This is a genomic window from Streptococcus equinus (assembly GCF_900104225.1).
Classification (GTDB): domain Bacteria; phylum Bacillota; class Bacilli; order Lactobacillales; family Streptococcaceae; genus Streptococcus; species Streptococcus equinus_D.
On sequence record NZ_FNJK01000005.1, the window covers coordinates 1 to 56337 of the forward strand.

Consider the following 56337-nt stretch of genomic DNA (forward strand, 5'->3'; position numbering starts at 1 on the left):
ATTGGATAATCAATCATAGTTAAGTGACGATAGCCTAGGAGATACACCTGTTCCCATGCCGAACACAGAAGTTAAGCCCTAGCACGCCTGATGTAGTTGGGGGTTGCCCCCTGTTAGATATGGTAGTCGCTTAGCATTTATCCGCCATAGCTCAGTTGGTAGTAGCGCATGACTGTTAATCATGATGTCGTAGGTTCGAGTCCTACTGGCGGAGTTTTAAAGCGGTAGACGTAGAGAGCAACCTTCGGGTTGCTTTTTTTCTGTCTTAAAGTATGATTTGGACATTTTTGTCATGTTCCTTTTTGATTTCCACTTTTATAATAAAAGTACCTTTAAGGGAATAATAAAAGGAGAAATGAATCAATGGATTTTGAAGCATACTTTCAAACGGTTGTTCCAATCATCTTAAAACTAAGACGTCATTATTTTGTGAAACTGTGGGATTATGAGGACTGGGTTCAAGAGGGACGAATTGTCTTCTTTCAACTCTTAGAGGCCCATCCCGATCTTCTAATCAATGAAGGAAAACGATACACTTACTTTAAAACAAAATTTTCAAATCATGTTAAGGATACTATTAGACATCAGGAATCCTTTAAGCGTAAGTTTAATCGCATGCCCTATGAGGAAATTGGTGAGGTTAGTCATGCGGTGCCACAAGTGTCTTTCTTTGAAGTCGTAGATTATGTGGCTTATCAAGATAGTTTAACCCGTTTGCGCGCAAGCTTAGGAGAAGAAGCGAAAGAAAAATTAGCTAAGGTTATTCGAGGAGAACGCTTTGAAGGAAAGAAAGCTTTCTTAAAAGAAATTGCCCCTTATTTTGAGGATTTTAGAGCATAAAAAGGGATCAGAGATTTCTGATCCTTTTCTTTATTTATTCTGCTCGGAAAAATGCTTGATAGAGTGCGCGTACGGCTCCTTTTTCGTGTTCTGTTTGTGTAACGAACATGACTGAAACTTCACTAGAACCTTGAGAAATCATTTCCAAGTTAATATGTTTGTCTGACAAGGCTTTAGTTGCTGTTGCAGTTACCCCGATGTGGTTCTTCATATCTTCTCCGACAATCATAATGATTGAAAGGTTATGTTCGATATCAATTTCATCAACACCTAGTTCTCTTGTAAGATATGAAATAATTTCTTGTTCTTTGATAGGTGTCAATTCTCTTTCACGTACGATAACTGACATATCGTCAATACCTGTTGGCATGTGTTCCCAACGGATATTTAAGTCTTCAAGGATTTGAAGGACTTTACGACCAAATCCGACTTCACGGTTCATAAGGTATTTAGACATGTTAATACTTGCAAATTCATCATCTGCTGCAATACCAATGACTGGGACTGTAGGTCCACTGTGTTTTAAGGTGATACGTGTACCTGGGTGTTCTGGGTTATTTGTGTTTTTGATAACGAGGGGAATTTTACCACGGTAAGCAGGAATAAGTGCTTCATCGTGTAGAACAGAAAATCCAGCGTAAGCAAGTTCACGCATTTCACGGTATGTTAATTCTTGGATGGTGTGTGGTTTGTGAACAACACCTGGGTGAGCAGCAAAAATACCGTCAACATCAGTAAAGTTTTCATATAGGTCTGCTTTCACACCAGCTGCTACGATTGATCCAGAAATATCTGAACCACCACGAGAGAATGTGCAGATTTGATTGTCAACAGTTACTCCAAAGAAGCCTGGTATAACGAGGATTTCCTCAGAATCGCGTAATTCTTCAAGTTTATCATAGCTTGATGGAAGAATTCTAGCGTTTCCTGGTTCGCTTGAAACGATAATACCTGCTTCTTTAGGGTGAACATAGCGAGCGTTGAGCCCATTTTTACGGAAGAATTCTGCTACAAGTTTAGCGTTATTATCTTCACCAGCTGCTAGGAATGTGTCGTACAAGAATTCATTGCATTCGATAGGAAGTGTCGCAAGATTTGTAATCGCACCTGCAATTTTGCTCATGACTGATGAACTAAGTTCAAGTTCGTCAGCAATGGCTTGGTAACGGTTAATAATCCATTCTTGTGCAGCAGTGACGTCATCACCTGAGGTGTAGTTCTTATAATACTTAATAAGCGCATCGGTAACTTTTGTATCTTCTGAGTTACGTTTTCCGGGTGCTGATACAACAACAAAACGTCGTTCGCTATCAGATTTCACAATGTTCAAAACTTTTTTCAGTTGTTCAGCCGAAGCTAGTGAACTACCACCAAATTTGATTACTTTCATGACCTTCTCCAAAATTCTAAAATTTGTATACAATTATAGCAAAATTCTGAAAATTTGTCAGTAGTTTTTAAAATAAAAAGATAGTATAATAGAGGAATGGAAAAATTTAAAGCAATTATTTTTGATATGGATGGTGTCTTATTCGATACTGAAACCTTTTATTACCGTCGTCGTGAGAAGTTCTTAGCTGAAAAGGGGATTAGCATAAAGCATTTACCACCTAGTTTTTTCATTGGTGGCAATATGAAACAAATTTGGCCAGATATTTTACGTGATGATTTTGATAAGTGGGATACTGAACAACTTCAAAAAGAGTATTCAATTTACAAAAAAACTCATCCACTTCCTTATAAGAATTTGATTTTTGAGGATACATTTGAGGTTGTTAAGGGGCTTTTTGATAAAGGTTTTCGTCTAGGGCTTGCTTCTAGTTCAACAAAACATGATATTCTGAAAGCACTCGATGAAACACAGTTAAGAGAGTATTTTTCGGTGATTTTATCAGGGGAAGAATTCGAAAAAGGAAAGCCACACCCTGCCATTTATCAAGAAGCAAGACGACAACTTGGTTTTAATAATGAAGAAACTCTTGTTATTGAAGATAGTGAAAAGGGCATTCAGGCTGGTGTTTCTGCTGATTTAGCTGTTTGGGCTATTGAAGATACTTTGTTTGATATGGATCAAAGTAAAGCCAGCCGCTTGGTGAAAAACTTGACTCAAGTTATTGAGGATTTATCAAAATAGTGGTATTAAGGTAGGAGTAATCCTACTTTTTTTCTATAATAGTTTGATATACAAAATATTAAAAAATCAAACTAAATTATCAAAAATACGATTTTTTTCTTGATTTAACAATGATTAGTATGCTAAAATAGCTGTTGCTAAATAGTTTTATTATCAAACTATTTTTTTATCACATCTGATGGAGGTAGGTAGATGTCTTTCGATAATGTGATTTATGAAAAGGGAGAAGTCGCAACTTTAACCTTGAATCGCCCTGATATTTCGAATGGTTTTAATATTCCAACTTGTCAAGAGATTCTTGAGGTTTTGGAGCTTGTAAAAGCAGATGATTCTGTAAAAATTTTGGTCATTAAAGCAGTTGGTAAAGTCTTTTCAATTGGTGGTGACTTAGCAGAGATGCAACGTGCAGTTGAATCTGATAATGTGGAATCTCTTGTTGAAATTGCTAGTTTGGTTAATAAAATTTCTTTTGCAATGAAGAAATTGCCTAAACCAGTCATTATGAGTGTCGATGGTGCGGTTGCTGGTGCGGCTGCAAACATGGCTGTTGCGGCAGATTTTGTTGTAGCAAGTGAAAAAGCTAAATTCATTCAAGCTTTTGTGGGTGTCGGTCTTGCTCCAGATGCTGGTGGTCTTTTCTTGATGAGTCGAGCAATTGGAACAACACGTGCTGTTCAATTAGCTATGACTGGTGAAGGGGTAAATGCTGAAAAAGCCCTTGATTATGGAATTGTTTACCGACTTTGTGAATCAGAAAAGCTTGAGCGAACAACTAATCAGTTAACGAAACGTTTACTTCGTGGCTCTATCAATTCTTATCGAGCAATTAAGGAAATGTCTTGGAAAGCTCAATTTGAAGGTTGGGAAGATTATGCAAAACTTGAATTGCAACTTCAAGAAGAATTAGCATTTAAGGAAGATTTCAAAGAAGGTGTTCGTGCTTTTGCTGAAAAACGCCGTCCGAAATTTTCTGGAAAATAGTGTAAATAATTGTTTGATTTTCAAATTATTTTTTCAGTTTGACCCGAAAGACCTTGCAAAATATTTTGATGTTTGATATACTTTGATTGTCAAAGTTTATTTAGGAGGTGAAATCTTGGATTATAATAGAATTAATGAATATTTGGTTGATATTTTTAATCGAGTACAGGTTATTGAAGAGACTAGTTTACGAACAAGTCAGTTCAACGATGTTTCATTAAAGGAAATGCATACCATTGAGATTATTGGTAAGAATTCTAATGTGACTCCAAGTGATATTGCACGTGAGTTGATGTTAACCCTCGGTACAATAACCACTAGTTTAAATAAACTTGAGGCAAAAGGTTATATTGAAAGACAACGTTCAAAATTAGATCGTCGTGTGGTTCATTTAACTTTAACAAAAAAAGGAAGATTATTAGATAGGCTTCATCATAAATTCCATAAGAATATGGTTGCTCATATTGCTGAGGATATGAATGAAGAAGAACTAGAAGCTCTTTTAAGAGGGCTTAAAAATCTTCACAAGTTTCTTGAGGAGTTAATGTAATAATGGTATTTGCAAGAATTGCTCAGGCAGCAGCCTATGCCCCTGAACAAGTGATTACAAACGATGATTTGTCTGAAATCATGGACACCAGCGATGAGTGGATTTCATCACGTACGGGAATTAGAAGACGACACATCACTCGAACTGAAACAACTAGTGATTTAGGGACGCAAGTTGCAAAACAACTAATTTCAAAAGCTGGTTTGTCAGCTGAGGATATTGATTTCATCATTGTTGCAACAATTACCCCTGATAGTCTTATGCCATCAACAGCGGCTCGTGTTCAAGCAAATATTGGTGCCGTTAATGCCTTTGCGATGGATATGACAGCAGCATGTAGTGGATTTGTATTTGCTCTTGCGACTGCTGATAAATTTATTCAATCAGGTATGTATAAACGAGGAATCGTTATTGGTGCTGAAACATTGTCAAAAACGCTAGATTGGTCAGATCGAAGCACCTCTGTTTTATTCGGTGATGGCGCTGGTGGTGTCTTACTTGAAGCATCAGATACAAAACATTTCCTAGCGGAATCCTTGAACACTGATGGTAGCCGTGGCCTTAGCTTAACTTCAGGTAAAGTTGGCTTATCTTCACCATTTTCTGAAAAAGAAGAGGATGATAAATTCTTGAAAATGGATGGCCGAGCTATTTTTGATTTTGCAATCAGAGATGTGGCTAAGAATATCAAAGCGCTTATTGAAGATTCTGACGTTTCAGCAGATGATTTAGATTATCTGTTCTTACACCAAGCTAATATCCGTATTTTGGATAAAATCGCTAAAAAAGTTGGTGTTGATGTCAGCAAGTTGCCCGCAAATATGATGGAGTATGGTAACACAAGCGCTGCAAGTATTCCAATTTTATTGGCAGAATATGTTGATAAAGGACTTGTAAAACTAGATGGTTCCCAAACAGTTCTTTTCTCTGCTTTCGGTGGAGGTTTGACATGGGGAAGTCTAATTGTTAAAATCTAGTTACAAACTTGTGCATTAGCATGAGATAAATTTATATATATTTATTAAGGAGAAATTAATCATGGCAGTATTTGAAAAAGTACAAGAAATTATCGTTGAAGAACTTGGAAAAGAAGCAGAAGAAGTTAAATTGGAAACAACTTTCGATGAACTTGATGCTGATTCACTTGATGTTTTCCAAGTAATCTCAGAAATCGAAGATGCATTTGATATTCAAATCGAAACTGAAGAAGGTCTTAACACTGTAGGTGACTTGGTTGCTTACGTTGAAGAAAAAACAAAATAATAACATGGATGGAGTTGGGATTAAAAACTAACTCCACTATATATTTAGTTGAAAGGGCTGTGGGATAAGTTGCTAAAGAGCGAAAAACTTATCTTACTCCCTCTCTTCTTATTATGATAGTTTGACTATCAAATTATTGTTTGGTAAAGACTAAGAAGGTTTAACATGAAAACACGTATTACAGAATTATTAAATATCAAATATCCAATTTTTCAAGGTGGTATGGCCTGGGTTGCCGATGGTGACTTGGCTGGTGCCGTTTCAAACGCTGGTGGTTTAGGTATTATCGGTGGTGGTAATGCCCCTAAAGAAGTTGTTAAAGCTAATATTGATAAGGTTAAACAAATCACTGATAAACCTTTTGGTGTTAACATTATGCTTTTGTCACCATTTGTTGAAGATATTGTCGACCTTGTTATTGAAGAAGGGGTTAAAGTTGTTACAACTGGTGCTGGGAACCCTGGTAAATACATGGAACGTTTCCATGAAGCTGGTATTACAGTTATCCCAGTTGTTCCTAGTGTTGCACTTGCAAAACGTATGGAAAAACTAGGAGCAGATGCTGTTATCGCTGAAGGTATGGAAGCTGGCGGTCACATTGGTAAATTGACAACAATGACACTAGTACGTCAAGTTGTTGATGCAGTTAACATTCCAGTTATTGGTGCTGGTGGTGTTGGTGATGGTCGTGGTGCAGCAGCAATCTTTATGCTTGGTGCAGAAGCTGTTCAAGTCGGAACTCGCTTTGCTGTTTCAAAAGAATCTAATGCACATCAAAACTTCAAAGATAAAATTTTAAAAGCAAAAGATATTGATACAGTTATTTCTGCATCTGTTGTTGGACATCCAGTCCGTGCTGTTAAAAATAAATTGACAACATCATATGCACACGCAGAAAAAGATTTCTTAGCTGGTCGTAAGACTAAAGAAGATATCGAAGTATTGGGAGCAGGTGCTTTGCGTAACGCTGTTGTCGATGGTGATGTTGTGACTGGTTCAGTCATGGCAGGACAAATTGCAGGTTTGATTCGTAAAGAAGAAACTTGTGAAGAAATCTTGAAAGATCTCTATTATGGTGCTCAAGAAGTTATCTTAGAAGAAGCTAAACGTTGGGCTGATATTGAGAAAGATTAATATTTCTATTTAAATAAAAATCAAATTCCGTTTGGGAGGATTTAATGACGAAAACTGCCTTTTTATTTGCTGGTCAAGGGGCTCAAAAACTTGGAATGGCAAGTGATTTATATGAAAAATATCCGATTGTTAGGGAGACTTTTGATCAAGCTAGTTCTATTCTTGGCTATAATCTTCGTGATTTAATTGATAAGGAAGAAGATAAATTAAATCAAACACGCTACACACAGCCGGCTATTTTAACAACATCTGTTGCGATTTATCGTTTATTGCAAGAGAAAGGCTTTAAAGCTGACATGGTTGCTGGACTTTCACTAGGTGAGTATTCAGCTTTGGTGGCTTCAGGAGCTTTAAGTTTTGAAGATGCTGTTGCATTAGTGGCAAAACGTGGTGAATTTATGGAGACTGCAGCTCCAGCTGGAACTGGAAAAATGGTTGCTGTCATGAATACGGAAGCATCTCTTATTGAAGATATTTGTCAAAAAGCTTCTATTAAAGGTGTGGTAACACCAGCAAACTATAATACCCCAGCACAGATTGTGATTGGTGGTGAAACTGAAGCTGTTAATTATGCTGTTGAATTACTTAAGGAAGCTGGAGTGAAACGTTTGATTCCGTTGAAGGTTTCAGGCCCATTCCATACTGCTTTGTTAGCACCAGCTAGCAAACGTCTTTCAGAAGTACTTGATAAAGTTACTTTTTCTGACTTTGACATTCCATTGATTGGAAATACGGAAGCAAAAGTGATGGAGTACAGTGATATTAAAGCTTTACTTGCTAGACAAGTGAAAGAACCTGTTCGTTTTTATGATTCTATCGAGACAATGCGTAAGCTTGGAATGACAGAAGTTATTGAAATTGGGCCAGGTAAAGTTTTGAGTGGATTTCTTCGCAAAATTGATAAAAGTATTCCAACCTCAACAGTAGAAGATGAAGCAAGCTTAAATGTTTTGCTAGAAAAATAGGAGATAATCATGGATATCAAAAATAAGAACGTTTTTGTAACAGGGTCAACTCGCGGAATTGGTTTAGCTATTGCCCATCGTTTTGCTAGTCTTGGAGCTAACGTGGTTCTTAATGGTCGTTCACAAATTTCAGCAGAATTGATTGATAGTTTTAAAGATTATCAAGTAAAAGTTGTTGCCATTTCTGGTGATGTTTCACAATTTGAAGATGCGAAACGCATGGTTGATGAAGCTATTGCTGAGCTAGGTTCAGTTGATATTTTGGTCAACAATGCGGGTATCACAAATGATAAATTAATGTTGAAAATGACTGAAGCTGACTTTGAATCAGTGCTTAAAGTGAATTTGACTGGTGCTTTCAACATGACGCAATCAGTCTTGAAGCCGATGACACGTGCTCGTCAGGGTGCTATCATTAACTTGTCTAGTGTTGTTGGTTTGACAGGAAATGTTGGACAAGCAAACTATGCTGCTTCAAAAGCTGGTTTGATTGGCTTTACGAAATCAGTTGCTCGTGAAGTTGCTGCGCGTGGTGTTCGTGTAAATGCTATTGCGCCAGGATTTATTGAGTCAGATATGACTGATGCGATTCCTGAAAAAATGCAAGAAGCGATTTTAGCAGGTATTCCAATGAAACGTATTGGTAAAGCTGAAGAAGTGGCAACTGTTGCAAGTTTCTTGGCTGAACAAGAATATTTGACTGGGCAAGTCATTGCAATTGATGGTGGTATGGCAATGTAAACTATTGTTTGCTTTGCTGTAATAGTTTAAAATTAGAAGTATAATTTCTCTTAAAAGGAGACAAAAATGACATTAAATAGAGTTGTAGTAACAGGTTACGGTTTAACATCCCCTATCGGAAATACACCAGAAGAATTCTGGAACAATCTTCATGATGGTAAAATTGGTATCGGACCAATTACTAAATTTGATAATTCTGAAATCCCAGTTCATAATGCTGGGGAAATCCATGATTTTCCTTTTGATAAATATTTTGTTCGTAAAGATAAAAACCGCATGGATCAATATTCACTTTATGCGATTTATGCGACTTTAGAAGCTCTTGAAAATGCAAAACTTGATATGGATACAGTTGATCGTGACCGTACTGGTGTTATCGTATCATCTGGTATCGGTGGTTTGCAAGAAATGCAAGAACAAATCATTCGTATGCACGAAAAAGGTATCAAACGTATTCAACCAATGTTCATCCCTAAAGCTTTGTCAAATATGGCTGCTGGTAACATTGCTCTTCGTATTGGTGCGCGTGGTGTATGTAAATCAATCACAACTGCTTGTGCCTCATCTAACGATGCTATCGGTGAAGCTTTCCGTGAAATCAAATTCGGCTACCATGATGTGATTCTTGCTGGTGGTGCTGAATCTACTATTAACGAAATTGGTATCGGTGGTTTCAATGCTTTGACTGCCCTTTCTACAACAGAAGACCCAGCTCGCTCTGCTATTCCATTTGATAAAGATCGCAATGGTTTTGTTATGGGTGAAGGTGCTGGTGTGCTTGTTCTTGAAAGTCTTGAACACGCTCAAAAACGTGGTGCAACAATTCTTGCTGAAGTTGTTGGTTATGGTAGCAACTGTGATGCTTACCACCAAACAACACCAACTCCTGATGGTTCAGGTGCTGCAAAAGCTATTGAATTGGCTATCAAAGAAGCTGGTATTTCACCAGAAGATGTTGACTATGTTAACGCACATGGTACATCAACTCAAGCTAATGAAAAAGGTGAAAGCAAAGCTATCGTCACTGTCCTTGGTAAAGATGTTCCAGTATCTTCAACAAAATCATTCACAGGACACCTTCTTGGTGCTGCTGGTGCTGTTGAAGCTGTTGCTACAATTGAAGCTATCCGACACAACTATATTCCAATGACAGCTGGTACACGTGAATTGTCAGAAGACATTGAAGCAAATGTTGTCTATGGACAAGGTCAAGAAGCAGAATTGACTTACGCTATTTCAAATACATTCGGATTTGGTGGACACAATTCTGTATTAGCATTTAAACGTTGGGAGGCGTAAGCGTGAATATTTCTGAAGTAAAAGACTTGATGGCTCAATTTGACCAGTCAAGCCTACGTGAATTTTCATTTAAAACTGCTGAATCTGAATTATCATTTAGTAAAAATGAATACACAGCTCCTGTTGCGCCTGTTGCTGCTAGCGCAGCTCCAGTAGCTCCTGCTGTTGAAACGGTATCTGCTCCAGCAGCTTCAGCTGTAGCAGCATCTACAGATTCAGAAAAAGCAACTGCAGCTGATACTGATATTTTTGCAGAAGGTGAAGAAGTGACAAGCCCTCTTGTTGGTGTGGCTTACCTTGCTCCAGCACCTGATAAACCAGCCTTTGTATCAGTTGGTGATTCAGTTAAAAAAGGTCAAACATTGTTAATCATTGAAGCTATGAAAGTCATGAATGAAATTCCAGCTCCAAAAGATGGTATCGTGACAGAAGTTATGGTAGACAACGAAGATGTTGTTGAATTCGGACAAGGATTGGTACGTATTAAATGATTGATATTAAACAAATTCGTGAAGCTTTACCACACCGTTACCCAATGCTTTTGGTTGACCGAGTGCTTGAAGTGAGTGATGATGAAATTGTTGCTGTTAAAAATGTGACAATTAATGAACCATTTTTCAATGGACATTTTCCAGAATATCCTGTTATGCCAGGTGTTCTTATCATGGAAGCTCTTGCTCAAACAGCAGGTGTCCTAGAACTTTCAAAAGAAGAAAATAAAGGGAAATTGGTTTTTTATGCTGGAATGGACAAAGTTCGTTTCAAAAAACAAGTTGTTCCAGGTGACCAATTGATTATGACAGCGAAATTTGTTAAACGCCGCGGTACCATTGCTGTGGTTGAAGCAAAAGCAGAAGTTGATGGAAAATTAGCAGCTTCTGGCACATTGACGTTTGCTATTGGTAGTTAAGAAAAAGTAGTTTAACGTAAACTGTGACAAAAAAAGAATTTTGACTGGAATGCTAAAACATTCCAAATAGGAGGAAAAAGCAGACGTATGTTTAAAAAGATATTAATTGCCAATCGTGGAGAAATTGCGGTGCGTATTATTCGTGCGGCACGTGAATTGGGAATCAATACGGTAGCTGTCTATTCTGAAGCTGATAAAAATTCTTTGCATACGATTTTGGCTGATGAAGCAATTTGTATCGGTCCAGCTCGTTCGACAGACTCTTATCTTAATATGAATGCCGTCTTGTCAGCTGCTATTGTAACAGGTGCTGAAGCGATTCACCCTGGATTTGGATTTTTGAGTGAAAACTCAAAATTTGCAACCATGTGTGAAGAAATGCACATCAAATTTATCGGACCAAGTGCTGAAATCATGGATAAAATGGGTGATAAAATTAATGCCCGTGCTGAAATGATTGCAGCTAATGTCCCAGTTATTCCAGGATCAGATGGCGAAGTCTTTACATCTGATCAAGCTTTGGAAGTTGCTGAGAAACTTGGTTACCCAGTGATGCTTAAAGCTTCAGCTGGTGGTGGCGGTAAAGGTATTCGTAAAGTTGAATCAGCACAAGACCTTGTACCAGCCTTCGAATCAGCTTCTCAAGAGGCTTTGGCAGCATTTGGTAATGGTGCCATGTATATTGAAAAAGTGGTTTATCCAGCACGCCATATTGAGGTTCAAATTTTAGGTGATAGTCACGGTAATGTGGTTCACCTAGGAGAACGTGATTGTTCTCTTCAACGTAATAACCAAAAAGTTCTTGAAGAAAGTCCATCCATTGCGATTGGTAAAACACTTCGTGGTAAAATTGGTGAAGCTGCAGTTCGCGCAGCTAAGGCTGTTGGTTATGAAAATGCGGGAACAATTGAATTCTTGCTTGACGAAAAGACTTCACAATTCTATTTCATGGAAATGAATACACGTGTTCAAGTTGAACACCCTGTAACTGAATTTGTTACTGGTGTCGATATTGTTAAGGAACAAATTCGCATTGCGGCTGGACAAGAATTGTCAATGACACAAGATGATATTAAAATCACTGGTCATGCCATTGAATGTCGTATTAATGCTGAAAATCCAAAATTCAACTTTGCACCAAGTCCTGGTAAAATTACAGATTTGTATTTGCCAAGTGGTGGTGTTGGATTACGTGTAGACTCTGCTGTTTATAATGGCTATACGATTCCACCATATTATGATAGTATGATTGCTAAAATCATTGTACATGGTGAAAATCGTTTTGATGCTTTGATGAAAATGCAACGTGCCCTTTATGAATTAGAAATTGAAGGAGTGACAACTAACGTTGAATTCCAAATGGACTTGATTTGTGATGAGCATGTTATTGCAGGAGACTATGATACTTCATTCTTGATGGAGACATTCTTACCAAACTATAACAAGGAAAATGATTAGGAGATTTCATGGCTTTATTTAGTAAAAAAGATAAGTACATCCGAATTACTCCCAATAATTCTATAAAACAAACAGCACCTCGTGAAGTGCCTGAGGTGCCTGATGAATTGTTTGCTAAGTGTCCAGCTTGTAAGCACATGATTTATCAAAAAGATTTAGGGGTTGCCAAGATTTGTCCAGCTTGTTCTTATAATTTCCGTATTTCTGCTAAAGAGCGTTTAGCGATTACTGTAGATGAAGGAAGTTTTGAGGAATTATTTACTGGACTTGAAACAAGTGACCCACTTAAATTCCCTGGCTATCAAGAAAAATTAGCTAAGATGCGTGAAAAAACTGGTCTTGAAGAGGCTGTTTTGACAGGTAAAGCTTTGATTAAAGGGGAAAAGGTTGCCCTTGCTATCATGGATTCAAACTTCATTATGGCTTCAATGGGGACTGTTGTCGGTGAAAAAATCACTCGTTTGTTCGAAATGGCAATTGATGAAAAATTACCTGTTGTTATTTTTACAGCATCAGGTGGTGCTCGTATGCAAGAAGGTATTATGAGTTTGATGCAAATGGCGAAAATTTCAGCTGCTGTAAAACGCCACTCTGAAGCGGGTCTATTCTATTTGACAATCTTGACTGACCCTACAACAGGAGGGGTGACAGCAAGTTTTGCTATGGAAGGTGACATTATTCTAGCAGAACCTCAAGCCTTGGTTGGTTTTGCTGGTCGTCGAGTTATCGAGACAACGGTGCGAGAAAACTTGCCTGAGGATTTCCAAAGAGCTGAATTCCTTTTGGAACATGGCTTTGTTGATGCCATTGTAAAACGTACTGAAATGCCTGATGTTATTGCTAAACTAGTCGCATTTCATGGAGGTGCCAAATGAGTAGTGATGTATCAAGAATTTTGAAAGAAGCGCGTGATCAAGGACGTTTGACAACCTTGGAATACGCTAATTTGATTTTTGATGATTTTATGGAACTTCATGGAGATCGTCATTTTGCAGATGACGGAGCAATCGTTGGGGGAATTGCTCGACTTGCTGGTCGTCCTGTGACAGTTATTGGTATTCAAAAAGGGAAAAATTTACAGGAAAATCTTAAACGCAATTTTGGTCAACCTAATCCAGAAGGTTACCGTAAAGCGCTTCGCTTGATGAAACAAGCTGAAAAATTCGGTCGTCCTGTCGTTACTTTCATTAACACTGCTGGTGCTTATCCGGGTGTTGGTGCCGAAGAACGTGGACAAGGTGAAGCAATCGCGCGTAACTTGTTTGAGATGAGTGACCTTAAGGTACCAATTATTGCTATTATCATTGGTGAAGGTGGTTCAGGTGGTGCTCTTGCACTTGCTGTGGCTGATAAAGTTTGGATGCTTGAACACAGCATGTATGCGATTTTGAGTCCAGAAGGCTTTGCATCAATTTTATGGAAAGATGGTTCACGTGCTACTGAAGCTGCTGAACTGATGAAAATAACTGCTGGTGAGCTTTACAATATGGGAGTTGTCGACAAAGTGATTCCAGAACACGGTTATTTCTCAAGTGAAATCGTTGAGATGATTAAGACAAATCTTATTTCTGAATTAGAGGAGCTTAGCCAACTTCCTTTAGACCAATTAATTGAAAATCGTTATCAACGTTTTAGAAAATTTTAAAAATCCCACATTGTACTAACCTCAAGTCAAAGAAAATTATTTCCTTGATTTTGAGGATGGTTCAAGGGGATTTTTTTCTGATAAAAAAACACCTGCTAATCAATTGACTAGCAGGATTGTTTTGTTATTTAGGTGAGATAACTTCAGCTCCACCCATGTATGGACGAAGTACTTCTGGAATTGTTACAGAACCATCTTCGTTTTGGTAGTTTTCAAGGATTGCAGCAACTGTACGTCCGACAGCAAGACCTGAACCGTTAAGAGTGTGAAGAAGTTTAACTTTACCATCAGCTTCGTCACGGTAACGGATTTGTGCACGACGTGCTTGGAAATCTTCAGTATTTGAACAGCTTGAGATTTCACGGTAAGTGTTTTGAGCTGGAATCCAAACTTCTAGGTCGTAAGTTTTAGCAGCTGAGAATCCCATGTCTCCAGTACATAATGTGATAACGCGGTATGGTAAACCAAGTTTTTGAAGAATATTTTCAGCGTTAGCAACCATTTTTTCCAATTCATCGTATGAAGTTTCTGGTTTAGAAAATTTAACCATTTCAACTTTGTGGAATTGGTGAAGACGAATCAAACCACGTGTGTCACGACCAGCTGAACCAGCTTCTGAACGGAATGATGGGCTCATCGCTGTGAAGTAAACTGGAAGTTCTTTACCGTCAAGGATTTCACCACGGTAGTAGTTTGTAAGTGGGACTTCAGCAGTTGGGATAAGAACGTAGTCAGAATCAGCCAATTCAAATGTATCTTCTTTGAATTTTGGATATTGACCAGTACCAAACATAGAGTCGTGGTTTACCATGTATGGAGGAATAACTTCTGTGTAGCCTTCTTTTGCGTGTTCATCCAACATGAAGTTGTAGATAGCGCGTTCTAGGCGAGCTCCAAGACCTTTGTAGAATAGGAAACGAGAACCAGTAACTTTTGCACCACGTTCCCAGTCAAGGATGTCAAGGTCTTCACCAAGATCCCAGTGAGCTTTGATATCAAAGTCAAATTCACGAGGTGTTCCCCAACGACGAACTTCAACGTTTTCGTCTTCGTCAGCACCGACAGGAACATCAGCAGCTGGGATGTTTGGAAGTGTTGCTGTGAATTCAGATAATTTTTCATCGATTTCAGCTAGTTCAGCGTCAGTAGCTTTGATGTCTGCTGACAATTTTTGCATTGCAGCGATTTGTTCAGAAGCATCTTCTTTGTTGCGTTTTGCTTGAGCGATAGCTGCAGAAGCAGTGTTACGTTCAGCTTTAGCTGATTCAGATTTAACAAGTAATTCACGACGTTTGTCGTCAAGTTCTTTAAGTTCAGCAAGTTTTTCAGCAGCAACGCCACGTGTAGCTAATTTTTTAGCCACTTCGTCGAAATCGTTACGAATACGTTTGATGTCTAACATAAGTTTCCTCCAGTTTTTTTAGCGCTCATAGGGTTAGCTGTGCCCAGATGAACAAAAAGCACAGCATGTTAACTGCTGGAGCGCAATCGCGCGGTTCCATCCAGCTTCACATCCTGTGCACTTAATTTCTATTCTTAATTGATATAACGGTAGAATTTCAGATCTGTCGCTCTATCTGCTCACAGCAACCGCAGACTTTCTGAAAGAGCTCCACTCTTACTTATCCGTACTATTTATTATACTAGATTTATTTCTTTTTGACAAATCCTGTTAGTTTTTTCATAAGGACTTGAACAAGTGTAAGCATACGAACAACTTTGTCGTTTCCGATATGTTGGCGAGCCACTTTTAAGATTTTTCCTGAGTCTTTTGAGGCAAAAAGAAATTTCCCTTTGTCTGTAAAGACTTCAAAGTGACGGCTGACTTTGTTACGAGAAACGTTAGCGCCGATTTTTTCGATGTTTTCCCAAGGAATTTGAATATAATCTTCAACGTTAGCATCGCTATAGAATTCAAGTCCTTTATTACCGAGAAGGAATTTACCAACTTTCCCCCCCATACCAAGGTAAGAGACACCAGTAGTCGTTAATTCCACGGTAGAGTTAAGTGATTGTGCCATGTAATCTCCTCTGAATTAGCTTTTAGTCTATTATAACATAATAAAAAAAGAAGGACCGAAATCCTTCCTTTCTTTCATTACATGATTCCGAAGAAACGAGCGATGATACCAACGATGAACAATCCGATGATGATTGTGATTGGAGAAACTTTTTTCTTAAGCAACCACATGCAAAGGAATGTAAGAGCAAGTCCCATCAAACCAGGAATCAATGAGTTCAATTGACCTTGAAGTGTGTTAGCTTTTTCTGGTGAAAGGCTAAGTCCATCAGCCACTTTACCAAGAATACCTTGGAGTTCAGTACCAGTTACGTTTCCTTTAGGGAATTCGATGTAAGCACCTTCTGAAAGTTTAGTTGAAGGAAGATCAACAGTGAAGTTAATTGATACCCAACGTTCAACCAAGACAGCCAAGATGAACATACCAAGAATTGAAGCACCTTTAGTGATTTTTTGGATGATACCACCTGAAAGGTCTTTTGTGATTTCAGAACCAGCTTTGTAACCAAGTTCTTGAGTGTACCACAAGAATGCCATACGGATGATGTTCCATCCGAAGAAGAATAGAAGTGGACCAACGATGTTACCTGCCATAGCAAGTGAAGCACCAAGGGCACCAAGGATAGGACGAACTGTAAACCAGAAGACTGGGTCACCAACACCAGCAAGAGGTCCCATCATACCGATTTTAACCCCTTGGATAGCTGTATCATCAATTTCAGCACCATTTGCTCGTTCTTCTTCAAGGGCAAGAGTTACACCGATGATTGGAGCAGCAACGTATGGGTGAGTATTGAAGAATTCCAAGTGACGTTCAAGAGCAGCAGCTCGGTCTTCTTTAGATGTATAAAGTTTTTTGATGGCAGGGATCAAAGCGTATGCCCAACCTAAGTTTTGCATACGTTCGTAGTTCCAAGAACCTTGTAGGAAAGTAGAACGCCACCAAACTTTTTGACGATCAGATTTTGATAATTGAAGTTTTTCAGCCATGTTTGTACCCCTTTCTAGTAGTCTTCCAAGATGTCGCCGATTGGGTCACCAGAACCTGAAACAGTTCCGCCACCATTTCCACCTTTTTCTGAAAGGTTAAGGTAGATGAATGCAAGAGCAACACCAATTGTACCAAGGGCGATAAGAGTAAGGTCAGATACAGCGGCAACGGCAAAACCGATAGCGAAGAAAGGCCATACTTCGCTTGTAGCCATCATGTTGATAACCATAGCGTAACCTACGGCAACAACCATACCACCACCGACAGCCATACCACCTGACAACCAGTCTGGCATAGCGTTAAGGATAGATTGTACTGCTGAAGTTGGTACTGCAAGAAGAAGAGCAGCAGGAACAGCAATACGAAGACCTTGAAGGAATAGAGCTACCAAGTGAGTACGTTCAACTGCAGCGATGTTACCATCTTTAGCGGCAGCGTCAGCACCGTGAACAAGGGCAACAGAAGCAGTACGAACAAGCATAGTAAGGAAAAGACCTGCAACGGCAAGAGGGATAGCTGTTGCTGTTGCAACTGCGATACCTTTAGAAGTGAAGTCTCCACCTTTAACCATGATGATAGCAGCAGCTACAGAAGCAAGGGCAGCATCAGGTGCAACAGCGGCACCAATGTTAGCCCAACCAAGAGCGATCATTTGTAGAGAACCGCCAAGGATGATACCTGCTTCAAGGTTACCAGTAACAAGACCGATAAGTGTGCAGGCAACTAGTGGTTGGTGGAATTGGAATTCGTCAAGGATACCTTCAAGACCAGCGAAGAAGGCAACTACAACGACTAAAATCATAGAAATAACTGACATTATTCTAGTTCCTTTCGTTTATAAAAGTTTTCAATGTGCAATTGTAAGCCAGAAACCACGGCTTACATGTTTTGGATAAAAACAGGAAGTTTGAATCTTTCTGACAGGTGAAAGCCCTTCATAGAAACGCTTACTTTTTGTTCCTGTCTGAAGCTTCATTCAAAAATTATTGAACGTTTGCTTTTTTGATTAGATCAAACAAGTCTTTTTTAGAATCATTAGGGACTTTACGAACATCGAATGTTACGCCAAGGTCACGTAATTTTTCAAATGTAGCAACGTCATCTTTGTCCATAGACAATACGTTGTTAACCATTGTTTTACCTGTTGAGTGAGCCATTGAACCGACGTTAAGTTCTTTGATTGGCACACCGCCTTCGATAGCTTCAAGAGCTTCTTGAGGTGTTTCAAACAAGATAAGTGCGTGTGTGTTACCAAAACGAGGGTCTTTAGAAGCTTCAATCAATTTCTTGATTGGAACAACGTTTGCTTTAACACCGTTTGGTGCTGCTTGTTTAATCAAGCCTTTACGCAATTCATCTTTAGATACAGTGTCAGATGCAACGATGATACGGTCAGCTTTAGAAGCTGGAGTCCAGTTTGTTGCAACTTGTCCGTGAAGAAGACGTGTGTCGATACGAGCGAGGTTGATTTTAAGTTTACCATCACCGATGACAGTTCCTTCAGGAATAGCACCTTGAGGGGCAGCTTGTGCAGCAGGTGCAGCAGCAGCTGTTTCAGCAGGGTTGAGTTCTTCAGGAAGTGCTTTAACACCGTCTTTAGACTCTTTAATGATATTTGCGGCAACTTGTTCAACACCTGCATTTGCGTCCATCATACGCTCAGTGTAGGCTTGGATAAGCATTGGCAAATTAAGACCTGTAATGATAGCCATCTTGCGTTCTGGATTTTCACCCATAACGCGACTAGCTTGGTTAAATGGAGAACCACTCCAAAGGTCAGCTAGTACGAGGATTTCATCATCAGCATCAAATTGTGCGATAGCATCGTTGAAGTGTGCATATAAATCATCTGGTCCTTCACTTGGCATGAAAGTTACAACTTGAACTTTTTCTTGGTCACCAAAGATCATAGAACCTGATTGATGAATACCTTCAGCAAATTTACCATGGCTGGCAATAATAATACCGATACCCATTCTTGTTCTTCCTCCTTATGATTATTTTTCGTTGAAACAAAAAAGAATAATCTCCTTCCGGGCAAGCCCGGCAATTCTTTTCCGTTCCAAGGAAATTTTAAGAACGATATTATTGTAAAACGTTTTCACAAAAAATGCAATAGCTTTTTGAGAAAAAATAACAGAAATCATGAAAAATTTTCAGAAACTCGCAAAATAAAGCGATTAAATTGGATAAAACGCAAGATAATGTTCGGATAAAACGATATATTCTTTGAAAAAAATATGAAAATGTTTTGAAAGTGATGAAAAAAAGAAAAAACTTCTTAAAAAGAAGTTTTTCAGAAATTTATAGAAAAATTTTCGCTAATTCTTTCGCAACACCATCTTCTTCGTTGGTGAAGTCTGTCTGTTTGTCAGCAAATGGTAGGAGAACCTGACTAGCATTTTTCATTGCATAACCAGTTCCTGCAAAAGAAAGCATCTCAGTATCATTGTGTTCATCACCAAAGGCAATCAAATCATCTCTATCCATGTTGAGACTTTTTAATAGGTATTTTAAAGCATAAGCTTTATTGATACCTTTTGGTGAGAATTCTAAGATGTTGAGTGGACCGCCCCAAGAATCAATTTCGATTTCATGGTTGAAGAATTTTCGCATCTCATCAGCAAGTAGGTATTTGTCTTCGTGGCGTGTTTGCATCAAAATTCCGTTAGGATTTTTAGTGATTTTATTGATATCGAGGGTCATGTTATCCGTAATTTCTTCAACTCCAAAAAGTTGTGGATTAACGACGTCGTGATTTTCAGCGCTAATGTAGAATTTCTTACGATATTCACTTGCGATAAAGTCAGCTTGAACACTTTTTTGCATATCTAGAACATCAAGAAGATACTTTTTATTAATGGTTACGCTGTGTTCAAATTCCCATTTTTTTCCAGGAAGATGAGTCAATGAACCATTAAAGGTAATCATTGGTGTTTCAAGTTGGAGTCGTTTGTAGTGGTCGAGCGCCATGCGATATGGACGACCAGTTGCAATAACAACTTTGTGACCTTTTTCTTGTATTTTTTTAATGGTATTAACAGTATAATCTGAAATGGTATTATCACTACGCAGTAGTGTTCCATCCAAATCAAGAGCAATCATTTTTTTCTTTGTCATAGGTGTTATTATAACAAAAAAGACTAGCAAAGAAAAAGAAAAGTATTATGGTATAATGGTTTTAATAAAAAATGAGGTTACAAGTTAATGTATAAAATTTTTTGGAGCCATGTGTTTGCTTTAGGAATTATTTTGAGCATTACGTTTTTCCATGTAAATAGTGATGGTCTTATGAATGATGTGCTGTTTTCGTTGTTAGCAGTGGAAATGGGATTTTTCTTTTTTTATTTTAAACATATTGTGTTACGTGTAGCTGCATTTGTTTTGTGGTGCTTTTTCTACCCAAATAACTTAAATGTTTTGTTCAGTGTGGCAGATACATCATGGGCAACATCGGTTTTATGGTCATCAGATGGTATGACATCATTTATGATTTACCTAGCAGTTCTTGTTTTTTCATTGGTTGCAGGAACTTTGAGCTTGCGAATGATTTTAAAACCTTTGAAGTTAAATCAATACATTCAAGTATTCTTTGTGATGGGAGTAGCTTTTTTTGCTAGTTTGCTATTTCAAGTACTCCGAACATTGGGAATTACTTGGAAGGTTATTGTTAATCAGCATTTGAATATTTTTGAAGAAGCAGCCAAAGCATTATCGACTATTAATATGCCATTTATTATCGGTTTAATGGTTGTTCAAGTAATGATGTTTGTCGTGCTTGATAATGATTGATAAAAGTCAAAAGGAGGTGAGAGTTTCTCATCTCCTTTACTTGCTTTTAAGGGTAATTTCAATGCTTTTTTGCTATAATAAGCCTTAAGAAAGGGGGAGAAGATATGGTTAAAAAGAATGTTATGATTCATATCTTTTTTGGAATCATTTCGTTTGGTATTTATTATTATCATTTGCGAGGCCCGGATCTGGTTTGGAATATGTTTCTGGCGCTACTGGCTCTTGATTTTTCACTCCTTTCTTATTTTACAAAACAAAAAGTGGTGAGAGGGGCAAGTAGTCTCTTATGGTTGTTTTTTTACCCGAACACTTTTTATATGTTGACAGATATTGTTCATATGAACTTTACGGATTCGGTTTTATGGAACAAAACTAGTTTGATTTTGTACATGTTGTACGTGTCTAGTATTTTATTTGGGGTTCTATGTGGGATTGAAAGTGTTAAGAACATTGTGGTGACTTTTAAAATCAAAAATTATTATATCCGAATGTTTTTTATTGCAATCCTATCTTTTGTTTCGAGTTTCGCGATTCATATTGGACGCTATGCACGATTAAATTCTTGGGATATTTTTACTAGACCAGGTCTTGTCATTGATGAAATCTTAAATGTCATTAGCTGGAATGCTGTTCATTTCGTGCTTGGCTTTACTTTTTTACAGATTTTATGTCTTATCTTTTTAGATCGTGAAAATTTTAAATAAAGTTATTGAAAACTGAACAATCTTTTGGTAGAATATATAAGTCGTTCGGAAATAGAAGAAAAAGCGACTATCAATTAACCTTATTAAAGGAGAAACCATTTAAAAATGGAAAAGTTTTTTAAACTTAAAGAACATGGTACAGATGTTCGTACAGAAGTAACTGCTGGTTTAACAACATTCTTTGCAATGTCATATGTATTGTTTGTTAACCCATCAATCCTTTCACAAGCTGGAATGCCTGCCCAAGGTGTGTTCCTTGCCACAATTATTGGTGCTGTCGTTGGTACATTGATGATGGCCTTCTACGCTAATCTTCCATATGCACAAGCACCAGGTATGGGACTTAACGCCTTCTTCACATATACAGTTGTCTTTTCACTAGGTTACTCTTGGCAAGAAGCTCTTGCGATGGTCTTCATCTGCGGACTTATCTCACTTGTTATTACAGTGACTAAAGTTCGTAAATTGATTATTGAATCAATCCCAGCAGCATTGAAATCAGCTATTTCAGCTGGTATCGGTATTTTCCTTGCTTATGTTGGTATTAAAAATGCCGGCTTCTTGAAATTCTCTATCGATGCTGGTACTTATACAGTTGCTGGTACTGGTGCTGATAAAGGTCTTGCTTCAATTACAGCTAACGCATCAGCTACACCAGGTTTGGTCGCTTTTAACACACCAGGTGTTATCCTTGCTTTGATTGGTCTTGCTATCTCAATCTTCTTTATCGTTAAAGGAATTCGTGGTGGTGTTATCCTTTCAATTGCTGCAACTACAGTTGTTGGTATTTTAATTGGTGTTGTTGATCTTGGATCAATCAACTGGGCTGCAACTAACTTATCTGCTTCATTCAAAGACTTGAAAGAAATCTTTGGTGTTGCTCTTGGTAGCCAAGGTCTTGGTTCATTGTTCTCAGATGCTTCACGTATCCCAGGTGTCTTGATGGCAATCCTTGCTTTCTCATTGACAGATATCTTCGATACAATCGGTACACTTGTTGGTACTGGTGAAAAAGTTGGTATCATTGCTTCAACAGGTGACAATAAAGAATCACAATCTCTTGATCGTGCTCTTTACTCTGACTTGGTAGCAACAACATTTGGTGCCATTGCTGGTACTTCAAACGTAACAACTTACGTTGAATCAGCTGCAGGTATCGGTGCTGGTGGTCGTACTGGTTTGACTGCTCTTACAGTTGCTGTTCTCTTTGCAGTCTCAAGCTTCTTTAGCCCACTTGTATCAATCGTTCCTACTCAAGCAACAGCTCCAATTCTTATCATTGTTGGTGTTATGATGCTTTCAAACCTTAAAAATGTTAAATGGGACGATCTTGGTGAAGCAGTTCCAGCATTCTTTACATCAATCTTTATGGGATTCAGCTACAGCATTACTTATGGTATCGCTGCTGGATTCATCACTTACACATTGGTTAAAATTGTAAAAGGTCAAGCAAAAGAAGTTCACGCTATTATGTGGATTCTAGACTTCTTGTTTATTCTTAACTTTGTCAGCTTGGCAATTTTATAAAAATATAGTTTTTGACAAAAATCTGAAGGTAAAAGTTCTCTCGCCTTCAGCTTTTTTTATAATAAAAAATGTTGTAAGCCTTGCCATGATTAGCTTCTTTTAAAATGTCTGATAAAACCGTTTACGAAAAAACTGGCGAGACTTGGAAGCTAGAGAGAATTTTGATATAATGGTTTCATGTTTTATAGTCATAATGAAGATGAGTTGATGGCATATGGCTATCGGCTCGGTCGAAAATTACAAGCAGGAGATGTTCTGGTATTAACAGGAACTCTTGGTGCTGGTAAAACGACATTAACCAAAGGAATCGCAAAGGGGCTTGATATCGATCAGATGATTAAGAGTCCTACCTATACGATTGTTCGGGAATACGAGGGGCGTTTACCGCTCTATCATTTAGATGTTTACCGTATCGGAAATGATCCAGATTCTATTGATTTGGATGATTTCTTGTATGGCGATGGTGTTGCCGTGATTGAATGGGGTGAACTTTTAGAAGAGGATTTACTCGGCGATTACTTAGAAATCATTATCACTCCTTCAGGAGATGGTCGTGACATTGAGCTACAGTCTAATGGCCCACGAAGTAAGGAGCTTCTGGAGGCTATAGAACGTGGCTGAACAAGAGGTAATCGTTGAAGAAGCACAGCTTACTGATGCCAAAGCCTTAGTTGACTTGCTTGAGCAGGTTAGCTCAGAGACGGATTTTGTTGTTGCAGAGACGCTTTTATCGCAAGAAGAGATGGAAATCTTTTTGGAGCGACATCTTGCATCTGTTAATGAAATTTGTCTGGTAGTAAGAGTTGGTCAAGAGTTAGCTGGTGTTTTAAATATATCTAGTACTAACTCACCACAGACAGATCACATTGGCGATGTTTTTATTGCTGTTCAAGAAAACTATTGGGGATATGGTCTTGGTTCACTTCTTATGGAAGTTGCTCTTGACTGGGCTTACCACACGCCAGTGATTCGTCGTTTGGAATTAACAGTTCAAGCTAGAAATAGCAGAGCTATTCACCTTTATGAAAAGTTCGGTTTTAAGATTGAAGCTACTAAGGAACGTGGCGCAAAAACTAAAGATGGAGAATTTCTTGACGTCTACTTGATGAGTAGGTTGATAGACTAAAAGTAAACAAATGAAACTCGGAAAAAAAATTCTGCTCATGATAGCAGCAATCTTTGTGACAACAATTGTTGCATTAGGTGTTTATATTACAAGTGCTTACAATTTCTCAACAAGTGAGCTCTCAAAAACGTTTAAAGATTACAAAACGTCTGGTTCAAGTAGCAATGCTATCAAGCAGACAAAACCTTTTTCAATCCTTTTGATGGGAGTTGATACAGGAGATTCTGAACGTCATTCAACTTGGGAAGGTAACAGTGACTCAATGATTTTAGTAACTGTTAATCCTAAAACCAAGACAACAACGATGACTAGTCTTGAACGTGATATTTTGATTGAATTGACAGGTCCTGAAAATAACGACATGAATGGTGTTCAAGCTAAGTTGAATGCGGCTTACGCTTCAGGTGGTGCCCAAATGGCTATCATGACGATTCAGGATTTGTTAGACATTAAGATTGATTATTATATGCAAATCAATATGCAAGGTCTAGTTGACTTGGTTAATGCTGTGGGTGGTATCACAGTAACCAATGATTTTGATTTCCCTATCTCAATTGAAGAAACAGAGCCTGAATATACGTCATCAATTGAGCCAGGAACTCATAAAATCAATGGTGACCAAGCTTTGGTTTATGCACGTATGCGTCACCAAGATCCAAAAGGGGACTATGGTCGTCAACAACGTCAACGTGAAGTGATTCAAAAAGTTCTTAAGAAAATTTTAGCGCTTGATAGTGTATCATCATACAAGAAGATTCTTTCTGCTGTAAGTAAGAATATGCAAACAAACGTTGAAATTTCATCAAGTACTATTCCAAGCCTTCTTGGTTATGCGGATTCTCTTAAAAATATCGAGACTTATCAATTAGAGGGTGAAGGTCAAATGATTAATGAGGTTTCATACCAAATTGTAAGTTCAGATCATTTGCTTGAAGTTCAAAACCGCATCAAGAAACAACTTGGTCTAGAAGAAAGTACTGAACTAAAAACAACTGCTGTTCTTTCTGAAAACCTTTATGGTACAGGTTATGGTTATAGTTCTGACTACAGTAGTTACGATAGTGGCTATAGTTCAAGCTATGACAGTGGCTATAGCGATTATAGCGATAGTGGTTACAGTGACTACACAACTGACACCTACTCAGCAGATACTGCTTACTCATATTAAGCTAAAAAAGCCGACCATTGGTCGGTTTTTTGATTAATAATATTAAATTAAAAGAGTTCGGAAAATCCGAACTCTTTTAATTTTGATCACTTTCTTGATATTTTGCCAAAGTTGTTTTGATTTGTTCCAGACGGCTATTTGTTTCTTGTTCAAATAAGCGGCATTTGTAATCTAACTCTTGGCTAATTGTTTGTAGTTTTGGTAATTGTTGATTGATATCTTCAATGGTATGATGAATTTTTGTGATATCTTCAGCAATTTTATCGCTGATTTCGTTAGCGTCAGCAATATCTGCTTTGATTTGATCGCGCTTTTGGTAAATTTGGTAGGCTGCAAAACCAGCGCAGCTTGCAAGGCCAAATGCGACAAGATGGCCTAATTTCATGCTTCTACCTCTTTAGCAATTTGTTCTGCCAATTTTCCAAGAGCTTCGAAATCTGGTTCATGTTCTGTAAAGTTGATGGCAAATTCATCATCTTTAGCATAACGTGGAATAAGATGGATGTGTGCATGGAAAACAGTTTGTCCAGCAATTTCTTCGTTGTTGTTAACGATATTCATTCCAACTGCACCTGTTGCTTTTTGAACAGCACGCGCAACTTTTGGTAAACGTGCAAAGAGTTCTTGTGATGTTTCTTCTGACATTTCAAGGACATTTCTAACATGTTCTTTTGGAATAAGGAGTGTGTGTCCTTTAGTGGTTTGTGAAATGTCTAAGAAAGCTAAGACTTTATCGTCTTCATAAACTTTTGATGAGGGAATGTCACCTGCGATAATTTTACAAAAGATGCAATTTTCCATTTGAATCACCTATAATCCTTTGATTTTGTTATAATTATTATATCAAAAAATTGTGGGTATCTTATGTTAAAAATTGAAAATGTCACAGGTGGATACATTAATATCCCTGTTTTAAAAAATATTTCATTTGAAGTTGGCGACGGTGAGTTGGTCGGTTTGATTGGTCTTAATGGTGCTGGTAAATCAACTACCATTAATGAAATTATCGGGCTTTTGACACCGTATCAAGGAAAAATTACTTTGGATGGTTTGACTTTGGCTGACAATCAAGCGGATTATCGTAAAAAGATTGGTTTCATTCCTGAAACACCGAGCCTCTATGAAGAGTTGACTTTGCGTGAACATTTAGAGACGGTTGCTATGGCTTATGATCTTGATTTTGATCAAGCAATGGCGCGTGCGAAAGAATTATTAAAACTTTTTCGTTTGTCTGATAAGCTGGATTGGTTCCCAATTAATTTCTCAAAAGGGATGAAGCAAAAGGTTATGATTGTCTGCGCCTTTATGATTGATCCTCATTTGTTTATCGTTGATGAACCATTTTTGGGACTAGATCCTTTGGCGATTTCTGATTTGACGGATTTGTTAGCACAAGAAAAGGCTAAAGGAAAAGCTATCTTGATGTCAACACACGTTTTAGATGCTGCTGAAAAAATGTGTGACCGTTTTGTGATTTTGCATCATGGTCAAGTGCGTGCTGTGGGAAATTTGGTTGAATTGCGTCAAGCTTTCGGTCAGGCAGATGCTAGTTTAAATGATATTTACATGGCTTTAACTAAAGAGGGATAGAGATGAAAGAAGTTTTTCTAAAACGACGTAGCCTCTTTTTAGGGCAATGTCTGAAATACTTACGTTATGTATTGAACGATCATTTTGTACTGGTTTTGTTGTTTTTATCAGGTTTCTTAATGGTCCAATACGGGGAATTGTTAAAACATTTTCCAAAACAAACAATCTGGATTGATGTGATTCTGGTAATTGTGACAGTTCTTCTGCTTAGTCTTGGGAGAATTGCGACTTATATTGAAGCGCCAGATAAGTTATTTTACCTGCCTAAGGAACAAGAAGTGGTTGTTTGGATTCATCTGGCAAGAATTCGTTCTTTTGGAATTTGGTCATTTTTACAAACGGCTGTTTTGTTACTTCTAGCTCCTATTTTCTTTAAGTTGGGTGTAACAGTGCCAATTTTTGCTGCGCTTTTGTTAGTGCTGATTGGTATTAAGTGGTTTATCATGCTAAGAAAAGAAAAAGTCTTTTTTAGAGATGGACATTTTTCTTGGGAGGCGGCGATTACCTATGAAAATAAGCGTCGTCAAGCTATCTTAAAATTCTTTGCCCTCTTTACAACGGTTAAAGGAATTTCAGCCAGTGTCAAACGACGCGCTTACTTAGATAAGATTCTTAGTTTGGTTAAAAAACGTCATGACAAAACTTGGTCAAATTTATACCTGCGCGCTTTTCTTCGAAGTTCAGATTATCTAGCCTTGACTATTCGTTTGGTACTTCTAAGTGTTTTAGCTTTGGTATTTATTCCGAATCATTTGGTGGCAGCTGGTCTTGCTTCGATTTTTAATTATCTCTTGCTTTTTCAGTTGCTAGGACTTGTCAGTCATTTTGATTATCAATATTTAACACGATTATACCCCATTTCAGAAAAACAAAAGTTGGCTAATTTAAAGGCATTATTGAAACGTTTATCTTATTTGATTTGTGTGATTGAATTGTTACTTTGCTTTTCTTTGAAGGCAGCAGGGCTTCTTGTTTTGGTTACAATAATTGTTACAGAATGTTATCTTCCTTACAAAATTGCGAAGATGATTGACTAGGAACTGTAAAACAAGTAAAATAAAAAGTGACGAATCGTATTATATAAGAAAGAAAAGGGGGGCAGACAGGTGACAACAGTATCAGATCAGGAATTGACAATGACACCGCTTCGAGGTAAAAGTGGTAAAGCCTTTATTGGTCAATATCCAAACGGTGAAAAAATCTTTATCAAGTTTAACACGACACCAATTTTACCAGCTCTTGCTAAAGAGCAGATTGCTCCGCAATTATTGTGGGTGCGACGTACAGGTAATGGCGATACAATGAGTGCACAGGAATGGCTTGATGGAAGAATTTTGACTAAAGAGGATATGGGTAGTAAACAAATTGTCCATATTCTTTTGCGTTTACACAAGTCACGACCATTGGTTAACCAATTACTACAGTTAAACTATAAGATTGAAAATCCATATGATTTATTGGTTGATTGGGAAAAGAATGCACCATTGCAAATTCGTGAAAATACTTATTTGCAAGGTATTGTAAAAGAATTAAAACGTAGCTTACCAGAATTTCGTTCTGAAGTTGCGACCATTGTACACGGTGATATCAAACACAGTAACTGGGTCATCACAACAAGTGGTATGATTTATCTTGTTGATTGGGATTCTGTTCGTTTGACAGATCGAATGTACGACGTAGCCTTTCTTTTGAGTCACTACATTCCTTACACACGTTGGGGTGAGTGGTTGAATTATTATGGCTATAAAGACAATGAAAAAGTACGCAGTAAAGTAGCATGGTATGGACAGTTCTCATATCTTTCACAAATTTTGAAATGCTTTGACAAACGAGATATGGAGCATGTTAACCAAGAAATTTACGGCTTACGAAAATTTAGGGAGTTAGTTAATAAAAAGAAATAATGCGAGTTAGAAAACGTAAGGGTGCTGAGGAGCACTTAGAAAATAACCCACACTATGTTATCTTAAATCCAGAAGAAGCAAAAGGTCATTGGCGTGAAGTTTTTGGTAATGATAACCCAATCCATATTGAAGTTGGTTCAGGAAAAGGGGCTTTCATTACAGGAATGGCTTTGCAAAATCCAGATATTAACTATATCGGAATTGACATTCAAGTATCAGTACTTAGCTATGCTTTGGATAAAGTTTTGGATAGTCAGGCACCAAATGTTCGTTTGTTGCTAGTTGATGGTTCTGATTTGACAAATTATTTTGCGGATGGCGAGATTGATTTGATGTATTTGAATTTCTCAGATCCATGGCCTAAAAAACGTCATGAAAAACGTCGTTTGACTTATAAAACATTTTTAGATACTTATCGTCAAATTTTACCGGAACATGGTGAAATTCACTTCAAAACTGATAATCGTGGCTTGTTCGAATACAGTTTGGCAAGTTTCTCACAATATGGCATGATTTTAAAACAAGTTTGGTTGGACTTACATGCTAGTGATTTTGAAGGAAATGTCATGACTGAATATGAAGAGAAATTTTCTAAAAAAGGTCAAGTCATTTATCGCGTAGAAGCACAATTTCAGTGATAAAAATGGTATAATAGTAGTGAAATAAATTACTAATTATATGGGGAGAGGTTAAGCTTATCAGTTGATTTTCTTCCTCTAGACAATTGAATATAGAGAAAAACGTCCTTTGAATTTTGAGTTTGCATGATTTTGGGGCGTTTTTTGCATCTTTAATGATTTTAATCATCAAGTAATGGAAAATCAATTGTATTATGAAAAGGAAAACTCACTAGAGTTAATGGCGGTATGTTGTTAGAAAACGTTATTTAGGTGATATTAGCAAGTGATTTAGAGCTTGCTTAGAATAGTGAGGTTGTATGCTTCTAGGAAAATTTAAAACATATCAAGAATGTTTTGGTTACATGGTTGTTTATTGATATTTCCATTGTGATTTACTATATTAGTATTCTCTTGATGTATCTAACAGCTATGCCGACAGATGAGGCTTTAGAGTTAGCTGGTTTTGAACGCTATGCTTCAAGTATGGTTATCTTTGCTTTTGGTTATCTGGTTATGGCACTTGCTTGGGAAATGGACAAATCCCTTTATGAACAAACCATTAGTCAACGTAATGCCAAATCCTATAAGAGCTTGTGGAATAAACGCTTGTACCAATACGCAACTTTGGGATTAACAGTTTACGCAGTGGGAATGTTGTTATCTGAAAACAACAGCATTGTCTTTAATAATAATCAAGAAACGAATAAGGTTTCTAAAGAGCTTCACAAGCTCACTGGAAATAACATGAATTCAACGAAAAAACGAATTCTTGTTGTAACAGCTGATAAAGAACATGTAGATAGTTTCTTTGTTCAATATGCTAGTCGTTATTATCTTTGGGATGTTAATGTTGATGCTAGGGAAAATTTTGTCTCAGCAGATAAAGAATTCTTAGATTTGATGAAGTCTTATAATGATAATGCAACAAGTTATTATCTTTGGAATGAAAATATTGAAGCTAGAGATGATTTTAACTTCACAGATAAAGATTTCATTGCCTTATTGAAGACTTACGATGAAGTGGTGATTTTGGATGATCACTACACTTTCAATGCTTTGACTAAGAAACTTTTTGGACGGACGTATGCTCCAGGAGTTTACAAAACATCAGATATTCTTTCTGGTAAAGGATGATTTTTCCTAGTCTAATAAGCTTTTGACTTGTCAAGGACATCAAATTATGTTACTATAATATAAAATAAGTAGAAGGAGGCGGAGTTTGTAACTTCGCCTCTTGTGTGTGCTTAATATCATTTTGATGTTAAGCATTCTACTAATATCATTGGTCTGCTTATAAGCTAGCCAATGTGATGAACTTTCTATTTTAATTTTGATAGATGAAGGAGGGGATTCTTATCGCAAACGCAAATACAATCATTGAATTGGTTACTGAAGCTGTTGCACCTGCTATTAAAGATCCGTTCGAATTGGTTGATGTTGAGTACGAAAAAATGGGCAGCGATTATGTCCTTAGTATCTTGATTGATAAACCTGAAGGAATTACAGTAGATGATACAGCTGAATTAACAGAAATTATCAGTCCTCTACTTGATGGCATCAAACCAGATCCATTTCCTGAACAATACATGTTGGAAGTGTCTAGCCCTGGTTTAGAGCGGCCGTTGAAGACTAAAGAAGCCCTTGAAAAGGCTGTAGGTTCTTATGTCAATGTGAGTCTTTACAAAGCTATCGATAAAATTAAGGTATTCCAAGGAGACCTTGTTGCTTTTGATGGTGACACATTGACAATTGATTATTTGGACAAAACACGCAAGAAAACCGTTGAAATTCCATATTCGACAGTTGCAAAAGCGCGTTTGGCAGTGAAATTGTAGTCAACCCACAATAACAAACTACAATCTGATTTTACTTAGATATAAACGAAAGGATTACGCTCTACTTATCCAGTAGAGCAATGAAAAAAATGAGCAAAGAAATGCTAGAAGCCTTCCGTATTTTGGAAGAAGAAAAACACATTAACAAAGACGATATCATCGACGCTGTCAAAGAATCTTTGAAATCAGCTTATAAACGTCGTTATGGTCAATCTGAATCATGTGTTATTGAATTCGACGACAAAAAAGGTGACTTTAAAGTCTACACAGTTCGTGAAGTTGTTGAAGAAGTTTTTGATAGCCGTCTAGAAATCAGCTTGTCAGATGCATTGAAAATTAGCTCAGCTTACGAACTAGGTGACAAAATTCGTTTTGAAGAATCTGTTGCTGAATTTGGTCGTGTGGCTGCTCAATCAGCTAAACAAACAATCATGGAAAAAATGCGTCGTCAAATTCGTGAAGTGACTTACAACGAGTACAAACAACACGAAGGCGAAATCATGACTGGTACTGTTGAACGCTTCGACCAACGTTTCATCTATGTTAACCTTGGTTCTCTTGAAGCACAATTGTCACACCAAGACCAAATTCCTGGTGAAACATGGAAATCACACGACCGTATCGAAGTTTACGTTTACAAAGTTGAAAACAATCCAAAAGGTGTTAACGTCTTTGTAAGTCGTAGCCACCCTCAATTTATCAAACGTATCATGGAACAAGAAATTCCTGAAGTATTTGACGGAACTGTTGAAATCATGAGCGTTTCACGTGAGGCTGGAGATCGTACAAAAGTTGCTGTTCGTAGCCACAATCCAAACGTTGATGCTATCGGTACAATCGTTGGTCGTGGTGGAAGCAACATCAAGAAAGTGATCAGCAAATTCCATCCAAAACGTTATGATGCTAAAGCTGGCGTAGAAGTTCCTGTTGAAGAAAATATTGACGTTATCCAATGGGTTGAAGATCCAGCTGAATTCATCTACAACGCTATTGCACCAGCTGAAGTTGATATGGTTCTTTTCGACGAAGAAGACAGTAAACGTGCAACTGTTGTTGTTCCTGACAACAAATTGTCACTTGCTATCGGTCGTCGTGGACAAAACGTTCGTTTAGCTGCACACTTGACTGGCTACCGTATCGACATTAAATCTGCTTCAGAATACGAAGCTCTTGAAGCTGAACGTGAAGCTAAAGCAGCTGAAGCACAAGAAGCACCAGCTGAGGAAGTTGTTGAATCTGCTGATACAGAAGTTGTAGCAAACGACGCAGAATAAGAAAGATAGAGGTGTTTCATGGCTAAAACACGTAAAATACCTTTAAGAAAATCAGTTGTTTCAGGTGAAGTGATTGATAAACGTGATTTACTTCGCATTGTTAAAAATAAGGAAGGTGAGATTTTTATCGATCCAACTGGTAAGAAAAATGGCCGTGGAGCTTATATTAAACTTGATAATGCAGAAGCTCTTCAAGCCAAAGAAAAACGCGTCTTTAACCGTAGCTTTTCAATGGAAGTTCCTGAATCATTTTATGATGAATTGATTGCTTACGTAGATCACAAAGTCAAAAGAAGAGAGTTAGGTCTTGAATAACCACCAAAGATTGTCAAATTTAATTGGACTGGCACAGCGTGCAGGAAAAGTCATTTCTGGAGAAGAATTGGTCATTAAGGCCATCCAATCTGGCAAAGCAAAACTTGTTTTTCTGGCAAATGATGCTGGTGATAATTTGACAAAGAAAACAACTGATAAAAGTCATTATTACAAAGTAGAAGTCTCCACAGTGTTTAACACACTGGAATTAAGTGCTGCGCTTGGTAAACCACGTAAAGTGGTTGCCATAGCAGACGCTGGATTTTCAAAGAAAATGAGGACTCTTATGAACTAACAGAATAGGAGGACATCAATTGTCAAAGAAAAGATTATATGAAATCGCTAAAGAATTGGGCAAATCAAGCAAAGAAGTTGTTGACTATGCTCAAGAGCTAGGACTTGATGTGAAGAGCCATTCTTCTAGCGTTGACGAATCTGATGCCAAACGAATTGCGGCGAAATTCTCAGGAAATGCCAAACCAGCTGCGGCAAAAGCCAAAGTTGAAAAAGCAGCCGAGAAAACAGTTGCAGAAGCTCCTAAAGCAGCTCCTGCTAAACCTCAGAGCCGTAATTTTAAGGCAGAACGTGAAGCGCGTGCTAAGGCTGAAGCTGAAAAACGAGCTAAAGGCAACGATAAAAAGCGTAACAACAATCAAGGGCGCGACAATCGTTCAAATCGTGACAGACAAGAGAATGCCCAAAATAATCGCAAACAACGCGATCGCAATTCTCAAAATCATAATCGAAGAGATCAACAGCGTGATAATCACCAAAGAGATCAACGAAATGATCGCAATCAATCAGCGAAACCACGTATCGATTTCAAGGCACGTGCAGCTGCATTGAAAGCAGAACAAAACGCTGAGTACTCTCGTCAAAGCGAAAATCGTATCCACGAAAAAGAATCTGCTAAACGTAAAGCAAAAGCAGCTAAAGAGCAAGAACATAAAGCTCGTGTGAATGCTAAAGCTAAGGCTGAAGAGCACAACGCAAAAGCAGCTAAAGCTGCTGCTCCTACACCAAAACATGTGGTTGCAGAGCAAGCAACACCAGCTGTAGATAAACGTCGTAAGAAACAAGCCCGTCCTGAAAAATCACGTGACTATGAACGTGATAACGAAGATGGACCACGCAAGAATAGAAAAAACTGGAATAATCATAACCAAGTGAGAAATCAAAGAAATAGTAACTGGAATAATAACAAGAAAAACAAAAAAGGTAAACATAATAATCGTAATAACGCTCCAAAACCTGTAACAGAGCGTAAGTTCCACGAATTACCTAAAGAATTTGAATACACTGAAGGCATGACTGTTGCTGAAATCGCAAAACGTATCAAACGCGAACCAGCAGAGATCGTTAAGAAACTCTTCTTGATGGGTGTTATGGCCACTCAAAACCAATCCCTCGACAGCGATACAATTGAATTGTTGATGGTTGATTATGGTATTGAAGCACACAAAAAAGTCGAAGTTGACGAAGCTGATATCGAACGCTTCTTTGCTGACGAAGGCTACCTCAACCCAGACGAAATGGTTGAACGTGCTCCTGTCGTAACTATCATGGGACACGTTGACCACGGTAAAACAACCCTTCTTGATACCCTTCGTAATTCACGTGTCGCTACAGGCGAAGCTGGTGGTATCACTCAACACATCGGTGCTTACCAAATCGTTGAAAATGGTAAGAAAATCACCTTCCTTGATACACCAGGTCACGCGGCCTTTACATCTATGCGTGCGCGTGGTGCGTCAATCACAGATATCACTATCTTGATTGTTGCCGCAGATGATGGTGTTATGCCTCAAACAATCGAAGCTATTAACCACTCTAAAGCCGCTGGTGTGCCAATCATCGTTGCGATCAATAAAATTGATAAACCAGGTGCAAATCCAGAACGTGTTATTGGTGAATTGGCAGAACACGGAATCATCTCAACTGCTTGGGGTGGTGACTGTGAATTCGTTGAAATTTCAGCCAAATTTGGTAAAAACATTGATGAATTGCTAGAAACAGTTCTTCTTGTTGCTGAAATGGAAGAATTGAAAGCTGACCCAACAGTTCGTGCTATCGGTACTGTTATCGAAGCTCGTCTTGATAAAGGTAAAGGTCCTGTTGCAACCCTTCTTGTTCAACAAGGTACCCTTCATGTTCAAGATCCAATCGTTGTTGGTAATACATTTGGTCGTGTACGTGCTATGGTTAATGACCGTGGACGTCGTGTTAAAGTGGCAGAACCATCAACTCCAGTATCAATTACTGGTTTGAATGATGTGCCTATGGCAGGTGACCATTTTGCGGTTTATGAAGATGAAAAAGCTGCACGTGCAGCCGGTGAAGAACGTGCTAAACGTGCTCTTATGAAACAACGTCAAGTTACTCACCGTGTCAGTCTTGAAAACCTCTTTGACACTCTTAAAGCTGGTGAAGTTAAGACTGTTAATGTCATCATCAAAGCTGACGTACAAGGTTCAGTAGAAGCCCTTGCTGCATCACTTCTCAAGATTGATGTTGAAGGAGTTAAAGTCTCAGTTGTTCACTCAGCTGTAGGTGCTATCAACGAATCAGACGTTACTTTGGCTGAAGCTTCAAATGCCTTCATCATTGGATTTAACGTACGTCCTACACCACAAGCTCGTCAACAAGCTGAAACTGATGAAGTAGATATTCGTCTCCACTCAATTATCTATAAAGTTATCGAAGAAGTTGAAGATGCCATGAAAGGTATGCTTGACCCTGAATATAAAGAAAAAATCATTGGTGAAGCACTTATCCGTGAAACATTTAAAGTATCTAAAGTTGGTACAATCGGTGGATTCATGGTTACAAGTGGTAAAATTACTCGTGATGCTAGCGCACGTGTTATCCGTGACGGTGTCGTTATCTTCGACGGTAAACTTGCTAGTCTTAAACACTTCAAAGATGACGTTAAAGAAATCGGAAACGGCCAAGAAGGTGGTTTGATGATTGAAAACTACAACGATATCAAAGTTGATGACGTTATCGAAGCTTACGTTTTAGAAGAAATTAAACGTTAGGGAGTAAGACAGAATCCCAAAAAGCAGGTTCGTCGTCTTACCCCCGCACGGTTGAGTAGGGTTGTAAAAGCTGATTTATCAGCGTATTAGAATCCACTCAACTACTGCGCCAAGTATTGTGGCTGAAGCCACTAATACTTGTACGGCAATCTCAATGGAGCTCTTTCCAAACGTTACGTACTATAAACAAATAAAAGCTAGGCTTGCTTAGCCTAGCTTTTTTCGAAAATCATTAGAAAGGAAATTATTATGGCTAATCATCGTGTTGATCGTGTTGGGATGGAAATCAAACGTGAAGTAAATGAAATTTTGCAAAAAAAAGTTCGTGACCCACGTGTTCAAGATGTGACTATTACTGATGTTCAAATGCTTGGAGATCTTTCAATGGCTAAAGTGTACTACACTATTCACTCTGAACTTGCTTCAGATAACCAAAAAGCACAAACTGGTCTTGAAAAAGCTAAAGGAACAATCAAACGCGAATTAGGTCGCAATTTAACAATGTACAAAATTCCAGATTTGACATTTATCAAAGATGAATCAATCGAATACGGGAATAAAATTGATCAAATGCTTCGTGATTTGGAAGCTAAAAAATAAATCACAAATAGCTCGCCATCATCGGCGGGCTTTTTTTGTGATATAATGGGAGTGTTTTTTGAAATGAGGATAATAATAGAAGATGAATATCACAGTTTATTTAGGCTCTAGTATGGGAAATACGGAGTTCTATGAAGAAAAAATTATTGAGCTTGGGAAATGGTTAGCGAGTCACAATCATCAATTAGTCTACGGTGGTAGCAAGGCTGGCTTAATGGGAGTTCTGGCAGATACTGTTCTTGAGCAGGGTGGAAAAGTTTACGGTATCTTACCTGATTTTATGCAAAAACGTGAACAAGCGTATGAAGGATTAACAAATTTACAAATTGTCTCAAGTATGGATGAGCGAAAACGTCTTCTAATGGAAGAAGGAGATGTTTTAGTTGCTTTTCCTGGTGGCCCTGGAACTCTTGAAGAAATTATTCAAGCCATTTCTTGGGTACGAATTGGAAGTCTAAAGAAACCTTGTCTTTTGCTAAATCTAAATGGTTACTATGATAATTTAAAAGCACAGCTTGATCAAATGGTCACTGCAGGCTTTTTGACTTCAAAAGATCGTGAGATAGCTATTTTTATCGATTCATTGCATGAGTTAGAGGAATTTATCACTCAATATCAGAAGTAAAAAAGGTGGAGATTATGGATTTAAGGGAATTATTTTCACAAGATGATGAGTTGATGGCGATTTTTAGGATTATAGAGCAACTTGATTTAAAAGATGCATGGTTGGCTGCGGGGACGTTACGCAATTATATTTGGAATGTTTTATCGGGAAAGCCTGGGCTATCAGATGCTAGCGACCTTGATGTCGTCTTTTATGATCCAGAGATTACTTATGAAGAAACGCTAGCGCTACAAAATCAGCTTCAGTTATGTTATTCCAACTATCAATGGGAAGTCAAAAATCAGGTCTTTATGCATGGTCACAGTCCGCACACACCTCCTTATCAAAATGCTAGAGATGCTATCAGTAAATATCCAGAACGCTGTACAGCTATAGCAGCACGTTTAAAAGATGGTGATTTAGAATTATTTTTGCCTTATGGAGTTGATGATATTCTTGATTTGGTCGTCCAACCCACTCCACATTTTTTAGCTGATAAAGAACGTATGACAGTTTACCATGACCGCTTGAAAAAGAAAGATTGGCAAAAGAAATGGCCGCGCTTGCAAATTCTAGCGTAAAGAACTAGAATGAAGGTGTAAAGTCTCTTCTAAATTACTCATAGATTCAATGCCTTTGGGTATTGAAGAAGTCTGAAACATTTTGTTTCGGACTTTTTTAATCAATGAAAGTTGACAAATGTAGACGATAGAATTATAATAAATTTACAAATGTAAACTAAACGATTTTTAGAAAGGAATGCTATGTCAATTTCAAAATCAGAATGGGAGATCATGCGCGTGATTTGGACCAAAGATGCGGCAACGAGTGGTCAGATTCTTGATATTCTAGGTGAAAAAAATAGCTGGACGTCTTCAACAGTTAAGACTTTTTTGAAACGTCTAGTTGATAAAGGTTACTTGACAAGAAAAAGGTCTGGTAAGTCTTATCTTTATTCAAGTACTCTCACTGAACAAGATGCTATGAACCAACAGGTTGATGACTTATTTGATAAATTTTGTCAGCGTAAGCACACGATGATTCTTAAGCATCTACTCAAAGAAACTCCCATGACCTTAACTGACATCGCTGCTTTGCAAGCTCTGCTATTAGCCAAAAAAGAAGAAGCTTTGGATGAAGTACCTTGTAATTGTATTCCTGGACAATGTCGTTGTAAAGAACATTTTGATCTTTAGTGGTTGATTTGTGATATTTTGACAGAAAGGTGTCTTATGGAAAAAGAAGAAGTCTTTGTCATTGATGGCATGACCTGTGCGGCTTGTGCTTTAACCGTCGAAAATGCTGTCAATAAAATAGATCATGTCGATTCGGCTGTTGTCAATCTAACAACAGAGAAAATGACTGTGCGTTATAATCCTGATTTAGTCAGTGAGGCAGAAATTGAAAAAGCGGTGGTTGACGCTGGTTATGGCGCTTGTGTCTTTGACCCGACAACAGCTAAAAGTCAATCAGAACGTCAAAGTGAAGTCACTCATAACATGTGGCACAAATTTTTATGGTCTGCTTTATTTGCTGTTCCTTTGCTTTATCTTTCAATGGGAAGTATGATGGGACTCTGGGTTCCACAAATCGTTAGCTTGTCAGTTCATCCGTTGGCTTATGCGCTGGTTCAGCTAGCTTTGACTTTACCTGTCATGTATTTTGGGCGTCGCTTTTATGTTAATGGTTTTCGTGCTTTAGCTAAAGCTCATCCCAATATGGATTCCTTGGTTGCTTTAGCGACAAGTGCAGCCTTTTTATACAGCCTTTACAGCACTTACCATATCGCCTTAGGACATGTGCACCACGCGCATATGCTTTACTTTGAATCAGTTGCGGTGATTTTAACTTTGATTACTTTGGGAAAATACTTTGAAACTCTTTCAAAAGGACGTACATCAGATGCTATTCAAAAGTTATTAACGCTGTCAGCCAAAGAAGCAACAGTTATTCGTGACGGGATTGAACAAACTGTTCCAATTGATCAAGTACTTGTCGGTGACCTTATCTTGGTTAAACCAGGTGAGAAAATTCCTGTTGATGGTATGGTGGTTTCAGGACATTCAGCCATTGATGAATCCATGCTAACTGGTGAGAGCATTCCTGTTGAAAAGAATGTAGACGACAAGGTCTTTGGTGCTTCTATTAACGGGCAAGGTTCACTGACCATTCGTGCTGAAAAAGTTGGCGATGAAACCCTCTTAGCACAGATTGTTAAGTTGGTAGAAGATGCTCAGCAAACTAAAGCACCTATCGCCAAGATTGCTGATAGGGTTGCTGGGGTCTTTGTACCATTTGTTATTGTAATTGCTCTTATTACATTTATCTTTTGGTATTTTATCATGGGGCATAGTTTTATCTTTGCTCTTCAAGTAGCGATTGCTGTTTTAGTTATTGCTTGTCCTTGTGCGCTTGGTCTTGCTACCCCAACGGCTATCATGGTTGGTACAGGGCGCGGTGCTGAAAGTGGTATTCTTTATAAACGTGGTGACACTCTTGAAAATGCTCATCATCTTGATACTATTGTTTTTGACAAGACAGGAACAATTACTCAAGGAAAACCACAAGTTGTTGATATCTTTGCTTACCAAGGTGATGAGAGCAGCCTTCTTGGTCAGGTCGCTTCTATTGAAAAATATTCAGAGCACCCACTTAGTCAGGCAATCGTAGAAAAAGCAGCAGCTGCTAAGGTAACTTTGACAGAAGTTGAGGACTTTACTTCATTAACAGGGCTTGGACTCCAAGCTAACGTTAATGGTCAGATGATTTTAGTTGGTAACCGTAGGTTGATGGAAAGTCATCACATTGACCTAAGTAAAAGCGAGGAAGCGGTGCTTTCTGCGACGCAAAAAGGGCAAACCCCAATTTACGTTTCGGCTAATCAGCAACTTTTGGGTGTGATTACTCTTGCTGATTTGTTAAAAGCAGACAGCGAAGAGACTGTTGCTAAATTGCAAGAACAAGGCATTGAGGTTGTCATGTTGACAGGTGATAATAGCAAAACTGCGCAAGCTATTGCTAATCAAGCAGGTATTAAAACCGTTATTAGCGAAGTTTTACCAGACCAAAAATCACAAGTCATCAAGGATTTGCAAAGTCAAGGGAAAATGGTTGCTATGGTTGGAGATGGCATTAATGATGCGCCGGCTCTGGCTAGTTCAGATATCGGGATTGCAGTAGGAACTGGAACGGATATTGCTATCGAGTCAGCTGATATTATTCTGATGAAACCGGAAATTTCGGATGTACTTAAAGCTTTGAGCATCAGTCGTTTAACTATTAAAGTGGTTAAAGAAAATCTTTTCTGGGCTTTCATTTATAATATCTTGGCAATTCCGATTGCTATGGGTGTTTTATATCTTTTTGGTGGACCGTTACTTAATCCGATGATTGCTGGTTTTGCTATGGGATTTAGCTCAGTTTCAGTTGTTTTAAATGCACTTCGCTTAAAATATATAAAAATAGATTAATGGTTATAAAGGAGTTTTACATGGAAAAAACATATGAAGTTACTGGTATGAAATGTCAAGGTTGTGTCACAAAAGTGACTGAAAAATTATCAGCCGTTCCTGGTGTCAAATCTGTTAAAGTGGACTTGGAGAAAAAACAAGCAACTATAACAGGACGTCCATTTAAGTTCTTTTTGAAACGCTCACTAAAAGGAACAAAATTTAACCTTGGCAAAGAAATTAAGTAAAATTTAGAAAAACAGAGCTTGCTCTGTTTTTTTACTTGTTCAAAAATGATAAACTAGTCTGGTAAGAAAAAATATAGTTTGGAATCAAAATGACGATGAATGTTTGGGATTTATTGAGTATCATTGGTTCTATTGCTTTTGCTTTGTCTGGAGCGATTGTAGCAATGGAAGAAGATTTTGACATTCTTGGGATTTTTATCCTAGGATTTGTGACTGCTTTTGGCGGTGGGGCGATTCGTAACCTTTTAATTGGTTTGCCTATCAGTGCCCTCTGGTCACAAAGTCAGTGCTTTTATTTTGCTTTAGCGGCCATGTTGTTTATCATGATATTTCCAAATATCATTACGCATAAAGGTTGGAGAAAAGCTGAAGTCTTAACGGATGCTATCGGATTAGCAGCTTTTAGCGTTCAAGGGGCTATGTACGCTGTTAAATTACACCAACCTTTGAGTGCGGTGATTGTAGCAGCTGTTTTAACAGGTGCCGGTGGCGGTATCGTTCGAGATGTCCTAGCAGGTCGAAAACCAAGTGTTTTAAGAAGTGAAGTATATGCTGGTTGGGCAATTTTAGCAGCGCTAGCTATTTATTTTAAAATCGTTCATAATGATCCTGGCTATTATTTATTAGTTTTAATTCTGACAATCTTACGTATGATAGGCTACTGGCGTCAGTGGCATTTGCCAAAAATTAAACGGAAGGTCTCTAAAAATGATTAAATTAATTGCAATCGATTTAGATGGAACATTACTAAATTCAGATAAAAAAATTCCTGAAGAAAATATTAAAGCAATCCAAAAAGCAGCACAAGCTGGTGTTAAAATCGTTCTTTGTACAGGACGTCCAAAATCAGGAATTCTTCCCTATTTTGAAAAATTAGGATTGACTGATGAAGAGTACGTCATTATGAACAATGGCTGTACAATCTATAACACAAAAAATTGGGAATTGGTTAGTTATGCTCAAGTGTCAAATGACGAATTAGATAAGCTTAATCATGCTATTTCAGAATACCCAGATGTTTGCTTAACGTTGACAGGTGAAAAACATTATTACGCTGTTGGAAACGAAGTCCCAGAATTAGTTCAATATGATGCAGGGCTTGTTTTTGATACAGCCATCGCAGCTAGCCTGGAAGAAATGAAAGCAACTTCAGAGATTATTTTCCAAGCTATGTATATGGCAAAAGCACCTCAGTTAAATCCTTTCCAAGAAGCTAAAGAAGAAGCTTTAGCCAAAGAATTTAGTGTGGTTCGTAGCCAAGAATATATCTTTGAAGCTATGCCAAAAGGCTACACGAAAGCAACTGCTTTAAAAGCTTTATCAGAAAAACTTGGCTTTTCTCCAGCTGAAGTCATGGCACTTGGTGATGCAGCAAATGATTTAGAAATGCTAGAATTTGCAGCCCACAGTGTCGCTATGGGAAATGCTACAGATGAAGTGAAAGCTATTTGTCGCTATGAAACAACAACTAACGACCAAGCGGGTGTTGCTCAAGCTATCTATGACTACGTTTTAAAATAATAACTAAGAAAATAAAAAAGACCGCCCAAGTTTAACTTGAGCGGTCTTATCTTCTTATAAGAAAAGTGGTAAACCGATTGCGGCAACTTCCTCTGCTGGGATACGCATATCATCAGCTACCCAGTTAGAGATTACTGAGATAATGGCGTTGCTCCAGAACGAATTGGTGTAGCGGGAATCGTGTTTTTTCTTGAACCTTTGATAAGCTTTTAGACGTTTAGAGACAATGCTCGTCAAAAGTTTTTCTAGGTGTTGCTCAAAAATCGTGCAAAGAACTTGCGCTTCTTTTTTAGCTTCGGTCAATATGAAAAGCCAAGCTTGGGAGAGCTGACTTTTCAAATCAAATGCTTTGAGACCACGAAAAATCCGACGAACGATTTGGGTTAGAATAGACTCTAAAATAGCTTCTTTAGATTTGTAATTACGATAGAATGCGTTGCGTGAGACACCTGCTTTAGCAACGAGTTCAGAGATAGTAATTTGGCTCAAGGTTTTCTTTTCAAGAAGGAGCAAAAGTGCCGTTTCTAAAGCCTCACGAGTGAGTTTTCGAGATTCTTTATTAGAAACTTGCAGATTTTGCAAGGACTTTTTTGAAATTGTCTTTTCCGTCATGACAAAAACCTCTTACTTGTGACATCTGATTGTTTTTAATACTAAGATAAAGGCATTAATGATATAATTTTAGGTGAAAATACTTTGTTTGTCAAATAAATTTTAAATTCAAATGGATTGGAGGAAATAGATATGACTTGGAAAATCGTTACAGATTCTGGATGCGACCTTCGCCGTATTGAAGGGCTTACAGAACACACAGAATTTCAAAATGTGCCACTAACGATTCAAATTGGTTCAGAAGTTTTTGTGGATGATGAAGGATTAGACGTTGCTGATATGATGACGACAATGTACGCAAGCCCTGTTTCATCAAAATCAAGTTGTCCTAGTCCAGATGCCTTTTTACAAGCTTACCAAGGTGCTGAAAATGTTATTGCCATTACCATTACGGGTAATCTTTCAGGAAGTCACAATAGTGCGCAAGTTGCAAAACACATGCTCTTAGAGGAACATCCAAATGTGAATGTTCACGTGATTGATTCTCTTTCAGCAGGTGGCGAAATCGATTTGATTGTTCTTGAGTTGAATCGCTTGATTGCTCAAGGATTAAGCTTTGATGAAGTGGTTGAAGCTATCACAGCTTATCAAGAAAAGACAAAATTATTGTTTGTTTTAGCACGTGTGGATAACCTTGTTAAAAATGGTCGCTTGAGCAAATTAGTCGGAAAAGTTGTTGGACTTTTGAACATTCGTATGGTTGGTAAAGCAAGTGACGAAGGAAAATTGGAACTCCTTCACAAAGCGCGTGGTCAGAAAAAAGCTGTTCAAGCAACCGTTGAGGAAATGTTCAAAGAAGGTTATCAAGGTGGCAAGGTTATGATTGCTCACGCAAATAACGAAAAAGCTTGTCAACAATTGAGTGACAAAATCAAAGAAAAATACCCACAGGCTGATGTTCGCTTTATCCCCGCATCAGGTCTTTGCAGCTTTTACGGTGAAGATGGCGGTATTTTATTAGGATACGAAACAGTGTAAGTCAATATAAAACTGCATGAGTATAACTCATGCAGTTTTTGCATATTGATGAAAAATCAAGACTTATTTTTCTTATGACTAAGTGAACTGTATTTTGAAATGGCTATTAAGGTCGTTAGTGTGATGACAACATCCATAACTAAAGCAGGATAAGCTTTGATGGTGAAATCGTAAAAAGACCACAGTAGCATATTTTCAACAGTAACCCAGCGCAGCCATTGAACTTTGCTAGTCATAAAGGTAATGATGGTATAAGACACAGACGAAATCAAGGGAAGAAAGCCAATCAAACCAAGGTTGTTAAAGTAAGTCCCCGCAGAAACTTGGATAATCACTAAAATAATGGTTGTGTAGATGGAATCCCAATGTTTAATCATTAGTGTGTTACGAATAATGGATACGCTGATAGAGATAGCACCGGTGTAGCCACCGAGTAAAAAATTAGCAATCATCGTGAAAAAGTAATCCGATAATTGCCAAGTTAACATACGTTTTTTTGTTTTAGCAAATGACGATATCGCTAAACAAGTTGCTCCAATCGCAGAAAAGATAAGTCCGATTGACATCGATTAATAACTGTAGTAAGTATAATTGCCATCAGTTACAGTTGTTGAATCAGTAGTATTGTCAGTTGAGCTTGTTGTAGCCGAAGAAGTTGTTGTATCGGCACTTGAAATTGCGTTAGAAACAGCATCAAGTCGAGCTTGTAGTTGATTTTTTTTATCTTGATTAGTTACAGCGTCAATAGCAGCTTGTGCAGCATTAACGTTAGCACTAGTTTGTTCATTTTCAGCTGTTGTTACAGCATTTTCAGCGTTTGTCTGATTGGTAACTTCTGCTGAAACAGCATCTAATTGAGATTGCAAATCTGTTTTTTTAGCTTCATCTGAAATTTTATTAATAGCAGCTTGTGCGTTAGTCACAGCATCTGCTGAAGGATTAGCTTTAGCTTGATCCAACAATGATTGGGCATTAGCTTCTAAATCAGCTTCACTTGATGATGACGAAGATGTAGCAGAAGTTCGTGGTTCTGAACTTGAAGTACTCGTATGCGTATTACCAAAGAAAAGATAAATACCACCTGCAAAGGCAATTAAAATAATGCTTAAAATAAAATAAGTTACTTCACTTTTTGAGGCTTTCATAAAAACTCCTTTTAAAAAAGATTAAATATAATAAATATAATGTGATAAGGAATCCAATATCACAAGTTTGGTAAATAAACAGATTTAGTTGTATTGCGTGATAAACACGGCATCTCTAACTATTATAACATATAAATGGGAGCGCAATAATTTTTTTTCTAAAAAGCTCGGCTATTTTTAGTTTTTTATCATTTTTATTCGAAAATACGTCAGTAGGGAAGAAAAAATAACTTTTCTTAAAAGAGTGATATTATTCAGTTAGTTATCAATTTAGAAAAAGCTTAAAAAATACTTGTTTGTTTTCTACGAATACATTAAAATGGAGGTATCGGGTTTTTTTCCGAGAAAATTATGATATTGAGGATAAGACTGTGTCAGTAAATTGGCAAGAAATTGCTTTTGGTTTTTTTGGAGGTCTAGGACTCTTTCTCTTTAGTATTAAATACATGGGAGACGGTCTTCAACAGGCTGCGGGAGATAGACTTCGTTTTTATATCGACAAATATACGAGTAATCCTTTCTTAGGAATTCTTGTTGGTTTAGCCATGTCAGCCCTAATCCAATCAAGTTCAGGGGTAACGGTTATTACTGTTGGACTTGTGTCAGCAGGACTTTTGACCTTGAGACAAGCGATTGGTATTGTCATGGGAGCCAATATCGGGACAACTGTAACGTCCTTTCTGATTGGTTTTAATTTGGGTGATTATGCACTCCCAATGATTTTTATTGGTGCTGCTTTGTTATTTTTTACGTCTAACCGACGTTTGAATAATATCGGACGTATTATCTTTGGTGTTGGAGGAATTTTCTTCTCTCTAAATATCATGGGTGATGCGATGGAGCCATTGAAATCTGTCTCAGCTTTTCAGGATTATTTAGCGACCTTAGGTGATAAACCAATTATGGGGGTTTTGATTGGGACTGGCTTGACCATGCTTATCCAATCATCTGCCGCAATCATTGGTATCCTACAAGGTTTATACGCTGGTCATTTGCTTGACCTTCAAGGATCAATTCCAATTCTTTTGGGAAGCAACATTGGGACTTGTATCACAGCCGTACTTGCTGCGATTGGTTCTAATATCTCAGCAAAACGAGTTGCTGGAGCTCACGTTCTTTTTAATGTTGTCGGAACAGTGCTCTTTATGGTTTTATTGGTGCCATTTACTAGCTTAATGCAGTGGATGGAAGTTCATTTCAATTTGACACCAGCCATGACAGTTGCTTTTGCACATGGTACTTTTAATATTACAAATACCATTTTGCTCTTCCCATTCATTGGAACTTTAGCATTTGTTGTGACAAAATTAATTCCTGGTGAAGATGAAGCTGTTAAATATAAAGCTATTTACCTTGATAAGATTATTTTAAAACAAGCGCCAGCTATTGCCCTTGGGAATGCTAAAAAACAATTGATTCACTTGGGTGCTTTTGCAACACAAGCTTTTGAAGCGGCATTCTTGTTTGTTGAAACATGTAATGAAAAATATGCTGATAAAACACAAAAATTTGAGGATACAATTAATAATGTCGATGAAGAATTGACAAAATACTTAATTGATCTTTCAAGTGAACAATTGAATCAACACGAAAGTGAAATTTTATCAAGTATTTTAGATTCATCACGTGATTTAGAACGTATTGGAGATCACAGTATTAGCCTAGTTCACTTGATGGAACATAATATTTCAAAAGATATTACCTTCTCACAATCAGCTGTTCAAGAAATCGATAAACTTTATCATGAAACACATCGTATGATTTTGGATTCATTGAAAGTTGTCATTGATAATGACCTTGAATTGGCAGGAGAATTGGTTGAACGTCATAAAGAAATTGCGCATTTGGAACGTCGTATTCGTAAAGATCATATAAAACGTATGAACAATGGCGAATGTACACCACTTGCAGGGGTTAACTTTATCGACTTAATCACACCATGTACACGTATCACTGACCATGCTTTGAACTTGGTTGAAAAAGTACTTGAAAATCAAATTTAATAATAAATCGAACATCTTTGAGGCAGTGATGCTTCAAGGGTGTTTTTTTGGTATAAAGACCAATATAAAATTGGTCTAATTTTGGTATATACCATTTACAAAAAAGCGCTTTTATTTTATAATATAAACATGGAGGCGATTCAAATGACAAAATATATTAAAGCAGATGAATTTTACTATCCTTACCATGTTAAAGGGGCAGGCTACTTGGCTATCGAAGGAAATGATTTCGGTGAATGGCAAGAAGAAGCACCGCATGGCGCAGAAATTATAGATTATACAGGTTTTAGTGTGGCACCTGGCTTAGTAGACACACACATTCATGGTTTTGCTGGTGTTGATGTCATGGATAATAATCAAGAAGCTTTCGAAACGATGAGTAAAGCACTTTTAGGAGCTGGGGTGACAAGCTTCTTACCAACTGCCCTGACAGCATCTTTTGAAACACTTGATGATATTTGTCGTACGGCAGCTGATTTTGCAGGTCAAGAAAGTGGTGCTCGTATTCAAGGCTTGTTCTTTGAGGGACCATATTTCACAGAAAAATATAAAGGGGCTCAAAATCCATCTTACATGCGAAATCCATCTATAGCTGAACTAGACCAATGGCTTGAAAGCTCAAAAGGACTATTGAAAAAGATAGCTTTAGCACCTGAACGTGATGAGGTAGAAGACTTTATCAATTATGCAAATAGTAAGGATGTTATCGTTGCTCTTGGGCATTCAGATGCGACTTATGAACAAGCAGCGCAAGCTGTTGAAGCAGGTGCTTCTGTCTGGGTTCATGCTTATAATGGCATGCGTGGACTTAATCATCGTGAACCAGGTATGGTTGGTGCAGTTTACGAAATGCCAAATACTTATGCTGAATTAATTTGTGATGGTCATCATGTGCATCCATCAGCTTGTGATATTTTAATGCATCAAAAAGACCACGAACATGTGGTTTTAATCACTGACTGTATGAGTGCTGGTGGTCTTGAAGATGGCGATTATATGTTGGGTGAATTTCCGGTTACTGTTGAAAAAGGAACAGCACGCCTAAAATCAAATGGAGCGCTTGCTGGGTCTATCCTTCAACTGAAAGATGCTGTTAAAAATGTTGTGAATTGGGGAATTGCTTCAAAAGCACAAGCTATTGGCATGGCGAGTCTTGCAGCAGCTATTTCGGTTGGCATTGACGATAAATGTGGTCAGATTAAAAAAGGACACAAAGCTGATTTTATCATTTTGGATAAAGATCTTGACCTTCGAGCAACTTACCTAGGTGGACAAAAAGTCTGGAATGCGTAGAAATGGAAGCCTGAGACGAAAGTCTTAGGCTTTTTGTAAAATCTGAAAAATAATTTATTTTGTGTTATAATACTCAAAAATATCGGTTAAATTTTGGGAGAGATTTATGAAGATTAAGATGAGCGAGGTCATAGAGCAGCGTGATAGCCTCAAAAGCTCAATTAGTAAGACCAAGAGTCAACTTTCAAGCGCGAAAAAGAAACTCAAGAAAGCCAGCAACTCAGATGCTTTAAAAGGTGATGTCAAAGATGCTATTGATAACAAAATCAATAACTATCAAGTTGCATTTGTTGACGAATTATGTGAACAGTTTGGATGTTATTGCACAAGGCTATGACAACCTCATCAGCACTTTTAAGAGTGTTGTCAGCGAAAACAGTGACAGTGCCATTATCGACACAGATGTTCTTCAACAAATGGTGGATAAGTTTGATTCACCGCTAGAGCAATTGAAGACAAGCTCAGATGCCATTAACAAGGCAGTTGACGATGTCGCTGACATTGTCACACTAACTAAGGTCACAACGGATGATGCCATTTCAGAATATAGAGGTGCCAAGAAAGTCCTTACCAATACCATCAAGGATATGGGGATTTTTAATAACACTGTCTTTACAAGCGAAGCTACTGATATTTTAGATGAGCAGAACACTTAAATCAGTAGTTTGTCAGACCTAGGCAGCAGCTCATATACAAGCAAGAAAGCTAAGGATTTTTACAAGAAAACAGACTTCAAAATGGAAGTTAAAGAAGCTAATCTGGTCATCAATGATAAGAATAGAAAAGCTAGACTTAAGAGTGATTTAGCCAAAGAACTTCAAGTTTCAAAATATAGTGGCTATATGAACTTATCAGGTGCAAGGGCACTTGAGGCAACAATGCCACTTATGCTGACTTTGAGAAAGAGTGCTAAGGTTAACAAAATGCTATCTAAACCAGGTGGTCCAAGTGAGAAAGATTTAGAAAACATCGGTGTAGGAATCAAGGAAGATAAAGAAATTCTCTTATATGATAACCTGTATGGTTATGCCAAATGTACTTTTGAAAGCTCAGCATCAAGCAAAGGAAAGATTGCTTTTACTTTTAATCGTTCAGGTTTGAACAATATTAAGTCGGGAGATACTAAGCTGAAAAAGGAGAATTAACCTTACCAGTTTCTGGGTCAGCTATAGAAAATTATCCATCATACGATGTTACTGCAACTTCTAAGGGGATCGCTGGTGTATCAGGCAGTATCGGAAATGAAAAGTCTAAGACAACATATGGTGTTAAGTATATCAATGGCGCTCTGGCAGCCTACACCAGCAATGAATCAAACTTCACCTTACCTCAAGAAAATAGAAACGGAGTCCCTAACCTAAAAGAAAAAGTCACTTTTGAACAAGGACAATACCTAAGAGATGGTGGGGGAAAAACGAGAGGCCCAGAGTGGTCGGATATAAAAACTTCTTTTTCTAATGCTGCAGATACAGCAGTAAAAACTGCAAAAAGTACAGGAGACTTCGTTTGGAATCATCCAGGTGAAGTTATAACTGGTGCTTTTATGATAGCTGGTGCAATTGTAGCAGCGATTTATTTGAGTCCATATGTTGCAATTGGTGAGGTTGTAGCAGCTGGAGTAGCTGCAATAGCGGCTAAAGATAGTATAGATTAGGAGATTGATTTAGTGAACAAGTGTGGAGTTTTGGTCTGTAGATTAGCTAACTTATCTGTTAAAAAAATTTTTCGACTTTATCAACTATTCCGATATTTAGTAGGGATTATTATTGGGGTTATAATCTTTCTTTATGTCAGAACTACAATTAGTACTGGCTACTCTAGTTATACGTTGGTGTTGACGATAATTTTATGGTTTTTCGTTGGAGTTACAATTGGAAATCGCAGATTATTTTCTAATGTTTTAGATTATATACTATTAGAAAATGTTGATTTTGAAAAGTATAATTCTTATCATGCCTATGCTAGCAATAAGATTTCCGGGAAAAATAGTTTTATGATGGATTTTTCAAGTGGAATTAAAGAGTTTTTGAAAGGAAATTTTGATGAAGCATTACCATACTTTGAAAAATGCAATGTAAATCAGCTAAGCTTTTTAGATAAAAAGAGAGTATTAAGAGTCAAAAATTTTTTTGAAAAATTACTATTTCTTCATCAAGGAAGGAAATTAGAGGACTTTCCAAAAATTAAGCAGGAAAAGCAATCTATGAAAAATAATGAATATACTATTTTTTTATTTGAAGTTGAGAAAGTATTAAATGGGAAAACAACAAATTATTTTGGAGAAAAAAATTCACCAAGTCATTTAATTTTAATAATGAAATTATATTACCAAGCGCTTAGTTTTTTTAATGCTAACGATAAGTCTGCTGCTAAAGAAAAATTTCAACAAATTGCCAATGAAAATCCGGAGCTTTTCTACGTTCGTGAGGCTAAGAAATATTTGGAGGAATTAGATAATGAATAGAGAGCATTTACCGATTGGGACTGTCGTTCGTGTGAATGGTGGCTCTCAAAGTCTAATGATTAGCACACTTTTTCCTGTCACTGAAAAAGGTGGAAAAAAGGTTATTTTGATTTTGGAGCGGTTCCCCTTCCTTTAGGAGTGGTTAATCAGGATTTAGCTTTTTTTCAACAAAGAAGATATTGATGAAATTATCTTTTTAGGCTATGTTGATGTGCCATTTCAGCAATTGATCGCTAATTACGATGAACTCATTTCAAATATTCAATATCCTAAATTTACAGTTGAAAGTTTTAATGAATAACTAAAAAAGTGCGAAAGCACTTTTTTAGTTATAGGAATAATGTAAAATTCAGTTAACGACAGGGAGAGTGGTTAATGCAAACGAAGTATAAAATCGAAACAATTCGACGTATCAATCTACGATACTATTTAATTAAAATTGATAATCGATATTATCTTATTGATTATGTTAATCCTAAAAAAATACAAAGTTATTTTTTACCATTTTCTCAAAGAATGGTTTGGAAAATTTATGATGTTACATCGAAAAGGAATCAATATGGGAAAGAAAATATTTCACTATTAACCAAGATCAGGCAAGGTGTACTTTGGATTTTTCTCTTACTCATTGTACATATGATGACATTCCCTAAAAATGTAAATCTTTGGCATCTTACTCAGAATTCTTTCGTAGAAAAAAATTGGTTAATGATAATTTTGGGAGTTGTGATTAGTGCTTTGACTATTGGAATAATTTTTTACATTACTCCTAATTTGGTTGGTGATTTATCAAATAAAACGAGTTATCACTTGACGCAAGTAAGTAGTGGAAAAGAATATAGTTTTGGGGGTAGATTGATTATTGTCTTAATTTTGTCTGTTATTTTTTTGTTTTTTGGTATTTTAAGTAGTAGTTTTATAGGTGTTATTTTATTTTCGTTCATGTGTAATATTAGCTTGTGGTTCAATAATTTTTTTAATATACCATTTACGTCTAAAGTGGGTAAATACAAGATTATGTAGTTCAGTGCTATGAGTGGTTTCATGAATGAGTATAGGAGGTAGAATATGTTATTGCCAGTAGGTAGTGTGGTTTATCTTGAAAATGGTGATCAAAAAATTATCATTTTAAATCGAGGAGTTATTGTCAATCAAAATAATCAAGAAGTAATTTTTGATTATACGGGGGCTATTTATCCAGAAGGACTTAATCCCAAGCAAGTTTATTATTTTAATCAAGAAGATATTGATCAAGTTGTTTTTCAAGGTTATGTCGATGACGATGAGAGAAGATTTACTGATTTGTATAAAAAGTGGATTGCTACTACTAATCTTAAAAAGGGTTATACTCAAAATAATTAAGAGTAATGAAATAGTATATTATTGAATTTAATTTGTTTCTGCTTTTCACCTAGACACTCAAATGCATTTGTGCTAAAATAGCTGATAAAGAGAGAAAGCCTCATGGTGTTTCTTAGCGAGTCCGAGGTGGTGGAAGTCGGATGAAACTGAAGTGAGTCGCTGGCGCTTTCGCTTAGCAATGCTAAGTTAAAATCAGATAAATGAAGTAATAAAATAGGGTGGAACCGCGTTTTAACGCCCCTTATGAGGTATCATATGGGTGTTTTGGCGGTTCTTTTATTATGGAAAAATGCTTATTCACCGTAGGTGCTTCGCAAATTAAGTTACTAAAACAAGGAGTAGATGTATGTCTAAAAAATTGACTTTTCAAGAGATTATTTTGACTTTGCAACAATTTTGGAATGACCAAGGTTGTATGTTAATGCAAGCTTATGACAACGAAAAAGGTGCTGGTACAATGAGTCCTTACACATTCCTTCGTGCTATTGGTCCAGAACCATGGAATGCGGCTTATGTAGAACCATCACGTCGTCCAGCTGATGGTCGTTACGGTGAAAACCCTAACCGTCTTTACCAACACCACCAATTCCAAGTGGTTATGAAACCATCTCCATCAAACATTCAAGAACTTTACCTTGAATCATTGGAACGTTTGGGAATTAATACTTTAGAACACGATATCCGTTTCGTAGAAGATAACTGGGAAAACCCATCAACTGGTTCAGCTGGTCTTGGTTGGGAAGTTTGGCTTGATGGTATGGAAATCACTCAATTTACTTACTTCCAACAAGTTGGTGGTTTGCAAACTGGTCCTGTAACTTCAGAAGTTACTTACGGTCTTGAACGTTTGGCATCATACATCCAAGAAGTGGACTCTGTATACGATATCGAATGGGCTCCAGGTGTTAAATATGGTGAAATCTTCCTTCAACCAGAATTTGAACACTCAAAATACTCATTTGAAATTTCTAACCAAGATATGCTTCTTGAAAACTTTGAAAAATTTGAAACAGAAGCAAAACGTTGCTTGGAAGAAAACTTGGTTCACCCAGCATATGACTACGTTTTGAAATGTTCACACACATTTAACTTGCTTGATGCGCGTGGTGCTGTTTCTGTAACAGAACGTGCGGGTTACATTGCTCGTATCCGTAACTTGGCTCGTGTCGTTGCTAAAACATTTGTGGCTGAACGTAAACGTCTTGGTTACCCATTGCTTGATGAAGCAACACGTGAAAAACTTTTGAAGGAGGATGCTGAATAATGGCTAAAAATTTACTTGTAGAACTTGGTTTAGAAGAATTACCAGCTTACGTGGTTACTCCAAGTGAAAAACAACTTGGCGACCGCATGGCAGCATTTTTGAAAGAAAAACGTTTGGCATTTGAAAGCATTCAAACTTTCTCAACTCCACGTCGTTTGGCTGTACGTGTGATTGGTCTTGCTGATGCGCAAACTGATTTGACAGAAGACTTTAAAGGTCCTTCTAAGAAAATCGCCTTGGACGCTGATGGCAACTTTACAAAAGCTGCACAAGGTTTTGTTCGTGGTAAAGGTTTGACAACTGATGACATTGAATTCCGTGAAGTTAAAGGCGAAGAATATGTCTATGTTACAAAACACGAGGCAGGAAAAGCTGCTAAAGAAGTACTTGTTGACATTCCAGAAATCTTATCAGCAATGACTTTCCCAGTAAACATGCATTGGGCAAACAACACATTTGAATACATCCGTCCAGTTCACACATTGACTGTACTTCTTGATGACGAAGCTCTTGACCTTGACTTCTTGGATATCCACTCAGGTCGTGTTAGCCGTGGACACCGTTTCCTTGGTCATGAAACAGAAATCGCTAACGCTGATTCATATGAAGAAGATTTGCGTAAAGTCTTTGTTATCGCTGACGCTAAAGAACGTCAAGACATGATTGTTAACCAAATCAAAGACATTGAAAAAGCACAAAATGTTCAAGTCGAAATCGATGATGAATTACTTAACGAAGTTCTTAACTTGGTTGAATACCCAACTGCCTTTATGGGAAGCTTCGATACTAAATATCTTGAAGTTCCAGAAGAAGTTCTTGTGACATCAATGAAAAACCACCAACGTTACTTTGTTGTCCGTGATCAAGATGGTAAATTGATGCCAAACTTCATTTCAGTTCGTAACGGTAACGCTGAACATATCGAAAATGTTATCAAAGGTAACGAAAAAGTGCTTGTGGCTCGTTTGGAAGATGGTGAATTCTTCTGGCGTGAAGACCAAAAACTTAAAATCGCTGACCTTGTTGCAAAACTTGATAACGTTACATTCCACGAAAAAATCGGTTCACTTTCTGAACACATGAACCGTAGCAAAGTCATTGCTGCTTACCTTGCTGAAAAAGCTGGTGCTTCTGCAGAAGAAAGCAAAGCACTTGCACGCGCTGCTGAAATCTACAAATTCGACCTATTAACAGGTATGGTTGGTGAATTTGACGAATTGCAAGGTATCATGGGTGAAAAATATGCCCTTCTTGCTGGTGAAGATGCAGCAGTAGCGACAGCTATTCGTGAACACTACCTTCCAAATTCTGCTGAAGGTGAACTTCCAGAAACTAAAGTTGGTGCTCTCTTGGCACTTGCTGATAAATTGGATACTATCTTGTCATTCTTCTCAGTTGGTTTGATTCCATCTGGTTCAAACGACCCATATGCTCTTCGTCGTGCAACAGCTGGTGTTGTTCGTATCATGGATGCCTTTGGTTTGAAAATTCCAATGGATGAATTGATTGACAATCTTTATGCATTGTCATTTGATAGCTTGACTTACGAACACAAAGCAGAAGTTATGGACTTCATCCGTGCGCGTGTTGAAAAAATGATGAACAAATCAGTTTCTAAAGACATCAAAGAAGCTGTCCTTGCTGGTTCAAACTTTGTTGTTGCTGAAATGCTTGAAGCAGCTGATGCTCTTGTTGAAGCAAGCAAAGCAGAAGGTTATAAAGCAGCAGTTGAAAGTCTTTCACGTGTCTTCAATCTTGCTGAAAAAGCAGCAGCTGATGTGGCTGTAGATGCAAGCTTGTTTGAAAATGATGAAGAAAAAGCATTGGCACAAGCTGCATCAGAATTGAACTTGTCAGGTAATGCTAGCGATAAATTGGCTCAATTGTTCGCATTGAGCTCAGTTATCGACAAATTCTTTGACAATACTATGGTAATGGTAGATAATGAAGCTGTTAAAAATAATCGTTTAGCTATCCTTGCTGAATTGACAGCAAAAGCTAGCAGCGTAGCAGCATTTAACAAATTGAATACTAAATAAGCTTAAGAAATCTACTCTTTGAGTAGATTTCTGACTTATATCGGACTTCTGAATTTTAGAGGTTTGGGTAAATTATAGAAAGGAATAGCGTACGAAACTTTTGTTTTGTATGTTAGGTGAGTCTTACTCATGAATGAAAAAAAGATTCAACGTATTAATGAACTTGCGCGTAAGAAAAAAACAGTTGGTTTGACTGGTCCTGAAAAAGTTGAACAAGCTAAACTTCGCAAAGAGTATATTGAAGGTTATCGTCGCTCATTAATTCACCACATCGCAGGTATTAAGGTGGTTGATGAAGATGGAAATGATGTGACACCAGAAAAACTTCGTCAATTGCAACGTGAACGTGGTTTGCACGGCCGTAGCCTTGATGATCCAAATTCATAAGAATATTTACAGCTCAGCCATTATGGTTGAGCTTTTTTAGAAAATGTTTACAAAAATCCAAATAATAATTTAATTTAAAAAGTCAAGTATTTTATGTTATAATAGAATCCGAACAATAATACTTTAAGTCCTTAAAAACAGAAAGGTTTCACTCATGACATTTGATGCTATTGATCAGTTGGCAGTCAATACTGTCCGTACGCTCTCAATTGATGCCATTCAGGCAGCTAATTCAGGTCACCCAGGCCTTCCAATGGGAGCTGCACCTATGGCTTATGTTCTTTGGAATCATGTAATGAATGTTAATCCGAAGACAAGCCGTTCTTGGTCTAACCGAGATCGTTTTGTATTATCTGCGGGTCACGGTTCTGCTCTTTTATACAGTCTTCTTCACTTATCAGGCTACGATGTAAGCATTGATGATTTGAAGAATTTCCGTCAATGGGGTTCAAAAACACCAGGTCACCCAGAAGTAAACCACACTGATGGTGTTGAAGCAACTACTGGACCTCTTGGACAAGGGATTGCTAACGCTGTTGGTATG

General features: G+C 37.6%; 64 protein-coding genes, 1 tRNA gene, 1 rRNA gene and 1 pseudogene (1 of these 67 only partly in view). 55 read left to right on the plus strand and 12 right to left on the minus strand.

From position 1 onward, the window contains the following. Positions 1 to 19: 19 nt before the first annotated feature. The 3 genes from rrf (at position 20) to BLP98_RS07235 (ending at position 840) form a co-directional block, all read left to right on the plus strand. Positions 20 to 135, plus strand: a 5S ribosomal RNA gene (rrf, locus tag BLP98_RS07225). A 5-nt stretch (positions 136 to 140) separates the two neighbouring features. Next, positions 141 to 214, plus strand: a tRNA-Asn gene (locus BLP98_RS07230). A 149-nt stretch (positions 215 to 363) separates the two neighbouring features. Continuing rightward, positions 364 to 840 carry a competence protein ComX gene (locus BLP98_RS07235; protein WP_074482606.1) on the plus strand — a complete coding sequence of 159 codons (477 nt, stop codon included), beginning with the start codon at positions 364 to 366 and terminating at the stop codon, positions 838 to 840. Positions 841 to 874: 34 nt separating this feature from the next. On the opposite strand, the gene BLP98_RS07240 is transcribed toward BLP98_RS07235, so the two are convergent. Further along, complete coding sequence (locus BLP98_RS07240) at positions 875 to 2230, minus strand: aspartate kinase (RefSeq protein WP_074482607.1); 1356 nt, start codon at positions 2228 to 2230, stop codon at positions 875 to 877. A gap of 96 nt (positions 2231 to 2326) precedes the next feature. Here BLP98_RS07240 and BLP98_RS07245 point away from each other — a divergent pair, with 96 nt between their 5' ends. From BLP98_RS07245 to BLP98_RS07310, 14 genes are all read left to right on the plus strand, one after another. Next, the gene (locus BLP98_RS07245; protein ID WP_074482608.1) at positions 2327 to 2974 is read left to right on the plus strand and encodes an HAD family hydrolase; all 648 of its coding nucleotides are present in this window, start codon (positions 2327 to 2329) and stop codon (positions 2972 to 2974) included. 192 nt (positions 2975 to 3166) lie between these two features. After that, positions 3167 to 3955 carry an enoyl-CoA hydratase gene (locus tag BLP98_RS07250; RefSeq protein ID WP_074482609.1) on the plus strand — a complete coding sequence of 263 codons (789 nt, stop codon included), beginning with the start codon at positions 3167 to 3169 and terminating at the stop codon, positions 3953 to 3955. Positions 3956 to 4070: 115 nt separating this feature from the next. Next, positions 4071 to 4505 (plus strand): fatty acid biosynthesis transcriptional regulator FabT, encoded by a 435-nt coding sequence (locus tag BLP98_RS07255; RefSeq protein WP_074482610.1) that lies wholly within the window; start codon positions 4071 to 4073, stop codon positions 4503 to 4505. Between the two features lie 2 nt (positions 4506 to 4507). Continuing rightward, positions 4508 to 5482, plus strand: coding sequence for a beta-ketoacyl-ACP synthase III (locus BLP98_RS07260; protein ID WP_074482611.1), 975 nt, complete (start codon positions 4508 to 4510; stop codon positions 5480 to 5482). A gap of 61 nt (positions 5483 to 5543) precedes the next feature. After that, positions 5544 to 5768, plus strand: a complete 225-nt coding sequence (locus tag BLP98_RS07265) for an acyl carrier protein (RefSeq protein WP_006531079.1) — start codon at positions 5544 to 5546, stop codon at positions 5766 to 5768. A 165-nt stretch (positions 5769 to 5933) separates the two neighbouring features. Continuing rightward, positions 5934 to 6902, plus strand: coding sequence for an enoyl-[acyl-carrier-protein] reductase FabK (gene fabK / locus BLP98_RS07270; protein ID WP_074482612.1), 969 nt, complete (start codon positions 5934 to 5936; stop codon positions 6900 to 6902). Positions 6903 to 6946: 44 nt separating this feature from the next. Continuing rightward, the gene (gene fabD, locus BLP98_RS07275) at positions 6947 to 7867 is read left to right on the plus strand and encodes an ACP S-malonyltransferase (RefSeq protein WP_074482613.1); all 921 of its coding nucleotides are present in this window, start codon (positions 6947 to 6949) and stop codon (positions 7865 to 7867) included. A 9-nt stretch (positions 7868 to 7876) separates the two neighbouring features. Continuing rightward, positions 7877 to 8608: a 3-oxoacyl-[acyl-carrier-protein] reductase gene (fabG, locus tag BLP98_RS07280; RefSeq protein WP_074482614.1), complete on the plus strand. Its 732-nt coding sequence runs from the start codon at positions 7877 to 7879 to the stop codon at positions 8606 to 8608. 66 nt (positions 8609 to 8674) lie between these two features. Further along, positions 8675 to 9907, plus strand: a complete 1233-nt coding sequence (fabF, locus tag BLP98_RS07285) for a beta-ketoacyl-ACP synthase II (protein ID WP_074482615.1) — start codon at positions 8675 to 8677, stop codon at positions 9905 to 9907. Positions 9908 to 9909: 2 nt separating this feature from the next. Beyond that, positions 9910 to 10398 carry an acetyl-CoA carboxylase biotin carboxyl carrier protein gene (gene accB, locus BLP98_RS07290; protein WP_074482616.1) on the plus strand — a complete coding sequence of 163 codons (489 nt, stop codon included), beginning with the start codon at positions 9910 to 9912 and terminating at the stop codon, positions 10396 to 10398. Further along, the gene (fabZ, locus tag BLP98_RS07295; RefSeq protein WP_003067515.1) at positions 10395 to 10817 is read left to right on the plus strand and encodes a 3-hydroxyacyl-ACP dehydratase FabZ; all 423 of its coding nucleotides are present in this window, start codon (positions 10395 to 10397) and stop codon (positions 10815 to 10817) included. Before accB ends, fabZ begins: the two co-directional genes overlap by 4 nt. A gap of 87 nt (positions 10818 to 10904) precedes the next feature. Next, positions 10905 to 12275: an acetyl-CoA carboxylase biotin carboxylase subunit gene (locus tag BLP98_RS07300; RefSeq protein ID WP_074482617.1), complete on the plus strand. Its 1371-nt coding sequence runs from the start codon at positions 10905 to 10907 to the stop codon at positions 12273 to 12275. An 8-nt stretch (positions 12276 to 12283) separates the two neighbouring features. Further along, positions 12284 to 13150: an acetyl-CoA carboxylase, carboxyltransferase subunit beta gene (accD, locus tag BLP98_RS07305; protein WP_074482618.1), complete on the plus strand. Its 867-nt coding sequence runs from the start codon at positions 12284 to 12286 to the stop codon at positions 13148 to 13150. Further along, positions 13147 to 13920: an acetyl-CoA carboxylase carboxyl transferase subunit alpha gene (locus tag BLP98_RS07310; protein ID WP_074482619.1), complete on the plus strand. Its 774-nt coding sequence runs from the start codon at positions 13147 to 13149 to the stop codon at positions 13918 to 13920. Before accD ends, BLP98_RS07310 begins: the two co-directional genes overlap by 4 nt. Before the next feature lie 124 nt (positions 13921 to 14044). Here the strand turns inward: BLP98_RS07310 and serS are convergent, their stop codons facing one another. The 6 genes from serS to BLP98_RS07340 all read right to left on the minus strand — a co-directional run bounded on the left by serS (position 14045) and on the right by BLP98_RS07340 (position 20051). Next, complete coding sequence (serS, locus tag BLP98_RS07315) at positions 14045 to 15322, minus strand: serine--tRNA ligase (protein WP_039695976.1); 1278 nt, start codon at positions 15320 to 15322, stop codon at positions 14045 to 14047. Positions 15323 to 15569: 247 nt separating this feature from the next. After that, positions 15570 to 15941 carry a DUF956 family protein gene (locus BLP98_RS07320; RefSeq protein WP_003067503.1) on the minus strand — a complete coding sequence of 124 codons (372 nt, stop codon included), beginning with the start codon at positions 15939 to 15941 and terminating at the stop codon, positions 15570 to 15572. A gap of 77 nt (positions 15942 to 16018) precedes the next feature. Next, positions 16019 to 16930, minus strand: coding sequence for a PTS system mannose/fructose/sorbose family transporter subunit IID (locus BLP98_RS07325; protein WP_039695974.1), 912 nt, complete (start codon positions 16928 to 16930; stop codon positions 16019 to 16021). 14 nt (positions 16931 to 16944) lie between these two features. Continuing rightward, a complete protein-coding gene (locus BLP98_RS07330) occupies positions 16945 to 17748 on the minus strand; it encodes a PTS mannose/fructose/sorbose transporter subunit IIC (protein WP_074482620.1) in 804 nt (267 codons plus the stop codon). A gap of 166 nt (positions 17749 to 17914) precedes the next feature. After that, positions 17915 to 18907 (minus strand): PTS sugar transporter subunit IIB, encoded by a 993-nt coding sequence (locus BLP98_RS07335; protein ID WP_074482621.1) that lies wholly within the window; start codon positions 18905 to 18907, stop codon positions 17915 to 17917. 328 nt (positions 18908 to 19235) lie between these two features. After that, on the minus strand, positions 19236 to 20051 hold the full coding sequence (locus tag BLP98_RS07340; RefSeq protein WP_074482622.1) for a Cof-type HAD-IIB family hydrolase: 816 nt from the start codon (positions 20049 to 20051) through the stop codon (positions 19236 to 19238). Between the two features lie 309 nt (positions 20052 to 20360). Here BLP98_RS07340 and BLP98_RS09590 point away from each other — a divergent pair, with 309 nt between their 5' ends. The 6 genes from BLP98_RS09590 (at position 20361) to brpA (ending at position 25248) form a co-directional block, all read left to right on the plus strand. Next, positions 20361 to 20723 (plus strand): hypothetical protein, encoded by a 363-nt coding sequence (locus BLP98_RS09590; RefSeq protein ID WP_234792812.1) that lies wholly within the window; start codon positions 20361 to 20363, stop codon positions 20721 to 20723. A gap of 104 nt (positions 20724 to 20827) precedes the next feature. Continuing rightward, positions 20828 to 21427: a DUF1361 domain-containing protein gene (locus BLP98_RS07350; protein WP_074482624.1), complete on the plus strand. Its 600-nt coding sequence runs from the start codon at positions 20828 to 20830 to the stop codon at positions 21425 to 21427. A 105-nt stretch (positions 21428 to 21532) separates the two neighbouring features. Continuing rightward, the gene (locus BLP98_RS07355; RefSeq protein ID WP_074482625.1) at positions 21533 to 22954 is read left to right on the plus strand and encodes an NCS2 family permease; all 1422 of its coding nucleotides are present in this window, start codon (positions 21533 to 21535) and stop codon (positions 22952 to 22954) included. A gap of 177 nt (positions 22955 to 23131) precedes the next feature. Next, a complete protein-coding gene (gene tsaE / locus BLP98_RS07360) occupies positions 23132 to 23575 on the plus strand; it encodes a tRNA (adenosine(37)-N6)-threonylcarbamoyltransferase complex ATPase subunit type 1 TsaE (RefSeq protein WP_074482626.1) in 444 nt (147 codons plus the stop codon). Next, positions 23568 to 24080, plus strand: a complete 513-nt coding sequence (locus tag BLP98_RS07365) for a GNAT family N-acetyltransferase (RefSeq protein WP_074482627.1) — start codon at positions 23568 to 23570, stop codon at positions 24078 to 24080. Before tsaE ends, BLP98_RS07365 begins: the two co-directional genes overlap by 8 nt. A gap of 10 nt (positions 24081 to 24090) precedes the next feature. Further along, complete coding sequence (gene brpA, locus BLP98_RS07370; protein WP_074482628.1) at positions 24091 to 25248, plus strand: glycopolymer--peptidoglycan transferase LytR; 1158 nt, start codon at positions 24091 to 24093, stop codon at positions 25246 to 25248. A 76-nt stretch (positions 25249 to 25324) separates the two neighbouring features. Here the strand turns inward: brpA and BLP98_RS07375 are convergent, their stop codons facing one another. Together BLP98_RS07375 and BLP98_RS07380 are read right to left on the minus strand one after the other, a co-directional pair. Beyond that, entirely contained in the window at positions 25325 to 25633 is a 309-nt protein-coding gene (locus BLP98_RS07375; protein ID WP_074482629.1) for a hypothetical protein, read from the minus strand. After that, the gene (locus BLP98_RS07380) at positions 25630 to 26049 is read right to left on the minus strand and encodes an HIT family protein (protein WP_074482630.1); all 420 of its coding nucleotides are present in this window, start codon (positions 26047 to 26049) and stop codon (positions 25630 to 25632) included. Before BLP98_RS07380 ends, BLP98_RS07375 begins: the two co-directional genes overlap by 4 nt. Positions 26050 to 26112: 63 nt before the next feature. On the opposite strand from BLP98_RS07380, the gene BLP98_RS07385 reads away from it, so the two are divergent. The 18 genes and pseudogenes from BLP98_RS07385 (at position 26113) to BLP98_RS07470 (ending at position 42246) form a co-directional block, all read left to right on the plus strand. Continuing rightward, positions 26113 to 26838: an ABC transporter ATP-binding protein gene (locus BLP98_RS07385; RefSeq protein WP_074482631.1), complete on the plus strand. Its 726-nt coding sequence runs from the start codon at positions 26113 to 26115 to the stop codon at positions 26836 to 26838. 2 nt (positions 26839 to 26840) lie between these two features. Continuing rightward, positions 26841 to 27875: an ABC transporter permease gene (locus tag BLP98_RS07390; RefSeq protein ID WP_074482632.1), complete on the plus strand. Its 1035-nt coding sequence runs from the start codon at positions 26841 to 26843 to the stop codon at positions 27873 to 27875. Between the two features lie 69 nt (positions 27876 to 27944). Continuing rightward, positions 27945 to 28742, plus strand: coding sequence for a cell cycle regulator CcrZ (gene ccrZ / locus BLP98_RS07395; protein WP_419177416.1), 798 nt, complete (start codon positions 27945 to 27947; stop codon positions 28740 to 28742). After that, on the plus strand, positions 28742 to 29380 hold the full coding sequence (gene trmB, locus BLP98_RS07400; protein WP_039695961.1) for a tRNA (guanosine(46)-N7)-methyltransferase TrmB: 639 nt from the start codon (positions 28742 to 28744) through the stop codon (positions 29378 to 29380). The genes ccrZ and trmB overlap by 1 nt, the downstream gene beginning before the upstream one ends. 315 nt (positions 29381 to 29695) lie before the next feature. Next, a pseudogene (locus BLP98_RS07405) lies at positions 29696 to 30496 on the plus strand (hypothetical protein); the annotation flags it as partial. A gap of 203 nt (positions 30497 to 30699) precedes the next feature. Continuing rightward, positions 30700 to 31197 carry a ribosome maturation factor RimP gene (rimP, locus tag BLP98_RS07410; RefSeq protein ID WP_074482633.1) on the plus strand — a complete coding sequence of 166 codons (498 nt, stop codon included), beginning with the start codon at positions 30700 to 30702 and terminating at the stop codon, positions 31195 to 31197. A gap of 89 nt (positions 31198 to 31286) precedes the next feature. Continuing rightward, positions 31287 to 32471, plus strand: coding sequence for a transcription termination factor NusA (gene nusA / locus BLP98_RS07415; protein ID WP_039695996.1), 1185 nt, complete (start codon positions 31287 to 31289; stop codon positions 32469 to 32471). 18 nt (positions 32472 to 32489) lie between these two features. Beyond that, positions 32490 to 32786: an RNase P modulator RnpM gene (gene rnpM / locus BLP98_RS07420; protein ID WP_074482634.1), complete on the plus strand. Its 297-nt coding sequence runs from the start codon at positions 32490 to 32492 to the stop codon at positions 32784 to 32786. Then, positions 32779 to 33081 (plus strand): YlxQ-related RNA-binding protein, encoded by a 303-nt coding sequence (locus tag BLP98_RS07425; RefSeq protein ID WP_006531118.1) that lies wholly within the window; start codon positions 32779 to 32781, stop codon positions 33079 to 33081. Before rnpM ends, BLP98_RS07425 begins: the two co-directional genes overlap by 8 nt. Before the next feature lie 19 nt (positions 33082 to 33100). Beyond that, positions 33101 to 35824, plus strand: a complete 2724-nt coding sequence (gene infB, locus BLP98_RS07430) for a translation initiation factor IF-2 (protein WP_074482635.1) — start codon at positions 33101 to 33103, stop codon at positions 35822 to 35824. 249 nt (positions 35825 to 36073) lie between these two features. Then, on the plus strand, positions 36074 to 36424 hold the full coding sequence (gene rbfA / locus BLP98_RS07435; protein ID WP_009853447.1) for a 30S ribosome-binding factor RbfA: 351 nt from the start codon (positions 36074 to 36076) through the stop codon (positions 36422 to 36424). Between the two features lie 82 nt (positions 36425 to 36506). Next, positions 36507 to 37049: an LOG family protein gene (locus tag BLP98_RS07440; RefSeq protein WP_074482636.1), complete on the plus strand. Its 543-nt coding sequence runs from the start codon at positions 36507 to 36509 to the stop codon at positions 37047 to 37049. Between the two features lie 14 nt (positions 37050 to 37063). Next, positions 37064 to 37609: a nucleotidyltransferase family protein gene (locus BLP98_RS07445; RefSeq protein WP_074482637.1), complete on the plus strand. Its 546-nt coding sequence runs from the start codon at positions 37064 to 37066 to the stop codon at positions 37607 to 37609. Positions 37610 to 37792: 183 nt separating this feature from the next. Continuing rightward, complete coding sequence (locus BLP98_RS07450; protein WP_074482638.1) at positions 37793 to 38224, plus strand: CopY/TcrY family copper transport repressor; 432 nt, start codon at positions 37793 to 37795, stop codon at positions 38222 to 38224. A gap of 36 nt (positions 38225 to 38260) precedes the next feature. After that, on the plus strand, positions 38261 to 40498 hold the full coding sequence (locus BLP98_RS07455) for a heavy metal translocating P-type ATPase (RefSeq protein ID WP_074482639.1): 2238 nt from the start codon (positions 38261 to 38263) through the stop codon (positions 40496 to 40498). Between the two features lie 20 nt (positions 40499 to 40518). Beyond that, positions 40519 to 40725, plus strand: a complete 207-nt coding sequence (locus BLP98_RS07460) for a heavy-metal-associated domain-containing protein (protein ID WP_074482640.1) — start codon at positions 40519 to 40521, stop codon at positions 40723 to 40725. An 89-nt stretch (positions 40726 to 40814) separates the two neighbouring features. Beyond that, positions 40815 to 41441 carry a trimeric intracellular cation channel family protein gene (locus BLP98_RS07465; RefSeq protein WP_074482641.1) on the plus strand — a complete coding sequence of 209 codons (627 nt, stop codon included), beginning with the start codon at positions 40815 to 40817 and terminating at the stop codon, positions 41439 to 41441. Continuing rightward, positions 41434 to 42246, plus strand: a complete 813-nt coding sequence (locus BLP98_RS07470; RefSeq protein ID WP_074482642.1) for a Cof-type HAD-IIB family hydrolase — start codon at positions 41434 to 41436, stop codon at positions 42244 to 42246. Before BLP98_RS07465 ends, BLP98_RS07470 begins: the two co-directional genes overlap by 8 nt. A gap of 54 nt (positions 42247 to 42300) precedes the next feature. On the opposite strand, the gene BLP98_RS07475 is transcribed toward BLP98_RS07470, so the two are convergent. Next, positions 42301 to 42858: a TetR/AcrR family transcriptional regulator gene (locus tag BLP98_RS07475; protein WP_074482643.1), complete on the minus strand. Its 558-nt coding sequence runs from the start codon at positions 42856 to 42858 to the stop codon at positions 42301 to 42303. Between the two features lie 132 nt (positions 42859 to 42990). On the opposite strand from BLP98_RS07475, the gene BLP98_RS07480 reads away from it, so the two are divergent. Then, positions 42991 to 43836 (plus strand): DegV family protein, encoded by an 846-nt coding sequence (locus BLP98_RS07480; RefSeq protein ID WP_074482644.1) that lies wholly within the window; start codon positions 42991 to 42993, stop codon positions 43834 to 43836. A gap of 56 nt (positions 43837 to 43892) precedes the next feature. Here BLP98_RS07480 and BLP98_RS07485 read toward each other — a convergent pair whose 3' ends face one another. Both BLP98_RS07485 and BLP98_RS07490 read right to left on the minus strand, forming a co-directional pair. After that, positions 43893 to 44402, minus strand: coding sequence for a YgjV family protein (locus tag BLP98_RS07485; RefSeq protein WP_074482645.1), 510 nt, complete (start codon positions 44400 to 44402; stop codon positions 43893 to 43895). A gap of 3 nt (positions 44403 to 44405) precedes the next feature. Further along, positions 44406 to 44981, minus strand: coding sequence for a GA-like domain-containing protein (locus tag BLP98_RS07490; RefSeq protein ID WP_074482646.1), 576 nt, complete (start codon positions 44979 to 44981; stop codon positions 44406 to 44408). 371 nt (positions 44982 to 45352) lie between these two features. Between BLP98_RS07490 and BLP98_RS07495 the strand changes: the two genes are divergently transcribed. The 13 genes from BLP98_RS07495 to tkt all read left to right on the plus strand — a co-directional run. After that, on the plus strand, positions 45353 to 46984 hold the full coding sequence (locus BLP98_RS07495; RefSeq protein ID WP_074482647.1) for a Na/Pi cotransporter family protein: 1632 nt from the start codon (positions 45353 to 45355) through the stop codon (positions 46982 to 46984). Positions 46985 to 47128: 144 nt separating this feature from the next. Beyond that, positions 47129 to 48277, plus strand: a complete 1149-nt coding sequence (nagA, locus tag BLP98_RS07500) for an N-acetylglucosamine-6-phosphate deacetylase (protein WP_074482648.1) — start codon at positions 47129 to 47131, stop codon at positions 48275 to 48277. A gap of 106 nt (positions 48278 to 48383) precedes the next feature. Continuing rightward, positions 48384 to 48614 carry a hypothetical protein gene (locus tag BLP98_RS09595; protein WP_234792814.1) on the plus strand — a complete coding sequence of 77 codons (231 nt, stop codon included), beginning with the start codon at positions 48384 to 48386 and terminating at the stop codon, positions 48612 to 48614. Next, positions 48568 to 48933 (plus strand): T7SS effector LXG polymorphic toxin, encoded by a 366-nt coding sequence (locus BLP98_RS09600; protein ID WP_234792815.1) that lies wholly within the window; start codon positions 48568 to 48570, stop codon positions 48931 to 48933. Before BLP98_RS09595 ends, BLP98_RS09600 begins: the two co-directional genes overlap by 47 nt. A gap of 81 nt (positions 48934 to 49014) precedes the next feature. Further along, entirely contained in the window at positions 49015 to 49422 is a 408-nt protein-coding gene (locus tag BLP98_RS09605) for a hypothetical protein (protein WP_234792816.1), read from the plus strand. 521 nt (positions 49423 to 49943) lie between these two features. Then, complete coding sequence (locus BLP98_RS07510) at positions 49944 to 50741, plus strand: tetratricopeptide repeat protein (protein WP_074482649.1); 798 nt, start codon at positions 49944 to 49946, stop codon at positions 50739 to 50741. Continuing rightward, a complete protein-coding gene (locus BLP98_RS09610; RefSeq protein WP_234792817.1) occupies positions 50734 to 50877 on the plus strand; it encodes a hypothetical protein in 144 nt (47 codons plus the stop codon). Before BLP98_RS07510 ends, BLP98_RS09610 begins: the two co-directional genes overlap by 8 nt. Positions 50878 to 51116: 239 nt before the next feature. Beyond that, the gene (locus BLP98_RS07520) at positions 51117 to 51764 is read left to right on the plus strand and encodes a DUF443 domain-containing protein (protein WP_074482650.1); all 648 of its coding nucleotides are present in this window, start codon (positions 51117 to 51119) and stop codon (positions 51762 to 51764) included. A gap of 45 nt (positions 51765 to 51809) precedes the next feature. After that, the gene (locus BLP98_RS07525) at positions 51810 to 52103 is read left to right on the plus strand and encodes a DUF4176 domain-containing protein (protein WP_074480830.1); all 294 of its coding nucleotides are present in this window, start codon (positions 51810 to 51812) and stop codon (positions 52101 to 52103) included. Positions 52104 to 52449: 346 nt separating this feature from the next. Beyond that, a complete protein-coding gene (gene glyQ, locus BLP98_RS07530; RefSeq protein WP_006531137.1) occupies positions 52450 to 53367 on the plus strand; it encodes a glycine--tRNA ligase subunit alpha in 918 nt (305 codons plus the stop codon). Beyond that, on the plus strand, positions 53367 to 55406 hold the full coding sequence (gene glyS, locus BLP98_RS07535) for a glycine--tRNA ligase subunit beta (RefSeq protein WP_074482651.1): 2040 nt from the start codon (positions 53367 to 53369) through the stop codon (positions 55404 to 55406). Before glyQ ends, glyS begins: the two co-directional genes overlap by 1 nt. 129 nt (positions 55407 to 55535) lie before the next feature. Continuing rightward, entirely contained in the window at positions 55536 to 55793 is a 258-nt protein-coding gene (locus BLP98_RS07540) for a DUF896 family protein (protein ID WP_074482652.1), read from the plus strand. 154 nt (positions 55794 to 55947) lie between these two features. Beyond that, positions 55948 to 56337 carry the start of a transketolase gene (gene tkt, locus BLP98_RS07545; protein WP_074482653.1) on the plus strand. 1596 nt of this gene lie beyond the right edge of the window, so only the first 390 of its 1986 coding nucleotides appear in the window; it begins with the start codon at positions 55948 to 55950; its stop codon lies off the right edge, out of view.

What these genes read in the sequence shown, in the direction of transcription:
- BLP98_RS07485 (WP_074482645.1), bottom strand. Translation starts at nt 44,402, where the DNA reads ATGTCAATCGGACTTATCTTTTCTGCGATTGGAGCAACTTGTTTAGCG.
- tsaE (WP_074482626.1), top strand. Translation starts at nt 23,132, where the DNA reads ATGTTTTATAGTCATAATGAAGATGAGTTGATGGCATATGGCTATCGG.
- BLP98_RS07265 (WP_006531079.1), top strand. Translation starts at nt 5,544, where the DNA reads ATGGCAGTATTTGAAAAAGTACAAGAAATTATCGTTGAAGAACTTGGA.
- BLP98_RS07235 (WP_074482606.1), top strand. Translation starts at nt 364, where the DNA reads ATGGATTTTGAAGCATACTTTCAAACGGTTGTTCCAATCATCTTAAAA.
- BLP98_RS07335 (WP_074482621.1), bottom strand. Translation starts at nt 18,907, where the DNA reads ATGGGTATCGGTATTATTATTGCCAGCCATGGTAAATTTGCTGAAGGT.
- BLP98_RS07330 (WP_074482620.1), bottom strand. Translation starts at nt 17,748, where the DNA reads ATGTCAGTTATTTCTATGATTTTAGTCGTTGTAGTTGCCTTCTTCGCT.
- trmB (WP_039695961.1), top strand. Translation starts at nt 28,742, where the DNA reads ATGCGAGTTAGAAAACGTAAGGGTGCTGAGGAGCACTTAGAAAATAAC.
- glyQ (WP_006531137.1), top strand. Translation starts at nt 52,450, where the DNA reads ATGTCTAAAAAATTGACTTTTCAAGAGATTATTTTGACTTTGCAACAA.
- fabK (WP_074482612.1), top strand. Translation starts at nt 5,934, where the DNA reads ATGAAAACACGTATTACAGAATTATTAAATATCAAATATCCAATTTTT.
- BLP98_RS07320 (WP_003067503.1), bottom strand. Translation starts at nt 15,941, where the DNA reads ATGGCACAATCACTTAACTCTACCGTGGAATTAACGACTACTGGTGTC.
- BLP98_RS07380 (WP_074482630.1), bottom strand. Translation starts at nt 26,049, where the DNA reads ATGGAAAATTGCATCTTTTGTAAAATTATCGCAGGTGACATTCCCTCA.
- fabD (WP_074482613.1), top strand. Translation starts at nt 6,947, where the DNA reads ATGACGAAAACTGCCTTTTTATTTGCTGGTCAAGGGGCTCAAAAACTT.
- BLP98_RS07470 (WP_074482642.1), top strand. Translation starts at nt 41,434, where the DNA reads ATGATTAAATTAATTGCAATCGATTTAGATGGAACATTACTAAATTCA.
- BLP98_RS07455 (WP_074482639.1), top strand. Translation starts at nt 38,261, where the DNA reads ATGGAAAAAGAAGAAGTCTTTGTCATTGATGGCATGACCTGTGCGGCT.
- BLP98_RS07480 (WP_074482644.1), top strand. Translation starts at nt 42,991, where the DNA reads ATGACTTGGAAAATCGTTACAGATTCTGGATGCGACCTTCGCCGTATT.
- BLP98_RS07525 (WP_074480830.1), top strand. Translation starts at nt 51,810, where the DNA reads ATGTTATTGCCAGTAGGTAGTGTGGTTTATCTTGAAAATGGTGATCAA.
- nagA (WP_074482648.1), top strand. Translation starts at nt 47,129, where the DNA reads ATGACAAAATATATTAAAGCAGATGAATTTTACTATCCTTACCATGTT.
- BLP98_RS07375 (WP_074482629.1), bottom strand. Translation starts at nt 25,633, where the DNA reads ATGAAATTAGGCCATCTTGTCGCATTTGGCCTTGCAAGCTGCGCTGGT.
- BLP98_RS07460 (WP_074482640.1), top strand. Translation starts at nt 40,519, where the DNA reads ATGGAAAAAACATATGAAGTTACTGGTATGAAATGTCAAGGTTGTGTC.
- fabG (WP_074482614.1), top strand. Translation starts at nt 7,877, where the DNA reads ATGGATATCAAAAATAAGAACGTTTTTGTAACAGGGTCAACTCGCGGA.
- BLP98_RS07445 (WP_074482637.1), top strand. Translation starts at nt 37,064, where the DNA reads ATGGATTTAAGGGAATTATTTTCACAAGATGATGAGTTGATGGCGATT.
- BLP98_RS07520 (WP_074482650.1), top strand. Translation starts at nt 51,117, where the DNA reads ATGCAAACGAAGTATAAAATCGAAACAATTCGACGTATCAATCTACGA.
- BLP98_RS07245 (WP_074482608.1), top strand. Translation starts at nt 2,327, where the DNA reads ATGGAAAAATTTAAAGCAATTATTTTTGATATGGATGGTGTCTTATTC.
- glyS (WP_074482651.1), top strand. Translation starts at nt 53,367, where the DNA reads ATGGCTAAAAATTTACTTGTAGAACTTGGTTTAGAAGAATTACCAGCT.
- fabZ (WP_003067515.1), top strand. Translation starts at nt 10,395, where the DNA reads ATGATTGATATTAAACAAATTCGTGAAGCTTTACCACACCGTTACCCA.
- BLP98_RS07475 (WP_074482643.1), bottom strand. Translation starts at nt 42,858, where the DNA reads ATGACGGAAAAGACAATTTCAAAAAAGTCCTTGCAAAATCTGCAAGTT.
- BLP98_RS07350 (WP_074482624.1), top strand. Translation starts at nt 20,828, where the DNA reads ATGGTTAAAAAGAATGTTATGATTCATATCTTTTTTGGAATCATTTCG.
- BLP98_RS07250 (WP_074482609.1), top strand. Translation starts at nt 3,167, where the DNA reads ATGTCTTTCGATAATGTGATTTATGAAAAGGGAGAAGTCGCAACTTTA.
- BLP98_RS07490 (WP_074482646.1), bottom strand. Translation starts at nt 44,981, where the DNA reads ATGAAAGCCTCAAAAAGTGAAGTAACTTATTTTATTTTAAGCATTATT.
- fabF (WP_074482615.1), top strand. Translation starts at nt 8,675, where the DNA reads ATGACATTAAATAGAGTTGTAGTAACAGGTTACGGTTTAACATCCCCT.
- BLP98_RS07340 (WP_074482622.1), bottom strand. Translation starts at nt 20,051, where the DNA reads ATGACAAAGAAAAAAATGATTGCTCTTGATTTGGATGGAACACTACTG.
- BLP98_RS07260 (WP_074482611.1), top strand. Translation starts at nt 4,508, where the DNA reads ATGGTATTTGCAAGAATTGCTCAGGCAGCAGCCTATGCCCCTGAACAA.
- rbfA (WP_009853447.1), top strand. Translation starts at nt 36,074, where the DNA reads ATGGCTAATCATCGTGTTGATCGTGTTGGGATGGAAATCAAACGTGAA.
- BLP98_RS07390 (WP_074482632.1), top strand. Translation starts at nt 26,841, where the DNA reads ATGAAAGAAGTTTTTCTAAAACGACGTAGCCTCTTTTTAGGGCAATGT.
- BLP98_RS07240 (WP_074482607.1), bottom strand. Translation starts at nt 2,230, where the DNA reads ATGAAAGTAATCAAATTTGGTGGTAGTTCACTAGCTTCGGCTGAACAA.
- BLP98_RS09595 (WP_234792814.1), top strand. Translation starts at nt 48,384, where the DNA reads ATGAAGATTAAGATGAGCGAGGTCATAGAGCAGCGTGATAGCCTCAAA.
- BLP98_RS07450 (WP_074482638.1), top strand. Translation starts at nt 37,793, where the DNA reads ATGTCAATTTCAAAATCAGAATGGGAGATCATGCGCGTGATTTGGACC.
- BLP98_RS07325 (WP_039695974.1), bottom strand. Translation starts at nt 16,930, where the DNA reads ATGGCTGAAAAACTTCAATTATCAAAATCTGATCGTCAAAAAGTTTGG.
- nusA (WP_039695996.1), top strand. Translation starts at nt 31,287, where the DNA reads ATGAGCAAAGAAATGCTAGAAGCCTTCCGTATTTTGGAAGAAGAAAAA.
- BLP98_RS09610 (WP_234792817.1), top strand. Translation starts at nt 50,734, where the DNA reads ATGAATAGAGAGCATTTACCGATTGGGACTGTCGTTCGTGTGAATGGT.
- accD (WP_074482618.1), top strand. Translation starts at nt 12,284, where the DNA reads ATGGCTTTATTTAGTAAAAAAGATAAGTACATCCGAATTACTCCCAAT.
- BLP98_RS07355 (WP_074482625.1), top strand. Translation starts at nt 21,533, where the DNA reads ATGGAAAAGTTTTTTAAACTTAAAGAACATGGTACAGATGTTCGTACA.
- BLP98_RS07440 (WP_074482636.1), top strand. Translation starts at nt 36,507, where the DNA reads ATGAATATCACAGTTTATTTAGGCTCTAGTATGGGAAATACGGAGTTC.
- BLP98_RS07540 (WP_074482652.1), top strand. Translation starts at nt 55,536, where the DNA reads ATGAATGAAAAAAAGATTCAACGTATTAATGAACTTGCGCGTAAGAAA.
- BLP98_RS09605 (WP_234792816.1), top strand. Translation starts at nt 49,015, where the DNA reads ATGGAAGTTAAAGAAGCTAATCTGGTCATCAATGATAAGAATAGAAAA.
- BLP98_RS07385 (WP_074482631.1), top strand. Translation starts at nt 26,113, where the DNA reads ATGTTAAAAATTGAAAATGTCACAGGTGGATACATTAATATCCCTGTT.
- rnpM (WP_074482634.1), top strand. Translation starts at nt 32,490, where the DNA reads ATGGCTAAAACACGTAAAATACCTTTAAGAAAATCAGTTGTTTCAGGT.
- brpA (WP_074482628.1), top strand. Translation starts at nt 24,091, where the DNA reads ATGAAACTCGGAAAAAAAATTCTGCTCATGATAGCAGCAATCTTTGTG.
- BLP98_RS07465 (WP_074482641.1), top strand. Translation starts at nt 40,815, where the DNA reads ATGACGATGAATGTTTGGGATTTATTGAGTATCATTGGTTCTATTGCT.
- serS (WP_039695976.1), bottom strand. Translation starts at nt 15,322, where the DNA reads ATGTTAGACATCAAACGTATTCGTAACGATTTCGACGAAGTGGCTAAA.
- BLP98_RS07300 (WP_074482617.1), top strand. Translation starts at nt 10,905, where the DNA reads ATGTTTAAAAAGATATTAATTGCCAATCGTGGAGAAATTGCGGTGCGT.
- rimP (WP_074482633.1), top strand. Translation starts at nt 30,700, where the DNA reads ATGAAGGAGGGGATTCTTATCGCAAACGCAAATACAATCATTGAATTG.
- BLP98_RS07310 (WP_074482619.1), top strand. Translation starts at nt 13,147, where the DNA reads ATGAGTAGTGATGTATCAAGAATTTTGAAAGAAGCGCGTGATCAAGGA.